The organism is Mitsuaria sp. BK041, assembly GCF_014193085.1.
In the GTDB taxonomy this organism is placed as follows: Bacteria; Pseudomonadota; Gammaproteobacteria; order Burkholderiales; family Burkholderiaceae_C; genus Roseateles.
On sequence record NZ_JACHYT010000001.1, the window covers coordinates 2,586,745 to 2,641,375 of the forward strand.

The 54,631-nt window shown below is 71.1% G+C and carries 51 protein-coding genes and 1 pseudogene (2 of these 52 running past the window's edge); 25 read left to right on the forward strand and 27 right to left on the reverse strand.

The genetic code is table 11. From position 1 onward, the window contains the following. On the forward strand, positions 1 to 262 hold the 3' end of the coding sequence (locus FHT38_RS10930; protein ID WP_183491775.1) for a response regulator. The gene continues 1,733 nt to the left of window position 1, outside the view; only the last 262 of its 1,995 coding nucleotides appear in the window; the start codon falls outside the window, past its left edge; it ends in the stop codon at positions 260 to 262. A 24-nt stretch (positions 263 to 286) separates the two neighbouring features. Here the strand turns inward: FHT38_RS10930 and FHT38_RS10935 are convergent, their stop codons facing one another. Beyond that, a complete protein-coding gene (locus tag FHT38_RS10935) occupies positions 287 to 2,419 on the reverse strand; it encodes a TonB-dependent receptor domain-containing protein (protein WP_183491776.1) in 2,133 nt (710 codons plus the stop codon). 182 nt (positions 2,420 to 2,601) lie between these two features. Here FHT38_RS10935 and FHT38_RS10940 point away from each other — a divergent pair, with 182 nt between their 5' ends. From FHT38_RS10940 to FHT38_RS10950, 3 genes are all read left to right on the forward strand, one after another. Beyond that, positions 2,602 to 4,014 (forward strand): sorbosone dehydrogenase family protein, encoded by a 1,413-nt coding sequence (locus FHT38_RS10940; protein WP_183491777.1) that lies wholly within the window; start codon positions 2,602 to 2,604, stop codon positions 4,012 to 4,014. Between the two features lie 162 nt (positions 4,015 to 4,176). After that, positions 4,177 to 4,500, forward strand: a complete 324-nt coding sequence (locus FHT38_RS10945; protein ID WP_183491778.1) for a helix-turn-helix transcriptional regulator — start codon at positions 4,177 to 4,179, stop codon at positions 4,498 to 4,500. Next, complete coding sequence (locus FHT38_RS10950; protein WP_091724776.1) at positions 4,497 to 5,990, forward strand: type II toxin-antitoxin system HipA family toxin; 1,494 nt, start codon at positions 4,497 to 4,499, stop codon at positions 5,988 to 5,990. Before FHT38_RS10945 ends, FHT38_RS10950 begins: the two co-directional genes overlap by 4 nt. Before the next feature lie 13 nt (positions 5,991 to 6,003). Here FHT38_RS10950 and FHT38_RS10955 read toward each other — a convergent pair whose 3' ends face one another. The 3 genes from FHT38_RS10955 to FHT38_RS10965 all read right to left on the reverse strand — a co-directional run bounded on the left by FHT38_RS10955 (position 6,004) and on the right by FHT38_RS10965 (position 8,407). Then, positions 6,004 to 6,567, reverse strand: a complete 564-nt coding sequence (locus FHT38_RS10955) for a hemerythrin domain-containing protein (protein ID WP_091724777.1) — start codon at positions 6,565 to 6,567, stop codon at positions 6,004 to 6,006. Continuing rightward, positions 6,564 to 7,208 (reverse strand): hypothetical protein, encoded by a 645-nt coding sequence (locus tag FHT38_RS10960; protein WP_183491779.1) that lies wholly within the window; start codon positions 7,206 to 7,208, stop codon positions 6,564 to 6,566. The genes FHT38_RS10955 and FHT38_RS10960 overlap by 4 nt, the downstream gene beginning before the upstream one ends. A gap of 206 nt (positions 7,209 to 7,414) precedes the next feature. Further along, positions 7,415 to 8,407, reverse strand: coding sequence for an SDR family oxidoreductase (locus FHT38_RS10965; RefSeq protein WP_217648416.1), 993 nt, complete (start codon positions 8,405 to 8,407; stop codon positions 7,415 to 7,417). 138 nt (positions 8,408 to 8,545) lie between these two features. On the opposite strand from FHT38_RS10965, the gene FHT38_RS10970 reads away from it, so the two are divergent. The 4 genes from FHT38_RS10970 (at position 8,546) to otsB (ending at position 12,521) form a co-directional block, all read left to right on the forward strand. Continuing rightward, complete coding sequence (locus FHT38_RS10970; protein ID WP_175538128.1) at positions 8,546 to 8,758, forward strand: hypothetical protein; 213 nt, start codon at positions 8,546 to 8,548, stop codon at positions 8,756 to 8,758. Between the two features lie 126 nt (positions 8,759 to 8,884). After that, entirely contained in the window at positions 8,885 to 9,451 is a 567-nt protein-coding gene (locus tag FHT38_RS10975; RefSeq protein ID WP_141225294.1) for a hypothetical protein, read from the forward strand. Then, the gene (locus tag FHT38_RS10980; protein WP_183491780.1) at positions 9,448 to 11,739 is read left to right on the forward strand and encodes a trehalose-6-phosphate synthase; all 2,292 of its coding nucleotides are present in this window, start codon (positions 9,448 to 9,450) and stop codon (positions 11,737 to 11,739) included. Before FHT38_RS10975 ends, FHT38_RS10980 begins: the two co-directional genes overlap by 4 nt. Next, complete coding sequence (otsB, locus tag FHT38_RS10985) at positions 11,736 to 12,521, forward strand: trehalose-phosphatase (RefSeq protein ID WP_183491781.1); 786 nt, start codon at positions 11,736 to 11,738, stop codon at positions 12,519 to 12,521. The genes FHT38_RS10980 and otsB overlap by 4 nt, the downstream gene beginning before the upstream one ends. Before the next feature lie 63 nt (positions 12,522 to 12,584). Here the strand turns inward: otsB and FHT38_RS10990 are convergent, their stop codons facing one another. Further along, the gene (locus FHT38_RS10990) at positions 12,585 to 13,706 is read right to left on the reverse strand and encodes a mechanosensitive ion channel family protein (protein ID WP_183491782.1); all 1,122 of its coding nucleotides are present in this window, start codon (positions 13,704 to 13,706) and stop codon (positions 12,585 to 12,587) included. An 83-nt stretch (positions 13,707 to 13,789) separates the two neighbouring features. On the opposite strand from FHT38_RS10990, the gene FHT38_RS10995 reads away from it, so the two are divergent. Beyond that, positions 13,790 to 14,146, forward strand: a complete 357-nt coding sequence (locus FHT38_RS10995; protein ID WP_183491783.1) for a hypothetical protein — start codon at positions 13,790 to 13,792, stop codon at positions 14,144 to 14,146. Between the two features lie 117 nt (positions 14,147 to 14,263). On the opposite strand, the gene rpoN is transcribed toward FHT38_RS10995, so the two are convergent. Beyond that, positions 14,264 to 15,667, reverse strand: coding sequence for an RNA polymerase factor sigma-54 (gene rpoN, locus FHT38_RS11000; RefSeq protein ID WP_221210973.1), 1,404 nt, complete (start codon positions 15,665 to 15,667; stop codon positions 14,264 to 14,266). Positions 15,668 to 16,204: 537 nt separating this feature from the next. Between rpoN and FHT38_RS11005 the strand changes: the two genes are divergently transcribed. Further along, complete coding sequence (locus FHT38_RS11005) at positions 16,205 to 17,458, forward strand: AI-2E family transporter (RefSeq protein ID WP_183491784.1); 1,254 nt, start codon at positions 16,205 to 16,207, stop codon at positions 17,456 to 17,458. 930 nt (positions 17,459 to 18,388) lie between these two features. Here the strand turns inward: FHT38_RS11005 and FHT38_RS25745 are convergent. After that, on the reverse strand, positions 18,389 to 19,138 hold the full coding sequence (locus FHT38_RS25745) for a hypothetical protein (RefSeq protein WP_183491785.1): 750 nt from the start codon (positions 19,136 to 19,138) through the stop codon (positions 18,389 to 18,391). Between the two features lie 8 nt (positions 19,139 to 19,146). Here FHT38_RS25745 and FHT38_RS25750 point away from each other — a divergent pair, with 8 nt between their 5' ends. Both FHT38_RS25750 and FHT38_RS11020 read left to right on the forward strand, forming a co-directional pair. After that, positions 19,147 to 19,887 (forward strand): response regulator, encoded by a 741-nt coding sequence (locus FHT38_RS25750; RefSeq protein ID WP_183491786.1) that lies wholly within the window; start codon positions 19,147 to 19,149, stop codon positions 19,885 to 19,887. A gap of 44 nt (positions 19,888 to 19,931) precedes the next feature. Beyond that, positions 19,932 to 20,390 (forward strand): PA2169 family four-helix-bundle protein, encoded by a 459-nt coding sequence (locus FHT38_RS11020; RefSeq protein ID WP_147242642.1) that lies wholly within the window; start codon positions 19,932 to 19,934, stop codon positions 20,388 to 20,390. Positions 20,391 to 20,440: 50 nt separating this feature from the next. Here the strand turns inward: FHT38_RS11020 and FHT38_RS11025 are convergent, their stop codons facing one another. The 4 genes from FHT38_RS11025 to FHT38_RS11040 form a co-directional block, all read right to left on the reverse strand. After that, positions 20,441 to 21,082: a hypothetical protein gene (locus FHT38_RS11025; RefSeq protein ID WP_183491787.1), complete on the reverse strand. Its 642-nt coding sequence runs from the start codon at positions 21,080 to 21,082 to the stop codon at positions 20,441 to 20,443. Then, the gene (locus tag FHT38_RS11030; protein ID WP_091724790.1) at positions 21,057 to 21,599 is read right to left on the reverse strand and encodes a hypothetical protein; all 543 of its coding nucleotides are present in this window, start codon (positions 21,597 to 21,599) and stop codon (positions 21,057 to 21,059) included. The genes FHT38_RS11025 and FHT38_RS11030 overlap by 26 nt, the downstream gene beginning before the upstream one ends. 13 nt (positions 21,600 to 21,612) lie before the next feature. Next, entirely contained in the window at positions 21,613 to 21,978 is a 366-nt protein-coding gene (locus FHT38_RS11035) for a YqjD family protein (RefSeq protein ID WP_091724791.1), read from the reverse strand. Between the two features lie 95 nt (positions 21,979 to 22,073). Then, positions 22,074 to 22,577 (reverse strand): hypothetical protein, encoded by a 504-nt coding sequence (locus FHT38_RS11040; RefSeq protein ID WP_183491788.1) that lies wholly within the window; start codon positions 22,575 to 22,577, stop codon positions 22,074 to 22,076. 252 nt (positions 22,578 to 22,829) lie between these two features. Here FHT38_RS11040 and FHT38_RS11045 point away from each other — a divergent pair, with 252 nt between their 5' ends. Together FHT38_RS11045 and FHT38_RS25310 are read left to right on the forward strand one after the other, a co-directional pair. Further along, a complete protein-coding gene (locus FHT38_RS11045) occupies positions 22,830 to 23,360 on the forward strand; it encodes a response regulator (RefSeq protein WP_091724793.1) in 531 nt (176 codons plus the stop codon). An 85-nt stretch (positions 23,361 to 23,445) separates the two neighbouring features. Then, positions 23,446 to 23,931 (forward strand): annotated as a pseudogene (locus tag FHT38_RS25310) (D-glycero-alpha-D-manno-heptose-1,7-bisphosphate 7-phosphatase); the annotation flags it as partial. Between the two features lie 52 nt (positions 23,932 to 23,983). Here FHT38_RS25310 and FHT38_RS11050 read toward each other — a convergent pair. The 6 genes from FHT38_RS11050 to FHT38_RS11075 all read right to left on the reverse strand — a co-directional run bounded on the left by FHT38_RS11050 (position 23,984) and on the right by FHT38_RS11075 (position 31,141). Then, positions 23,984 to 25,207, reverse strand: a complete 1,224-nt coding sequence (locus FHT38_RS11050; RefSeq protein WP_183491789.1) for a DNA topoisomerase IB — start codon at positions 25,205 to 25,207, stop codon at positions 23,984 to 23,986. A 79-nt stretch (positions 25,208 to 25,286) separates the two neighbouring features. Further along, entirely contained in the window at positions 25,287 to 26,762 is a 1,476-nt protein-coding gene (locus tag FHT38_RS11055) for a sigma-54 dependent transcriptional regulator (RefSeq protein WP_183491790.1), read from the reverse strand. A gap of 263 nt (positions 26,763 to 27,025) precedes the next feature. Beyond that, on the reverse strand, positions 27,026 to 27,373 hold the full coding sequence (locus FHT38_RS11060) for a hypothetical protein (RefSeq protein ID WP_183491791.1): 348 nt from the start codon (positions 27,371 to 27,373) through the stop codon (positions 27,026 to 27,028). Between the two features lie 228 nt (positions 27,374 to 27,601). Further along, positions 27,602 to 28,663 (reverse strand): glycosyltransferase family 9 protein, encoded by a 1,062-nt coding sequence (locus FHT38_RS11065; protein WP_183491792.1) that lies wholly within the window; start codon positions 28,661 to 28,663, stop codon positions 27,602 to 27,604. Between the two features lie 142 nt (positions 28,664 to 28,805). After that, the gene (locus FHT38_RS11070) at positions 28,806 to 30,026 is read right to left on the reverse strand and encodes a hypothetical protein (protein WP_183491793.1); all 1,221 of its coding nucleotides are present in this window, start codon (positions 30,024 to 30,026) and stop codon (positions 28,806 to 28,808) included. Between the two features lie 200 nt (positions 30,027 to 30,226). Next, positions 30,227 to 31,141 (reverse strand): YihY/virulence factor BrkB family protein, encoded by a 915-nt coding sequence (locus tag FHT38_RS11075; RefSeq protein WP_147242766.1) that lies wholly within the window; start codon positions 31,139 to 31,141, stop codon positions 30,227 to 30,229. A 153-nt stretch (positions 31,142 to 31,294) separates the two neighbouring features. Here FHT38_RS11075 and FHT38_RS11080 point away from each other — a divergent pair, with 153 nt between their 5' ends. After that, entirely contained in the window at positions 31,295 to 31,636 is a 342-nt protein-coding gene (locus FHT38_RS11080; protein WP_147242765.1) for a PRC-barrel domain-containing protein, read from the forward strand. 219 nt (positions 31,637 to 31,855) lie between these two features. Here FHT38_RS11080 and FHT38_RS11085 read toward each other — a convergent pair whose 3' ends face one another. Continuing rightward, a complete protein-coding gene (locus tag FHT38_RS11085) occupies positions 31,856 to 32,311 on the reverse strand; it encodes a CBS domain-containing protein (RefSeq protein ID WP_091724801.1) in 456 nt (151 codons plus the stop codon). A gap of 100 nt (positions 32,312 to 32,411) precedes the next feature. Here FHT38_RS11085 and FHT38_RS11090 point away from each other — a divergent pair, with 100 nt between their 5' ends. The 3 genes from FHT38_RS11090 (at position 32,412) to FHT38_RS11100 (ending at position 34,974) form a co-directional block, all read left to right on the forward strand. Further along, the gene (locus tag FHT38_RS11090; RefSeq protein WP_091724802.1) at positions 32,412 to 33,725 is read left to right on the forward strand and encodes an O-acetylhomoserine aminocarboxypropyltransferase; all 1,314 of its coding nucleotides are present in this window, start codon (positions 32,412 to 32,414) and stop codon (positions 33,723 to 33,725) included. A gap of 5 nt (positions 33,726 to 33,730) precedes the next feature. Then, positions 33,731 to 34,552, forward strand: coding sequence for an alpha/beta fold hydrolase (locus FHT38_RS11095; RefSeq protein WP_183492460.1), 822 nt, complete (start codon positions 33,731 to 33,733; stop codon positions 34,550 to 34,552). Between the two features lie 62 nt (positions 34,553 to 34,614). Then, the gene (locus FHT38_RS11100; RefSeq protein ID WP_091724803.1) at positions 34,615 to 34,974 is read left to right on the forward strand and encodes a DUF962 domain-containing protein; all 360 of its coding nucleotides are present in this window, start codon (positions 34,615 to 34,617) and stop codon (positions 34,972 to 34,974) included. Positions 34,975 to 35,017: 43 nt separating this feature from the next. On the opposite strand, the gene FHT38_RS11105 is transcribed toward FHT38_RS11100, so the two are convergent. The 5 genes from FHT38_RS11105 to kbl form a co-directional block, all read right to left on the reverse strand. After that, positions 35,018 to 35,221 (reverse strand): hypothetical protein, encoded by a 204-nt coding sequence (locus tag FHT38_RS11105; protein ID WP_183491794.1) that lies wholly within the window; start codon positions 35,219 to 35,221, stop codon positions 35,018 to 35,020. Beyond that, positions 35,211 to 35,660 carry a hypothetical protein gene (locus tag FHT38_RS11110; RefSeq protein ID WP_255488656.1) on the reverse strand — a complete coding sequence of 150 codons (450 nt, stop codon included), beginning with the start codon at positions 35,658 to 35,660 and terminating at the stop codon, positions 35,211 to 35,213. Before FHT38_RS11110 ends, FHT38_RS11105 begins: the two co-directional genes overlap by 11 nt. A gap of 102 nt (positions 35,661 to 35,762) precedes the next feature. Then, complete coding sequence (locus FHT38_RS11115; protein WP_183491796.1) at positions 35,763 to 36,494, reverse strand: hypothetical protein; 732 nt, start codon at positions 36,492 to 36,494, stop codon at positions 35,763 to 35,765. A gap of 42 nt (positions 36,495 to 36,536) precedes the next feature. Then, positions 36,537 to 37,514, reverse strand: coding sequence for an NAD-dependent epimerase/dehydratase family protein (locus FHT38_RS11120; RefSeq protein ID WP_183491797.1), 978 nt, complete (start codon positions 37,512 to 37,514; stop codon positions 36,537 to 36,539). A gap of 21 nt (positions 37,515 to 37,535) precedes the next feature. Beyond that, positions 37,536 to 38,753, reverse strand: a complete 1,218-nt coding sequence (gene kbl / locus FHT38_RS11125; RefSeq protein WP_183491798.1) for a glycine C-acetyltransferase — start codon at positions 38,751 to 38,753, stop codon at positions 37,536 to 37,538. Positions 38,754 to 38,883: 130 nt separating this feature from the next. On the opposite strand from kbl, the gene FHT38_RS11130 reads away from it, so the two are divergent. Continuing rightward, positions 38,884 to 39,462 carry a helix-turn-helix domain-containing protein gene (locus FHT38_RS11130; protein ID WP_091724807.1) on the forward strand — a complete coding sequence of 193 codons (579 nt, stop codon included), beginning with the start codon at positions 38,884 to 38,886 and terminating at the stop codon, positions 39,460 to 39,462. A gap of 110 nt (positions 39,463 to 39,572) precedes the next feature. Then, positions 39,573 to 39,893: a hypothetical protein gene (locus tag FHT38_RS11135; protein ID WP_183491799.1), complete on the forward strand. Its 321-nt coding sequence runs from the start codon at positions 39,573 to 39,575 to the stop codon at positions 39,891 to 39,893. On the opposite strand, the gene FHT38_RS11140 is transcribed toward FHT38_RS11135, so the two are convergent. Further along, complete coding sequence (locus FHT38_RS11140) at positions 39,877 to 41,151, reverse strand: YihY family inner membrane protein (protein ID WP_255488657.1); 1,275 nt, start codon at positions 41,149 to 41,151, stop codon at positions 39,877 to 39,879. The two genes, FHT38_RS11135 and FHT38_RS11140, sit on opposite strands and share 17 nt — an antisense overlap. Positions 41,152 to 41,208: 57 nt before the next feature. Between FHT38_RS11140 and FHT38_RS11145 the strand changes: the two genes are divergently transcribed. From FHT38_RS11145 to FHT38_RS11155, 3 genes are all read left to right on the forward strand, one after another. Beyond that, positions 41,209 to 41,652, forward strand: coding sequence for a DUF2069 domain-containing protein (locus tag FHT38_RS11145; RefSeq protein WP_183491801.1), 444 nt, complete (start codon positions 41,209 to 41,211; stop codon positions 41,650 to 41,652). Next, positions 41,649 to 43,061 (forward strand): FAD-binding oxidoreductase, encoded by a 1,413-nt coding sequence (locus FHT38_RS11150; protein ID WP_183479856.1) that lies wholly within the window; start codon positions 41,649 to 41,651, stop codon positions 43,059 to 43,061. Before FHT38_RS11145 ends, FHT38_RS11150 begins: the two co-directional genes overlap by 4 nt. 177 nt (positions 43,062 to 43,238) lie before the next feature. Continuing rightward, the gene (locus tag FHT38_RS11155) at positions 43,239 to 46,445 is read left to right on the forward strand and encodes a sensor histidine kinase (protein ID WP_183491802.1); all 3,207 of its coding nucleotides are present in this window, start codon (positions 43,239 to 43,241) and stop codon (positions 46,443 to 46,445) included. Between the two features lie 6 nt (positions 46,446 to 46,451). Here FHT38_RS11155 and FHT38_RS11160 read toward each other — a convergent pair whose 3' ends face one another. Then, positions 46,452 to 49,685: an efflux RND transporter permease subunit gene (locus tag FHT38_RS11160; protein WP_091724813.1), complete on the reverse strand. Its 3,234-nt coding sequence runs from the start codon at positions 49,683 to 49,685 to the stop codon at positions 46,452 to 46,454. Between the two features lie 30 nt (positions 49,686 to 49,715). Continuing rightward, positions 49,716 to 50,909 carry an efflux RND transporter periplasmic adaptor subunit gene (locus FHT38_RS11165; RefSeq protein ID WP_147241974.1) on the reverse strand — a complete coding sequence of 398 codons (1,194 nt, stop codon included), beginning with the start codon at positions 50,907 to 50,909 and terminating at the stop codon, positions 49,716 to 49,718. A 389-nt stretch (positions 50,910 to 51,298) separates the two neighbouring features. Between FHT38_RS11165 and FHT38_RS11170 the strand changes: the two genes are divergently transcribed. Together FHT38_RS11170 and FHT38_RS11175 are read left to right on the forward strand one after the other, a co-directional pair. Next, positions 51,299 to 52,375: a glycosyltransferase gene (locus FHT38_RS11170; RefSeq protein WP_183491803.1), complete on the forward strand. Its 1,077-nt coding sequence runs from the start codon at positions 51,299 to 51,301 to the stop codon at positions 52,373 to 52,375. Then, on the forward strand, positions 52,368 to 53,297 hold the full coding sequence (locus FHT38_RS11175) for a glycosyl hydrolase family 43 (protein ID WP_183491804.1): 930 nt from the start codon (positions 52,368 to 52,370) through the stop codon (positions 53,295 to 53,297). Before FHT38_RS11170 ends, FHT38_RS11175 begins: the two co-directional genes overlap by 8 nt. 13 nt (positions 53,298 to 53,310) lie before the next feature. On the opposite strand, the gene FHT38_RS11180 is transcribed toward FHT38_RS11175, so the two are convergent. Further along, positions 53,311 to 54,631, reverse strand: the 3' portion of a protein-coding gene (locus FHT38_RS11180; RefSeq protein ID WP_183491805.1) for an MFS transporter. Its footprint extends 161 nt past the window's final position; 1,321 of the gene's 1,482 nt are visible here — the last part of the coding sequence; the start codon falls outside the window, past its right edge; the stop codon is at positions 53,311 to 53,313.

Here is a 54,631-nt window from a genome sequence, read left to right on the forward strand (position 1 = left end):
GGCCCTGGCCGGCAACGCCTTCGACCTCTTGATCAGCGACATCGGCATGCCGGGTCGCGACGGCTACGACCTGGTGCGGGACATCCGCGGCCTCGAGCCGCCCGGCGAGCGGCTGCCGGCGATCGCGCTGACCGCCTTCTCGCGCGACGTGGACCGGCAGCAGGCGCTGCAGGCCGGCTTCGACGCCCACCTGGCCAAACCGCTCAAGCCGCCGCTGCTGATGCGGCTGGTGGCGCAGATCACCCGCGCGGACGTGGGCTGAGGCGCGCCGCGACCCGGCGCCGGATCAGCCGCCGCCCGGCGACGCGGCGCGCAGCGACAGGCCCAGCCAGAAGGCGCGGCCCGGCGCCGGCTCGTAGAAGCGGCCGTTGCCGTCGTTGACGATCACGCTGCCGGCGTAGCGACGGTCGGCCAGGTTGTCGATGCGGGCGGTCAGCTCGGCGCGCAGCGCACCGAGGGTCCAGCCATGACGGGCCCGGAGGTTGAGCACGCCGTAGCCGGCGGCCCATTCGCTGTTGAGGTCGTTGACCGCGGTGCGCTTGACGCCGCGCCATTCGACCGCCCACTCGCCGTCGCGCGCCGTCTCGAAGGGCCGCCAGGCCAGCTCGGCGTAGGCGCTGCCGCCGTGGGTGCCGGCGATGCGATTGCCGGACGGCACCGCCACGTTCGCGGATGGACAGGGCGTGCCGACACAGGTCAGGAATCCATCGCGGTATCGCGCCTTCAGCGTGCCGAGCGCCAGTTGGGCGCGCCAGCGCGGCGTCGCGTCCCAGCTGCCCGCCAGCTCCACGCCGCTGCGCCGGGTGCGACCGACGTTCTGGAAGCTCGACCGCCCGCCGCTGTTGGACAGCACGCCGATCTCATCGCGCGTCGCGACATGGAACACCGCGGCGTCCAGCGAGACCGTCCCCGCGCGCCACTTGGCGCCCAGTTCCTGCTGCATGCTCTTCTGCGGCCGCAGTCCCGCGTTGAAGCCGCCCTGCCCGTCCGCCCGGTAGGCGAGCTCGTTGAGCGTCGGCGATTCGAAGCCGCGGCCGACGGCGGCATGCAGCAGCAGCGCCGGCGTCAACCGCCATCCGAGTCCGACGGCCGGCGTCGCGTAGCGGTAGCGCATCGCGCCCGAGTCGTCGCCGTTGCTCAGGAAGCGGTCGCGCGCGGCCAGGCGCACGCGACCGGCGCGCAGGCCGGCGCTGGCGTCCAGCGTCGCCGTCAGCGGCAGTTCCAGCTGCGCGTAGGCCTCACGGGTGATCGCCTCGTTGCCCTCGTCGCGGCGCAGCGCGCCGGTGACGCCCAGGCGCTGGGCCGCGCCGCTGCCGACGAAGTTCTCGTAGCCCTGGCGGTCGTCCTCCTGGCGTTCCGTGTTCACGCCGGTGACCAGCGTCGCCGCGCCGACGCGCCACAGCGCCCGCGCGTCGATGCCGTCGTAGTCGCGGCTGAAGTCGACCACGCCGCCGCCGCTGCCCGGCGGCGTCTGCGCGGCGACGGGAATGGACTGCCACTGCGTCACCGCGCGCCGGCCCGCATAGGCCGTCAGCACGCCTTCCGCCAGCGGACTTGCCGCTTCGAACTGATGACGCCAGCGCAGGCCGAGCTGCGTCTGCCGGGCGTTCTTGCGGGTGTTGAACTGCGTCGCCGACGCCGCGGTCTGGTCCGGATCGGCGGCGAGCTGCGCGGCGGTCAGTCCCAGCGGATCCTGCGCGCGCTGGTCGATGTCGCTGAGCAGCATCAGCACCTGGTCGCGCGCGCCGGTCCAGGCCAGACGCCCGCTGGCCAGCGTCCGCCTGGCCGCGCTGTGCGGCCGGCTGCCGTCGACCTCCAGGTGGGACGCGCCCAGTCGGGCCTCCCAGCCGTCGCCGAAAGGCGTGCCGGCCTGGAGCCGCGTCTGGCGCAGGCCGGCGCTGCCGGCGTCCAGGTCCAGTTCCGCGAATCGCTCGCGCACCGGCGCGCTCACCAGCGCGATCACGCCGCCCGAGCTGTTGCCGTACAGGGCGGTGAAGGGCCCGCGCAGCACCTCCACCCGCGCGGCGGAGGCCAGGTCGAAGTGCGTCACCTGCCCCTGGCCATCGGGCATCGTGGCCGGGATGCCGTCGGTGTACAGGCGCAGCCCGCGCACGCCGAACGGGGCTCGTGCGCCGAAGCCGCGCGTCGACAGCTGCAGGTCCTGCGCGTAGTTCTGCCGGTTGTTGGCGGTGAGGCCGGGCACGCGATTCAGGGCCTCGGACAGATGGATGCCGGGGCCGGCGCCGCGCAGCGTGTCGGCGTCGACCACCGACGCCGCGTAAGGCGCGTCCTGCAGCGCGCGCTCGGACGTGCTGCCGGTGACCACCACCGCCGGCAGCGCGGCCGGCTGTCCCTGCGCCACGGCCAGTCCCCATCCCCACAGCGCCGCGGCGCCCATCCATTCCCTCGTCGATCGCATGAAGTCCCCGGTGAATGACGGACCGCGACGATACGCGGCCCGGCGCCCGAGGGAGCAATCGGGATGCCAGCGGCGTGCGACGCGCGCCGGGTCCGGGCACCTCGCTTGCTGGACCGCACGAGGTGCCGCGCCCGGACGCGGCGTCCCGGTCCGCGCACGGACCGATCCCGCCTGGAGTCCGCATGAACGACAACACCTTCCGGCGCCTCGCGCGCCCAGCCGCCGCCGGCCTCGCGCTGACGGCCCTCGCCGCCGTCGCGGCGCTCGGCCATCAGGCCGTGCTCGCGCTCGAGGCGCAGACCGCCACGCCGCCCGGCTACGGGCCCAACCCGACGCTGCCCGAGCCGCAAAGGACGCTGGTGCCGACGGTCAAGGTCGCCAAGGCGGTCGGCTGGCCCGCGGGCGGCAAGCCGCAGGCGGCGCCCGGGCTGGCGGTCACGCGCTTCGCCGACAAGCTGGACCACCCGCGCTGGCTGCATGTGCTGCCCAACGGCGACGTGCTCATCGCCGAGACCAACGCGCCGGAGCGCCCCGACGACGGCAAGGGTCCCAAGGCCTGGATCACCAAGCAGTTCCAGAAGAAGGCCGGCGCCACGCCCAAGAGCGCCAACCGCATCACGCTGCTGCGCGACACCGACGGCGACGGCGTCGCCGACCAGCGCTTCGCCTTCGCCGAGGGCCTGAACTCGCCCTTCGGCATGGCGCTGATCGGCAACAACTTCTACGTCGCCAACACCGACGCGGTGGTCCGTTTCCCTTACGCGAGCGGGCAGACCCGGTTGGCCGGCACGCCGGTCAAGGTGGCGGACCTGCCGGGCGGCACGATCAACCATCACTGGACCAAGAGCCTGATCGCCAATGCCGAGGGCACCAAGCTCTACGCGGGCATCGGTTCCAACAGCAACATCGCGGAGAACGGCCTGGAGAACGAGCAGCGTCGCGCCGCGATCCTGGAGATCGACCTGCAGAGCGGCGCCTCGCGCGTCTTCGCCTCGGGGCTGCGCAACCCGGTGGGCCTGGCCTGGGAGCCCACCAGCAAGGCGCTGTGGGTGGCGGTGAACGAGCGCGACGAGCTCGGCGACGACCTCGTGCCCGACTACATCACCTCGGTGCGCGACGGCGGCTTCTACGGCTGGCCCTACAGCTGGTACGGCCGGCACGTCGACGAGCGGGTCAAGCCGCAGCGGCCGGAGCTGGTCGAGCAGGCGCTGGTGCCGGACTACGCGGTCGGCGCGCACACGGCCTCGCTGGGGCTGGCCTCGGCGGACGGCAACAAGCTGACGCAGGACTATGCGCACGGCATGTTCATCGGCCAGCACGGCTCCTGGAATCGCAAGGTGCCCGCGGGCTACAAGGTCGTCTTCGTGCCCTTCGTCGGCGCCAAGCCCAGCGGCATGCCGATCGACGTGCTGACCGGCTTCCTCGACGCCAAGGGCCAGGCGATGGGCCGGCCGGTGGGCGTGGCGATCGATCGCCAGGGCGCGCTGCTGGTGGCGGACGACGTCGGCAACGCGATCTGGCGCGTGACGGCGGCCGGGCCTCGCGCGGCCTTCCCGGCCGCGGCCGGCGCGGCCAGCACGCCGGCTTCCCGCTGAGGAGCCGCGCATCGCGCGCCGTCGCGCCCTTCCCTTTCGACGGCAGCATTGGAAAATGGCACTTCGGTGCCATTTTCATTTTTATGCGCAATATATTGCCAATCTCTTGACACAGATCTGGCAATAAACTACGGTTTAATCGTCGATCAGCAATTCATTACCATGCTCACCCTCCCGGAAATCGCCGGCGCCCTCCGCGAAGCGGCCAAGCGCAATGGCTGGACGCAAGCGCGCCTGGCGGAATCGTCCGGCGTGTCGCCGCGCACGCTGACCCATGTGCTGAGCGGCGAAGAGGACTTCCGTCTCACCACGCTGATGGCCCTGGCCGACCGGCTGGGCCTGGAGTTGCTGCTGGTGCCCAAGGGCGCGGCGCGGGCGCTGGGCGCGGGCGAGGAGCTCGGCCCGCCGGTCCGGTCCGTCGTCACCGAGGCGCTGGACGCGCTGCACGCGCCCGCCGGGTCCTCCGTCGCCAAGGGGCCGCGATGAACGTCAAGGCGCTGGCCATCCACCTGGGGGAGCTCCGCCTGGGCGTGCTGTTCCAGTACGCCCTGCCCGGTGCGGCGGTCACCAATCGCTTCGTCGCCGACGAGGACCTGGTCGCGCGCGCCGGCGCCGTCATGCCCACGCTGTCGCTGTCGATGCGCGCGGCCACGCCGCAGGCGCAGGCGGCGGTCTGGCGCGACATCCGGTCCGCCAGCTTCAACGGTCGCCACTCCGCGAAGAACGGCTGGCTGCTGCCGGCCTTCTTCCAGAACCTGCTGCCCGAGGGCGTCTTCCGCGACCACGTCGCCGCGCTGCGCCAGTGCGCCCCGACCGACCACTTCGAGATGCTGGCCGCCTGCGGCAAGGATCTGCCCGGCAAGGTCCACGCGCTGCCGGTGGCGTTGTCGCGGGACGAGCTCGCCCGCTACGTCACCCAGGGCCAGGACGCGCTGGAGATGTCGGTCACCGCCGATCCGCTCGAGGAAGGCGTGTCGCTGTCGGGCGTGCAGCCCAAGCTCGGCGTGATCCGCGATGGCGACCGCTACGTCGGCCGCACCAAGGACCACGACACCCACATCATCGCCAAGCTGCCGGTCGTCGGGCAGCCGCTGCTGCCGGAGGTCGAGGACCTGACGCTGCGCCTGGCGCGCGCGGCCGGCGTGGACACCTGCGACGCGGCGCTCGAACCGCTGGAGCGCCTGGGCCTGCCGCATGGCTACGACCTCGGCGACGCGACGGGGCAGACCCGCTTCCTCGCGGTGACGCGCTTCGACCGCTCGCCGGCCGGGCGCATCCACGTCGAGGACTTCGCCCAGATCCTGGGCCGCATGCCGGAGGACAAGTACGGCGGTGGCCCCGATGGACGCCCGGTGACCTACCTCGACATCGCCGCGGTGCTGATGGCCGAGCCCTCGATGGGGCAGCCGGCGGTGCATGAGCTGCTGCGCCGGCTGGTGGTCAACGAGATGGTCGGCAATGCCGACATGCATCTGAAGAACCTCGGCGTGCGCTACCTCGACGGCCTCACGCCGACGCTCTCGCCGGCCTACGACCTGGTCGCCTACGCGGTGTACCACCGCCTGCGCGGCCATGCGCTGCTGATCCTGCCGCCGGAGTACCTGCCGCGGGCCGCGCGGGCTTCCGAAGGCGCGGCGACGGCACCGCAGTCGATGTCGCCGGCGCTGCTGCAGGCCTTCTGCGACCGGCTGCGCATCCCGGTCAAGCCGGCGGAGCAGGCGATCTCGCGCTGCGTCAAGGCGGCCTTCGCGCACTGGCCCGAAATGATCGAGGCGTCCCTGCTGACCGCGCAGCAGAAGCAGCGGCTGCTGGCGCACTTCCAGGCGCATGAGCTGGTGGCATCGCTGGCGCGACGCGCGGCACGCACCGCCGCAAAGGCCCAGACGGCCCAGTCTGTCCAGACGGCACAGGCATCCCCCTCGGCACAGACGGCCCCCATGGCCGAACGCCCCGGCGGCGAGGCGGCCTCCGGCTGAGGCCCATGGACGCTCAGGCGTCCTGCTGCCGCTCGTACTCCGCGCTCTCCTGGGCGAGTTCGTCGCGCCACTGCCGTTCCAGCTCGTCGCGACGGCGCCGCAGCGCGGTCGACAGCGACGACCAGTCCACCGACGAGGCATGCGTCAGCCGCGGCAGGATGCCCTGCTCCACGTCCTTGGCGTGATGGCTGACGTAGCGGCCCAGCACGCCGACCAGCGGCGCGAACTGCGCGTCGTCCGCGCGCATGCGCCGCAGCTGCGACATCAGGATGCGCACGACCAGGTGCTCGATCTCGGCTTCGTTGATCAGCCGGCGCTCCACCGCGCCGACCTCCGGACACTTGCGCACCGCCGGGTAGAACAGCTCTTCCTCCAGCGTCGCATGCACCGTCAGCAGCGCGCAGGTGCGGCGCACCAGCGCCTCGCAGGACTCGTGGTCCCCCAGCGCCCAGAGCCGGTCGAACTGGTGGAAGGCGTGCTGCGCGCGCTGGTGGTCGTCGATCAGGAGGGCCACGACCTCATCCCGCGCCATCAGGTCGGCGCGGAACTCGGTCCTCGGCAGGACATGGGCTCTCATGCCGGTTCCCCTTGCTCGAGGCACTCCGCCAGCGGCCGCGTCAGGCGTTGTCTGGCCGGTGTGGCGTGGTCGTCGTGATAGCGCCGGGGGCCGTCGGGGTGGACGCCCGGATCGTCCGGATGCTCATGGGGCGCCTGCTCGGGGCCGGGCGCGGGCGGCTCCGCGGGCGCGGTTTCGTCGGAGCGCTTCGGCGCCTCGGTCGGGCCTGGCGCGGGCGGCGAGGCGGCGTCCGGCCCCTCCCACAACTGCTGCCAGGACGACTCCCCGAGCGCCTGCGCATCGAGCGGCGCCTCGCCGAGGGCCTCAATCACGCCCAGGGTGCGCAGCGCGCCGCTGAGCGGATCGCGGCGCCGGAAGCGCCGGTCGCGCACGCGGTAGAGGTGCAGGTCGGCGCCGATCATCCGGTACTCGCGCACATGCCCGTCGCCATGCGGCAGATCGTCGGCGCAGAACGGCCGAGGCAGCTCGCCGGCATCGGCCGGCAGCACCGCGTGGTTCCACTGGATCGGGTCGTCGAGCAGCGCCTGCGGGGTCAGGCCGAGCAGCCCTTCCACCGAGGCGCTGACGTGCAGCAGGCGTTGACTCGCGACGTCGGCGCACCACACCAGGTGCCAGGGCGTCTCGAAGGCCTTGTCGTTCATGAGGCGGGTCTCCTTGGAACTTCCGGAGGGCGGGTGGCGCGGGCGGGGAACCGCCTTCGACAGGCTCCGGGCAATCGCGGTGCCGTCCCCGGTCCGGGGACGGCGGCTGCGGCCAGACCCCGGCGCGCGCCGCTTGGAGCGCGCCGTGGGAGCCGGCGTCGGCGCCAAGGTCGAAGGCGGCATGGAAGGCGGCGTCGGGCTGATCCTCAAATGGCGCCCACGCTGCCGGTCACCGGCAGCACGATGCCGGTCACGTAGCCCGAGCACACCGGCGAGGCGAGGTAGACGTAGGCCGGCGACAGCTCCTCGGGCTGCGCGGCGCGTTTCATGTCGCTGGTGGCGCCGAACTCGGACACCTTCTTGGCGGGCGAGTCGGCCGGGTTGAGCGGCGTCCACACCGGCCCGGGCGCGACCGCGTTGACGCGGATGCCCTGCGGCAGCAGGTTCTGCGCCAGCGACTTGGTGAAGGCATGGATCGCGCCCTTGGTCGAGGCGTAGTCCAGCAGCGTCGCGCTGCCGCGCAGGCCCACCACCGAGCCGGTGTTGATGATGCTCGCGCCCTGCTTCAGGTGCGGCAGGGCCGCCTGCGCCATGTGGAAGTAGCCGAAGATGTTGGTCCGGAAGGTCAGCTCCAGCCGTTCCTCGGTCAGGTCGGCCAGCGTCTCGGCGTGCTCCTGGAAGGCCGCGTTGTTGACCAGCACGTCCAGCCGTCCGAAGCGCTGCACGACCTTCTGCACTGCTTGCCGACAGAACTCCCGGTCCTGCACGTCGCCCTTGATCAGCTCGCACTGGCGGCCCTCGGCCTCCACATGGCTGGCGGTCTTGCGCGCGTCCTCGTCCTCGCTGAGGTAGACGATGGCCACGTCCGCGCCCTCGCGGGCGAACAGCACCGCCACCGCGCGGCCGATGCCGGAGTCCCCGCCGGTGACGATCGCCGTCATGCCCTCGAGCTTGCCGCTGCCGCGGTAGTCGGGCGCCAGGAAACGCGGCGCGAGGTCGAGATCGCCCTCCTCGCCCGGCTTGTCCAGGTGTTGCGTGGGGAAGCGGCTGGGCTGCTCGCGCGCGCCGGCCTGCACCGGCTCGTCCTTCGAGGACTTCCTGCCGGCTTCCTTGGCCTGCTTTTCCTGGTCCTTGACGTCCTGCTGATGCTGCACGTGCTGCTGCTTCTCCACGGTGTCCTTCGCGGTCTTCGTCGTCATGGGGTACTCCTTGGGAACGGTCGTCGATGCCGGGATTCGGCAAGCGCCGGACCGGGCTGCGCGCCTCCATGGCGGCGAAGCCGCCACTTGAAACCGGGCGCGCCGCTTGCAGGCACCCGTGCGACACAAGGACCGCTCATGACGCCATTCGCTCCGCCGCTCCACGCCCACACGGTGCCGCCCAGCCCGCCGCATCCGAACGAGGTGCCCTTCGTGCCGCCGCCGCCGCACGGCCCCACGCCGGAGCCGGACGACCAGCCGCCCGACGTCATCGATCCGCCCATCCCTGGCGAGAACCCGATTCCGGTGCGCGAGCCGCCCTACATGCCGCCGCCCACCGCCATCAACTGACTCCGGGCGAGCTGGCGAGCGGGCGAATCGCGGGCAGCGCGTTCGGAGAGAGGCGCGCACCAGCATCGGGCGGCACGGCGATTGCCAATGACAGGGGCTTGTTTCCCTCTGTCACAGGAGTCGCCTTTGAATGCATTGCTGCTCCCGGCGCTGCGCCGGGCATGCGCCGACGGCGTGTTGGCCAGCCTGTTCTCGGGGCTGGCGCTGTTGCGCGGCAGCCGGTCCGACCATGCCCATCTGGTCGGCCGTTCCGAGTACCGCGTCGGCCGTCCGCCGCTGAAATCCTCCGCCGCCAACCTTTTGCTACACACCGCCACCGGCCTGGTGTGGGGCGCGCTCTACGACCGCCTGCGGGCCCTGCGTGACCGCCCCACCCGCGGCAACGCCGTCACCGACGCGCTGCTGCTCACGGCCGTCGCGGTCGGCGTCGACCGCGTCGTCACGCCCAGCGTGCTCACCCCTGGCGCCGACAAACGCGCCACCGCCGCCGGCACGCGCCCGCCTTCGGCGATGAGCCTGCTGATGATCTACGGCGGCTTCGCGGCCGGCCTGGCGCTGGGCGGCATGCACGCGCTGCGCGACCATCCCCGCGCCAGCGCGGACGCTGAGAACGACAGCGATTACGGCGACTACGACGAGGACTTCGACGTCCTGGCAGACCCTGCGCCCCGCCGCGCAGGCAGCCGCGCATGAAGTCGCTGCATCTCCAGATCCGTTTCCTGGTTCCGCTGCTGATCACGCTGACCGTCGCGGCGCTGCTGGCGCTGCCGCTGCTGGACCGGATGACGCTGCGCTGGTTCTCGCGCGACCTGAGCGCCCGCGGCGAGATGGTCGCCAAGACCCTCTCCGTCGCCATCGCCGACATCGATCCCACCGCCAAGCGCGACCGCCTGCGCAACCTGCTCGAGCGCGGCGTGCTCGACGAGCGGCTGGTGGGCATCGCCATGTGCGCGGCCGACGGCACGCAGGTGCTCAGCACCAAGGGCTTCCCCGACACGCTGGGCTGCAAGGAGGCCGAGATCACCGCCGCGCGCAAGGATCCGCGGCTGGAGCTGGCCAGCGGCGCAGTGCACGTGGGCGTCTTCCCGGTCAATCCGCAGCAGGCCGACTCCGACCGCCTCGTGCTGCTGCACGACCTGAGCCTGCCCGACCGCCGCAGCCTGGACACGCGGCGCTACATGATCATCTTCATCACGGTGCTGGGCCTGGCGGTCGCGGGCATCACGATGGTCGTGGCGCAGCTGAGCTGGCGCGGCTGGGTCTCCGGCATGCGCGCGATCCTGCGCGGCGAGGGCCTGGTGCGGCCGCTGCTGGGCGGCGCCGCTTCCGACGGCAGCGGCCCGCAGACCGCGCCGCCCGAGCTGCAGCCGCTGGAGGTCGAGATCCGGCAGCACATCCGCGAGCTCGAGGACAACCTCTACCGCGAGCACGGCCCGCTCACGCCCTGGGACCCCGACCGCCTGCGCGGCCTGCTGCGCACGCAGCTGCGCGGCGACCAGGTCATCGTCGTCTCCAACCGCGAGCCCTACATCCACCAGCGCGGCCCGGGCGGCATCTCGGTCAGCCGGCCCGCCAGCGGCCTGGTCACCGCGGTCGAGCCAGTCATGCGCGCCTGCTCCGGCACCTGGATCGCGCACGGCAGCGGCAGCGCGGACCAGGACGTCGTCGACGCCAACGACCGCGTCGCCGTCCCGCCCGACACGCAGGAGTACGTGCTGCGCCGCATCTGGCTCAGCGACGAGGAAGAGCGCGGCTACTACCAGGGCTTCGCCAACGAAGGCCTCTGGCCGCTGTGCCACGTCGCCCATGTGCGACCGGTCTTCCGCGAATCCGACTGGGCGCAGTACCGCGCGGTCAACCAGCGCTTCGCCGACGCCGTCGTCGCCGAGGCGCGCGGCGACGACCCCGTGGTCCTGGTGCAGGACTACCACTTCGCACTGCTGCCGGCGATGGTGCGCGAGAAGCTGCCCAAGGCCACGATCATCACCTTCTGGCACATCCCCTGGCCCAACCCCGAATCCTTCGGCATCTGCCCATGGCGGCGCGAGCTGCTGCAGGGGATGCTGGGCAGCACCATCCTCGGTTTTCACACCCGCTTCCACTGCAAGAACTTCACCGAGACGGTGGACCGCTACCTGGAGGCCCGCATCGAGCACGAGCACTCCACCATCAGCTACCAGGGCGAGCCCACGCTGGTGCAGAGCTACCCCATCTCCATCGCCTGGCCGACCGACGAGGAACGCGCCGGCTGGCCCTCGCCGGCGGACGCGCGCGCGGCGGTCTTCGAGCGGCGGGGACTGGCGCCTGACACCGTCATGGCGGTCGGCGTCGACCGCTTCGACTACACCAAGGGCATCCTGGAGCGGCTGCACGCGGTCGAGCGCCTGCTCGAGAAGTACCCGCAGTGGCAGGGCCGCTTCGTCCTCGTGCAGGTCGCCGCGCCCACGCGCAGCGCGCTGGAGGAATACCGCGAGTTCCAGGACCGCATCCACCGCGTCACCGAGCGCATCAACCTGCGCTTCGGCGGCGCGGGCTACAAGCCGGTGCTGCTGCTGGCCGAGCACCACGACCACTCCGCGCTGATGGAGCTCTACCGCGCAGCCCACATGTGCGTCGTCACCAGCCTGCACGACGGCATGAACCTCGTCTGCAAGGAATTCATCGCCGCGCGAGACGACGACCAGGGCGTGCTCATCCTCAGCCGCTTCGCCGGCGCCGCGCGCGAGCTGCCGGAGGCGCTGGTCATCAACCCGTACCACGTCGAGGAAACCACCGATGCCTTGCACCGCGCCGCCACCATGCCGCCGCAGGAGCAGCGCGAGCGCATGGCCAGCCTGCGCATGACGGTGCGCGAGTTCAATGTCTACCGCTGGGCCGGCCGCATGTTGACGGACGCCGGCCAGTGGCGCCTGCGCGAGCGCATCACGCGGCGCGTCCAGCGCCGCGCGCGCGAGTCCGGCGAGGAGGCCCTCACGCCATGAAGCCGGTGCGATACCTGCTCGACGCGGAGGGCCGCGCCGCGCTCGCCCGCCTCATGACCCGCCGACCGCTGCTTGGTTTCGATTTCGACGGCACGCTCGCGCCCATCGTCATGCATCCGGACGAGGCGCGCATCCCGGCGCGCACGGCGGCCCTGCTCGCGCGGCTCGCGGAGCGCGTGCCGATCGCGGTCGTCAGCGGCCGCCAGGTCCTGGACGTCCGGCACCGGCTCGGCTTCAAGCCCACGCACATCGTCGGCAACCACGGCGCGGAGGACGAGTTCGACGGCCCGGACCCGCGCCTGGTCACCACGCTCGAGGCCTTCCGGGAACGGGCGCGGCGCCTCGCGCCGATGCTGGCTGACGCGGGCGCGACCATCGAGGACAAGGGCGCCTCGCTCGCCATCCATTACCGCTTGGCGCCCGACCCGGTGCTGGCGCGCGAGGCGATCGCGACGCTCATGCGCGAGTTGCCGCCGGGCGTCGAGGCGGAGCATGGCAAGCGCGTGGTCAACATCCTGGTCGAGAACGCGCCGGACAAAGGCGACGCCATGCAGCGCCTGGCCCGCCGCTACGGTGCCGAGGCTGGTTTCTACGTCGGCGACGACACCAACGACGAGCCTGCCTTCGAGCGTGCGGGCGACGACTGGGTGACCGTGCGCATCGGTCCTCGCCTGGACCACAGCCACGCGCGCTACTACCTGCAGGAGCAGTCGGAGATCGACGACGTCCTGCGCCTGATGCTCTCGCATCTCGACAGCTCCGGCTCCTACGCGCGCCCCTGACGCCGCACGTGACGTCGCAGGACGTCGGTGCAACGGGCTCAGTCTCCGCAGAACCAGCCGCCTTCAAGGCGCCGGCGACGGCGGCAACGAGGGTTTGATGACGGGTGCCGCCGGCGCTGGCACGTCTTCCACAAGCGCCCTCACCCTGGGCAGCGACTGCGGATAGGTTTTCTGCAGCCAGGCGATGAGCCCTTCCCTCAACTCGCATCGCAGGTCAAAGGCTTTCCCGGAGTCTTTCGCGCTGACCAGCACGCGGATCTGCATGGTGCGCTCGGTGGTCTCGACGACCTGCACGCCGCAGACGCGCCCATCCCAGTGGGTTGAAGCTTTGCACATCGCCATGGCCTTCTCCCGCAGATCCTGGACTGGGAGCGTGAAGTCGACCCACAGCATGACGGTGCCGAGGATGCTGGCGCTGGTGCGCGTCCAGTTCTGGAACGGGTGTTCGATGAACCATTGCAGCGGGATGACGAGCCGGCGTTCATCCCAGACCTTGAGCACGACGTAGGTGGAGGTGATTTCCTCCACCCGTCCCCATTCGCCTTCGATGATGAGCACGTCGTCGAGCCGGATGGGTTGGGCCATGGCGATCTGCAGGCCGGCGAGCAGGTTTCCGAAGACCGAGCGTGCGGCCAGGCCGAAGACGAGGCCGGCGATGCCGGCGGAGGCCAGCAGGCTGGCGCCGACCTGTTTCGCGCGGGGGAAGGTCATCAGCACGAAGGCCAGCGCGGTGAGCATCACCGCGCCCTTGGCCACGCGGGCGAGCACCTTGGTCTGGGTCTGGATGCGGCGTGCCGCGAGGTTGTCCTCGACGTCGGCCGGATGCATCAGCGCCACGCCCTGCGCGACGCCGGTGATCGCCCCGGCGCCGACGGCCGCGAGCGCGAGGATGGTCAGCACGCCCAGCAGGTGTTGCACGCCGCCGATGCCGGCGACGGTATCGGGCACGCCCTGGGCGGCGATCAGCAGGCCGATCAGCGGCAATGCCCAGCGCGCGGGGTTGTCGCAGCGTTTCACCACCGCGGTCAGCAGCGGCGAGAAGCGGGTCAGCCGCAGCGCGATCGGCCGCAGGATCGCGTGCAGCAGGAGCGCGCCCGCCACCACGGCCAGTGCGCCGAGCAACAACTGACCCCACAACAGCAGGTCGGCATCGAGGACGTTGAATCGGGTCTTCCAGGCTTGCATGCGGCCCGGACCGGCAAGTCCCGTTCCGACGCCGGGCCGCCCGCTTGCCGGACGGGGAGTGATTCCACGATCAGGAGACCGACATGGCCGACAGCAAGACCCGTCCGTCGCCCGGCGACGCGTCGCAACCGCGGCGCCTGCTGGACCAGGCGCCGGTCGCGCCGGGCACGCAGGCGCCCGACGCGCAGCCACAGCACCAGGAGGATATGCAGCTGCCTCACGAACGCGACCAGAGCGTGCGCGGCGACTCGACCGGCAGCCACGGTACCGGCGCCGCGGGCGAGCGCCAGCGCGAAGTCATGGGCCAGGCGGGCGACGACCTCAAGCAGGGACAGGTCGACACCGACCTGCGCACCACGCCCGGCCTGGATGCCGAGCGGCGTGACCGGCTGGTCCCCGGACCGGCGCCCTCCGGCCCCACGCGTCGCGGCGGCGGCTGACCACCGCCCCGCGCCTCCACGGCGCACCGCGCGCGCCCACGCCATGCGCCAATGAAAACAGGGCCTCGTCGGGCCCTGTCCTTGTCTCCATCGCGCCTCGGGAATGATCGTCGGTCGTCAGCTGTGCTGGCGGCGCCGCTCAACGGCGTCGATGCGCAGCATCTGGCGGTACTTGGTCACCGTGCGCCGCGCCACCACCAGGCCCTGGCGGGCCAGCTGGCGCGTGATCTCGGCGTCGGACAGCGGGTTCTCGGGCCGCTCGGCCTCGATGATGTCCTTGATCAGCCCGCGGATCGCCGTGCCGGAGCAGGCGCTGCCGTTGCTGCTCACGATCGCGCGGGAGAAGAAGTACTTGAGCTCGTACACGCCGGTGGGCGTCGCCAGGTACTTGTTGTTGGTCACCCGCGAGACGGTCGATTCATGGATGCCGACCTCGTCGGCGATCTCCTTGAGCCCCAGCGGCTTCATCGCCATCGCGCCGAACTCGAGGAAGTGGCGCTGCCGGCGCACGATCGCGCTGGCCACGTCCAGGATGGTCGAGAAGCGCTGCTCGATGTTGCGCATCGTCCAGCGCGCCTCCTGCAGGTGGTTGGCCATCTCGGCATGCCCCTGCTGGCGATGGCGCTGGAACAGCTCCGCATAGACCTGGTTCATCCGCACCTTGGGAATGACCGCCGGATTGAGCTGCACCCGCCACTGGCCGCGCACCTTGGTCGTCAGCACGTCCGGCACGATGTAGGCGGCCTGCGTCGTCTCGTAGCGCCAGCCCGGCCGAGGATCGAAGCGGCGCAGCTTCAGGCAGACGGCCTCCGCTTCCGCCACGCTGACATCCAGCAACTGCGCCAGCGCCGGAATGTCGCGCGAGGCCAGCAGGTTCAGGTGCTGGGTGATGATGCGCTCGGCCAGCCGGCGGCTGCGGGCATCTTCGATCTTGGGCAGCTGCAGCAGCAGGCATTCCGCGACGCTGCGCGCGCCCACGCCCAGCGGGTCCAGCGCCTGCACGCGCTTGAGCGCGATCTGCATCTCTTCCAGCGCCACCGGCGGTTGCATCTGGGCCACCGCGGCCAGCTCCTCCAGCGAGCTGCGCAGGTAGCCGTCGTCGTCGACCGATTCGGCCACGATGGTGGCCAGCACCAGGTCGCGCGGCGACAGCCGCAGCACGTTGAGCTGGCTGCGCAGGTGCTCGCGCAGGCAGGTCTGCGCGGCGGTCATCTCGAGCGCGCTGAGTTCGCCGTCTTCGGCCCGGCGCATCGAGCCGGAGCTCTCCGCGCGCCAGATCTCGCGATCGTCCGGCAGCGGCTCCGGGGTTTCGGCCATCACCGGCGACGGCGCCACCGGCACGTCGGCGTCCAGCGGCAGGGCTTCATCCGAGCCCTCGGTGACTTCGAGGAAAGGATTGCGCCCCAGCATGTCGGTGACCATGGTGGAGAAATCCAGCGAGGACATCTGCAGCAGCCGCACGGCATGCTGGAGGCGAGGCGACAGTGTCTGCGACTGCTTGTGCTCGTGCCTGAGTTCCATTGCTCCCACTTGTGAGACTCCTGTCCGGTAGAGGATGAAACTGCCCGCAACCGGTTCCGGAGGTCCCCGCCGCGGAGGACGGGAACGGGTTGCAGGCAGTGCCGGCGAACCGGCCTGATGGTCCTTCTGCGCAAGGACCATGCCACCTCGCCGCGACGGTTTCACATCGCGGAGCCGGCGTCATCCGGCGTGCCTGCCCGAAAGCCGCAAACCCACTGGGCACGGGGCCTGCCGGCGAATTGGCCGGACGCAACGGCGATCTCGGATTCATCGCTCGCGCGCCGGTCCGCGGCGTCCCGCAAGGTCGCGGGCCCTCTTTCACCGGCTCGATCGAGCAAGGCTTTCGGCACCGTTTACCGATGGCCGGCGTGGTCGTGCCCGCTCGCCAGCTCGCCATTCCAGTCCGTTGGGCGGGTAACCACCCGTACCGTGCCCGGGTCCCGCGCGCCCTCGGGTCATGGACGCGAGCGGCACGACGGCTGGCCCGGGGCTTGCTTCGAGCGTCCGACAGCCCCGTCCCTCCGTCATCCTTACATCTTGCGAGCCGCCACCCTGCCCCCGACCACGATGCGCCGCTGGGCGACGCGGGGCCTCCTCTTGATCGCGCTGGTCTTCCTCTTGAAGGAAGCGAGCGCCATCGTGCTGCCGGTCCTGGTGGCCTTGATCCTGACCTTCGTGCTGGCGCCGGCCGTGCGCACGATGCGGCACCATGGCATGCCCGAATCGGTGAGCGCCGCGATGCTGGTGACGACCGTGGTGGGCTGCAGCGTGCTGAGCGTGGCGCTGCTCGCGGAGCCCGCGGCGCAATGGTGGCAGCGCGCGCCCGAGGCGGTGACGCAGGCGCTGAACCGGGTCGACCGGTGGCGCGCGTCGATTCCGGGGTTCGGCCCGCCGGTCGAGCGGCGCAGCGCCGGCCGCGCCCCCGCCCCGCCCGCCGACCCGGTGCGCGACCGCCTGGCCAGCGAAGGCGTCGCCTTGACGGCGCAGGTGCTGGGCGGCGGCCTGAAGTTCCTGGTGTCGGCCGCGGCGACGACCATCCTGCTGTACTTCCTGCTGGCCTCCGAGCACTGGGTGCTGTCGCGCTGCATCGAGCTCCTGCCTCACCGCCCGCGGCTGCGCGCGATGGTGCTGGGAGGACTGCGCGCCGCCCAGCGCGACATCTCGCGCTACGTGGCCTCGGTCACCGCGATCAACGTCGGCATGGGGCTGGTGGTGGCCGGCACGATGTGGATGGTGGACCTGCCCAACCCGGGCCTGTGGGGCGCGCTGGCCGGGCTGCTCAACTTCATCCCCTACCTCGGGCCGCTGATCATGTGCGGCCTGCTGCTGGCCGCCTCGCTGGCCTCGGCGCTGGGCGACGCGGGCTTCGCGGCGATGAGCGCGCCGGTGCTGGCCTACCTCTGCATCCACGGGATCGAATCCAACTTCGTGACGCCGATGGTGATCGGCAAGCGGCTGTCGATGAACCCGCTGTCGGTGCTGCTGTCGGTGATGTTCTGGGGCTGGCTCTGGGGCGTCGCGGGCGCGGTGCTCGCGGTCCCGCTGCTGATCTGCCTGCGCAGCATCAGCCAGCGCAACCGCCACATGCGCCCCGTCGCGGTCTACCTGCGCGGCAGCGACCGGCCCTGCCCGCCGCTGAGCAGCTTGCTGCGCCCGCCGCCCTTGTCGCCGACGCCCTTGTCGCCGGCCGCCGTCTCGGCGGTCCCGCCCTCCTCGACGTCGCCCGTGACTTCCCTCGACGGTGCCGCCCCGACGGCCCGTCCCGACGCCCTTGAACAGCACCGCCCATAATCTGCCGCCGCGACGCTCCCGCGTCCGCGCCGCCGGCCTCTGGCCGCGGCGGCATGACCGTTCCTCCGCCGCACCGCCCATGCCTTTGCCGATCCGTTCCCGCCTGCTCGTGCTCGTCCTGTCCGTGATGCTGCCGGGCATCATCGCGGCGCTGTGGGTCAGTTGGCGGACCTGGAGCGACGAGCAGGAAGCCACCGTGCGCCACATGCGCGACAGCACGCGTGCGCTCTCGATGGTGGTGGACAAGGAACTGGCGCGCCGCGCCGGCATCGCGCGGGTGCTGTCGCTGTCGCAGATCTTGGACAGCGCGCCGCAGGTCCCGCAGGACGACCTGGCGATGCTGGAGCTGCAGTCGCGCCGCGCGATGCAGGGCTTGTCGGGCTGGGTCGAGCTGAACGCGCCCGGCCGCACGCTGTTCAGCACCCGCCTGGCCAGCGGCCGCGTGCCCGACACGCCGCTCGCGCCGGCGGCCGCCGCGTCGGCACCGGGGCTGGCGGTGACCGGCCCGGCAGCCGTCGCCGCAGCGCCAGCGCCCCTCGAGCTGCCCACGACGGCCGCCTCGCGCCCGGTGCTGGTCCGCGAGGCCGTCCCGCTGATCGAGCAGGCCGTCATCGGCGACCTCGGGCCCGACCCCGCGACCGGCCAGTTGCGCGCGCAGATCGTCCAGCCGATCGAGCGCGGCGGGCATGTCTGGCTCAACATGAGCATCAGCGTCCTGCCGCAGGAGATGCAGCAGATCATCGATGCCCAGCGGCTCCCGCCCGACTGGACCGCCACGATCATGGACGGCCGCGGCACGGTGGTCGCCCGCCACCCGGGCGGCATCAGCTACGCCGGCCGCCCCGGCACCGACGATCTCCGGCGCCTGATGGCCACGCGCGAGGAAGCGCGCTTCGACTCGGTCAACCTGGACGGCAAACCGGTGGTCGGTTATTTCACCAAGTCGCCGCAGGGCTGGACGGTGGTGACCGCGGTGCCGCGCGACAGCGGCATGGGCGGGCTGGGCGGCCGCACCGCGCTGCAGCCGATCGCCATCGGCGCGCTGCTGCTGGTGCTGGTCGGCATGTTCGGCGCGCTGTGGATCAGCCGGCGCATCTCCGGCCCGATCCACGCGCTCAGCGCGATCGCCAGCGAGCTGCGCGCCGGTGAGCCGGTGCGCGCGCCCAAGACCGGCATGCTGGAGTGCGACGAGGTCGCGCTGGCGCTGGCGGACGCCAGCGTCGCGATCCGGCAGGGGCGCTCGGAGCTCGAGGACCGCGTCAACGAAGCCATCGACCGCACCCGCGAGGCCGAGCAGCTCAGCTCGCGCTCGCAGCGCACGGCGGCGCTGGGCCGGCTGACCGGCGGCGTCGCGCACGACTTCAACAACCTGCTGGGCGTCATCAGCAACAGCGCCCATCTGATCCAGCGCAGCCCGCATGCGGAATCGCTGGCGATGCCGCTGGGCGCGATCATGCGTTCGGTGGACGTCGGCAGCCGGCTGACCCAGCACCTGCTGCGGGTGGCGGGCCGCCAGCCGGTGCATCCGCAGGTGGTGGACCTGCGCTCCACGCTCGGCGAGATGAACGAGCTGCTGGCCACCGTGCTGGGCAAGCGCATGCAGCTGACGATGACGATGGCGCCGGACCTGCCGAGCGTGCGCGTCGATCCCTCGGAGCTGGAGCTGGCGCTGATCAACATCGCGCTCAATGCGCGCGACGCGACCAACGGCATGGGCGAGATCACGCTGGAGGCCGGCCGCGCCGGGCGACGTCCAGGACCTGGCGCCCGGGGAGTACGTCGCCATCAGCGTCTCCGACCGGGGGCCCGGCATTCCCGAGGACCTGCTGGTGCGCGTCTTCGAGCCCTTCTTCACCACCAAGCCGGTCGGCAAGGGGACCGGCCTGGGCCTGAGCCAGGTGCTGGGTTTCTGCGTGCAGGCCGGTGGCACCGCGCGCATCGCCAGCCAACTGGGTGCCGGCACGACGGTGACCCTGCTGCTGCCGGCGCGCAGCAGCGCGTCCGCCGGCGGCGGCGGTGCCCGCGACGAGGTGGCGCTGCCGGAGGCGCGCGCCAATGCGCTGGCCGGCGCGCGGGTACTGCTGGTCGAGGACAACGAGGAGCTCAACCGCGTCACCGCCAGTCTGCTGCGCAGCTTCTCGTGCCAGGTGCTGACGGCCAAGGACGCCGACGAGGCGCTGCAGCTGTTCGGCAGCGGCGCGGCGGTGGACGTCGTGCTGTCGGACGTGGTGATGCCCGGCTCGATGGACGGCCAGGCGCTGGCGCGCGAGCTGCGCAAGCGCCGGCCGGGTCTGCCGGTGGTGCTGATCAGCGGCTACAGCGAGGCGCTCACCGCCGAGTCCTCCTTCATCGTGCTGCGCAAGCCGGCCTCGCCGTCGCAGATCCTGGAGGCGCTGCGGCGCGCGATGGGCCTGCCCACGGGTATGTGACTTGCTGAATCCAGGCATCTCCACTCCCCAACGGAAGGACTGCCATGGACAACAAGGATGTCATCGACGAGCTGAACACCCTGATCGAGACCTGCAAGGACGGCGAATACGGCTTCCTCAGCTGCGCCGAGCACGTCAAGAGCACCAGCCTGCGCGAAGTCTTCGCGCAGCGCGCGGCGGACTGCCGCCAGGCCTGCTCGGAGTTGCAGCAACTGGTGCGGCAGCACGGCGGCACCCCCGAGGATGACGGCAGCACCAGCGGCGCGATGCACCGCGGCTGGGTCGCGGTCAAGGGCACCCTGACCGGCTACAGCGACAAGGCCATGCTCGAGGAATGCGAGCGCGGCGAGGACGCCGCCGTGGGCCGCTACCGCAAGGCCGCGCAGAAGCCCCTGCCGGCCGGCGTGCTGGAAGTGGTGCAGCGCCAGCTGGCCGGCGTGCTGCGCAACCACGACCAGATCAAGCTGCTACGCGATCAGGCGCGTAACGCCGAGAAGGTGTAAGCCCTCCCCGGACCGCACGGGAGCGCGCCGCTGGCGCGCTCCTCGTCGTTTCAGCGTGGGTCCTGGCGAGGGCCTTGGCGCCGACCGTGAGACGGCGCCGCGGCTTCATCCTGGGCCGCATCGCGGTCTGACGCGCCGGCCGCCGCCGCGCCCTGCGCCTGCCGCGCCTCCTCGCGCTGCTGCTTGCGGCCTTGGAGGAATCCGGCGATCACGCCCAGCAGCAGCTGCGTGACTTCGGGCCCGAGGCGGCCGCGCACGCGCGTCGGCATCAGGCCCCACAGCACCGTCAGCAGCTGCAGCATGCCGAGTTCAGGCCGGCCGCCGCCGCCCTCGTGCGCCGGGCCGGGAGCCGCGTCGCGATCATGGGCGTGGAAGGCCCGCGCGGTCGCGTCGTGCCGCCCGCCGCGCTCATGCCGCGCAGGACGGCGACGCTTGCCCCGCACCAGCCGCCAGAACAGCCAGCTCGCGCCGGTGCCCAGGGCCGGCAGCAGCCAGCGGCTCGGCACCATCACGGCCCTGCCGCGCTGCTGCAGCGCCTCCCAATGCAGGCGGAACTCCAGGTCGCGCCGGACCACCCGCAACTCGGCCATCTCGATGCGCAGGTTGAGGTCGTCGATCGTCTCCGTCGCGAGCTCGCGATCGGGGACGTCGGGAATGCGGCGGGGATCAGGGCGGGGTTGAGGTGTGGCCATCGGCGCTCGGTGCCTCGGGATCCATCGGATCGTTGAACAGCCAGTGGAACTGGCGACGCGAGGCCGGCAGCGCCAGCATCGGCGCCAGCGCCTTCATCGCGGCCACCACCCACAGCAGCAGCAGCAGGTTGACGGCCAGGATGCCGGCGAAGGCCCAGGGCCAGCTCAGCCCCAGGTGCACCGCCAGTGCCGCCAGCAGCGCCCACAGGGCGAGCCAGGCGGTCGCGCCGGCGATCGCGGCCACGACGCCGAGGATCGCCAGGCTGACCAGCCCGTGCCGGGCCCGGCGGAGCTCCAGCGCCAGCAGCAGCAAGCGGCCGGAGAGCATGCCGCGCGCGGCGCGGGCCATGCCCTGGAGCTCGCCCATCCAGCCCTGCCCGCCCGGCGGCGCGGCGGCGCCCGGCGAGGCGTCGGCGGCGCTGCCCGGCGGCGTCCCGGAGGGCGGCGACGGCGGCGGCGGAAATGGCGGCGGGAACGGGGGCGGGAAGGACGGCGAGCCGTGCGGCACGTCGCTCATGGGCGCGCCGGGCTCAGCGCGTCAGACGCGCGATCAGCAGGCCCACCGCCAGCGCGGTGCCCACGGCCATCAGCGGATGCTCTCGCACATTCGCGCGCAGGCTGTCGCACCACTCGTTGCCGGTCGTGCGCAGCCGGTCGGCGCGCTCGTGCAGCAGCTCGTTCGTGTCTTCCAGGCTTTTCTGCAATTGCTGCGCCTTCGGCGCGGCGGTCGTCGCCAGGCGGTCGATGGTGGCGTGGGCCTTGTCGGCGACGCGATTCACCAGGTCGACCGCGGCGGTGCTGGACGGCGCGCTGCCGTTGGCGATCTTGGCGGCGTCGTCAGCCGTCGTGAACGGCACGGACTTGTCGCTCTTCTCGTTGTTGGGCGTGGTGCTCATGGGAAATTTCCTTTCGTCGTGCACGAGGGCGGCGGGAGTGCCGGGACAGTAATCGGGGTGACGGCAAGCCGCGTGCCGTCATTCGCAGGCGCGATTCAGCGTGGCAGCGGCGGCTTCGGATGAGCGTCCAGGCCGCGATGCGGCGACTCGGCCACCTGCGGCCGGCCGCCTTCGGGCTCGAGCAGCTCCTCGATGATGAAGTGCCCGTAATACTGGGCGCGCTCGGCGCGGTTGCGACGCGCGATCTCGGCGATCTCGCGCGCCTGCGCATCGTCCTTGGCCTTGACGACCAGGAAGTGGTAACCGCGTTCGGCCAACTCGCCGTGGCTGCGCAGCAGGTTGATCTCCTGCCCGATCGCCGCCAGCGGGCTGGCGTGGCGCAGGTCGCGCTCGACCAGCTTCACCATCTCGCGGTCGTCCACCGCGTGCAGGTCGGTCTCGGCGATGCCGTGCGCGGCCAGCGCGGCGCGCGCCTGGCCCGCCTCGGCGGCGCCGGGGAAGCTGATCACCAGGTGGTCCACCGGCTTGTGGACGCCGAAGCTGGTGGGACGGTCGTCGTCGCTGCCGCCGGCGGCGCCGGCTCGGGTACTCGTGGCCATGACGGGCTCCTTGGGGTGGCGAGTCTTCCTCGGCAAGGCAAACCTCGTACCCATCGCGCGCTTCGCCTTTCCCGATGGCGAAGCACGAAATCCCAAGCCCCCGACATCGTGTCAGGGCCGTTGACGGATCGGCCGTCGGGCGGTTACACCGCTGGAGCCGAATGCGTGACATCCCCAAGGATTGGGACGCATCCGGGCACGAGGATTGCCCTTTTTCGCGACCAACTGAAGGACCAGGGAAGGAGCGAAACGATGAACGACGGTCTCACGTCGGTGCTGTACATCGAAGACAGCCCGCTCAACGTCATCGTGATGGAGGCGATGTTCGAGCAACGCCGCGACCTGCGGCTGCATGTGGCCGAGGCCGGCATGCCGGCCTGGCGCCTGAGCGCGCGACTGCAGCCCTCGTTGCTGCTGGTGGACCTGAACCTGCCCGACTGCCACGGCTCCGACCTGCTGAAGCTGCTGCGCATGCGGCGCGGCTGGGCGCAGGTGCCGGCGATCGCGGTGACCGCCGATTCCGATTTCGACGCGCTCGGCGCGGGCTTCCTCGAGCTCTGGGCCAAGCCGCTGGACGTGCGCAAGACGCTGGACCGCCTGGCCGAGCTGCTGCCGCCGCCGCGTGGCGGGCAGCACCTGGGCGCCGAACGGACGGCGCCGTCCGCCCAGGCGGGTGTCGTCATCGACCCTGCCGCCGACAGCCCGCGCCGCGAGGCCGGCATGATGGCGCGGCACAAGCAGTCCTTGGCCCCGCGCCAGACCGATTACGGCTGGATGCGCTGAACGCGCCGCGGAGGCTGCCCTCGTGACTGTCTGGCTCGACGCCCCCCTCGCCACCCTCTCCCTCCACGACCTCGACTTCTCCCGCGTGCCTGCCGGCAGGCCGGCGCGCGCGCGGCTGCGTCCCGCCGTCTTCCTCGACAAGGACGGCACGCTGACGGTCCCGGACGACGGCGCCATCACCGATCCGGCGCGGCTGCGCCTGATGCCGGGCGCCGGCGAGGCGCTCGCCCGGTTGCAGGCCGCGGGGCTGGCGCTGGTGCTGGTCACCAACGAGAGCGGCATCGCCCGCGGCGCGTTCACGCGGGTCCAGTTCGCCGGGCTGCAGGCGGCGCTGGTGCGGCGCCTGAAGGACGACTTCGGCGTGACGCTCGACGACGTGGCGGTCTGCCCGCATGCGCCCGATGCGCAGGGCCGGCCCGGCTGCCTGTGCCGCAAGCCCGCGCCGGGGATGCTCACCCGCGCCGCGCGGGCGCACGGCCTGGACCTGGCGCGGTCGACGATGGTGGGCGACCTGCTCGACGACGTCGAGGCCGGCCATCGCGCCGGCGCGTCCGGCCTGCTGCTGGACACCGGCGGCGAAACCACTTGGCGGCGCTCGCCGCTGCGCGAGCCCGATGGCGTCTTCAGCGACTGGCCGTCGCTGTGCGATCACCTGCTGCGCGCGCACGCGTCCGCGTGGACCGTCGACGCGCAGGAGCCGCCACCGCTGGACCCTTTCGACGCGGCGAGCACGGCGGCCGCTGCGGGCGCGCCGAAGGGCTTGTCGTCGATGCCGATGTCGCCGTCGAGGCCCGCGGGCGCGGCGCCCGCGCCGACGGCGCCGGCATCGGCGTAGCGATCGCCACGCGCGGCTGCGTCCGCAGCAGCCCCAGCAGGCGGCGTTCGGCGACGCTCAGTCCGGCCAGCGCCGGGGGCGACTGCATCCAGCGCTGCGTCGGCAGCTCGGCCAGCTGGTCCGACTGCGCCCAGGCCAGCACGGCGGGATGGATGTAGGACTTGCGACAGACCGCGGCGGTATTGCCCAGGCGCGCGGCGACGTCCTTCACCGTCTGCTTCTGCGCGTCGACCGGCGCGGTGCCGGCGCGCGCATGCGCCAGCAGCAGGTCCAGCGCGAGCACGCTGGCATGCCAGGTGCGGAACACCTTGGCGCTGCAGGTGGGCCCGCCCGCCTCGGCGAGCCAGTCATTCACGTCCGAGGCATCGATGCGATGCGCGATGCCGGCCTCATCCTCGTAGCCGAAGAGCTCCTGCCCCGGCAGGTCGCGGCAGCGCCGCACCAGCGCGGCCACGCGGTCGTCGCGCACGGCGAGCTGGTGCCGCACGCCGCTCTTGCCGGGGAAGCTCAGCAGCAGCGCGTCGCCCTTGACCTTCACATGGCGCGACAACAGGCTGCTCAGGCCGTAGGAGCCGTTGCTGCGCGCGTACTCGCGATGGCCGATGCGCATCCAGGTGCGGTCCAGCAGCCGCACCAGCGCCGCCAGCACCCGCTCGCGATCGAGGCCGCCGTCGCGCAGGCGGCGTTGCACCTGGCGCCGCAGCCGCGGCAGGCGATGGCCGAAGTCCAGCAGCAGGCCGAACTTGTTCTCGCCCCGCAGCGCCATCCAGTCGGCGTGATAGCGGTACTGCTTGCGTCCGCGCGCGTCGCGCGCCGTGGCCTGGATGTGTCCGTCGTCGCGGGGACAGATCCAGACATCCACATAGGCCGGCGGGATGGCCAGCGCGCGGATGCGCCGCAGCGTGGCCTCGTCCCGCACCGGACGCCCGTCCGCGTCGACATACCGGAAGCCGCGGGCCGCGCGCACGCGGCGCAGTCCCGGTTCATCGTCACAGACCCAGCGCAGTCCCATCGGCTCGTCCTCCTGCCTTCCCCAGGCAGGGCGCATGCCGGGCCGCGCGACGAACGGCGATCGCGCGTGCGACCGCCCGTTACTGCGCGGCCTTGTCGGCCGCCGCCGCGTCCTCCGCGGCGTATTCCTTGAGCCGGTTGTAGAGCGTCTTCAGGCTGATGCCGAGCACGGCCGCCGTCTGCTCCTTGTGATGCTTGTAGTGCTGCAGCGTGGCCAGGATGAAGGCCTTCTCGACCTGCGCCATCGAGCTGCCCAGCGGCATCGTGATCGACGGGCCGGACGACTCGCCCGAGCCGGCGACCAGCGTCGGGACCGCGGGCGCCGCGGCGGGCTGCCCCGGCGCCGCGCCGAAGCTGGTCACCGCCGCCGCGGAGGCGGCCGTGGCCGGGATCTCGGCGCCCTCGCCCTTGGGCAGCCACTGCTCGTCGACGATGTCGCCGGCGGCCATCACGTAGGCGCGCTGGACCGCGTTGCGCAGCTCGCGCACGTTGCCGGGCCAGTGGTAGGTCTGCAGCTGCGCCAGCGCCTTGGCGGTGAAGCGCTTGTTCTTGCCTTCCTTGGCCGCGATCTGGCGCAGGAAGTGGTCGGCCAGCAGCGGCACGTCGTCCAGGCGGTCGCGCAGCGGCGGCATCTCGATCGGGAAGACGTTGAGGCGGTACAGCAGGTCCTCGCGCAGCTTGCCCGCCTGCACCGCCTGCAGCAGCGGCCGGTTCGACGCGGCGATCACCCGCACGTCGGCATCCAGCGTGGTGGTCGAGCCCACGCGCATGAAGCGCCCGGTTTCCAGCACGCGCAGCAGCTTGACCTGCAGTTCCATCGGCATCTCGGTGAGCTCGTCCAGGAACAGCGTGCCGCCGCTGGCGCGCTCGAAGAAACCTTCGTGCTGCTTGTCCGCGCCGGTGAAGGCGCCCTTCTCGTGGCCGAAGATCTCGCTCTCGATCAGGTTGGGCGAGATGGCGCCGCAGTTGACCGCCAGGAACGGCTTCTTGCGGCGGCGGCTGAGGTCGTGGACGGTCTGCGCCACCAGCTCCTTGCCGGTGCCGCTTTCGCCGTTGATGAAGACCGACACGCTGGTGCCGGCCACGCGCGAGATCTGCTCGTAGATCCGCTGCATCGGCTGGGTGCGGCCCCAGAGCAGGCCGAAGTGGCCGCTCTGCGCGAGGTTGGCGTTCAGCTCGGACACCTCCGCCTGCAGCGCGGCGGGCTTCATCACCCGCGACAGCACGCCTTGCAGCTGCGTGATGTTGATGGGCTTGACCAGGTAGTCGGCGGCGCCCATGCGCAGCGCCTGGATGGAGGTGTCCAGGCTGGCGTGGCCGGTGATCAGCACCACCTCGGAATTGGCCACCAGCTGCGGGTCCTGGAACAGCTCCATCCCGTTGCCGTCGGGCAGTTGCAGGTCGAGCAGCACGACATCGGGCTGCTGCAGCGCGATGTGCCGCCGGGCATCGCGCAAGGTGTGGGCCACCGACACGGTGAATCTCTCGCTCGCAATCAGTTCCTGCAGGGTGGCGACGGAATCGACATCGTCATCCACGATCAACGCATGGGTCACCGGTACATCCTTGTGTGTGGGAGGCAACACGCCTGGGCATGGGGATTCGACGATTCGTGATGAATGTCTGTCGAACCCGGATAACTCATTCTTGCAGCAAGCGGCCGGCTTGCCAGCCCCTGCCTCAACTCATTTGAAAAAAATTCCGGTGACGACCTGGCGATCAACGACCAGGCACGCACGCCATTCGAACAATGGCGCATGAAAACGGCACCGGGAAGCGGTCCGCGGACCGCGCCGGTGCCGGCCAAGGGAAGGTCGGGTCAGACATCCCGGCGGCGACGCTGGATCCATCCCACCAAGGCCAAGGCGACGACCAGGGTGAGGAAGTTGCGGATCTCGAAGGTGGCGTCGGCGGGCTCGTCGTCCGTGTCGATGGCGGAGGACGGGCCGGGCGCGGGGACTGTCTGCAAGACCGGCGTCTGGGCTGGAGCAGCGGTTCTGACGGCGGCCGGGTGGCGGTGGGAGGGGCTGTGCGCCGGGGCCGCGGCCTCCGGTCGGCTCAGCGCCGCGAGCTTGGCACCCTCCAGGAAACTGCCGGAGCTGTCCGCCTGGACCGCGGTCGCGGCCAGCATCAGCGGCATCGCCCAGGCGAGCTTGCGCAGGTGCATGAAAAACCTCCTGTGATGGAAAAACGGGGGGGCGATCCGGGGATCGAGCGCGGCGCGGACATCCGTCCGGCCGCGCAGGCGCCGCACGTCCGCGCGCGGCCCGCGACAAGGGCAAGCGCCGTGCCCGGCGGAACGTTCGGTGACGATTTCGCACCGTTTTTCGGGACATCGGCGGGTGGCGTTACGGTCCGCCGCCGACCTTCCGAACACGGGACAGCCCGGCCGCGATCAGGGCGGGCTCATCTCCCGTCGCAAGGCCTGACCGGGCAGCACCGCCGGCACCCGCGCGGCGGCGGCGACCGTCAGCGGCAGGTCGTCCGCGGCGATCATCACGCGCGCGTCGGCGGCCAGCGCCGCCAGTTCGCCGATCGAGGCCACCGGCGGCAAGACCTGTCCCCGCGCGGGCATGGCCGCGCGCAATTCCGCCAGCGCGGCCTCGTCGCCGGGCAGCGCGCACAGGACCACCGCGGTGTCGTCCGCCCAGGTGTCGATCAGCACATCCACGGCCGCGGCATAGGCCGCCACCGGGCAGTGCCGCGCGCCGCCGCCGCCGGGGCACACCAGCAGGTAGCGCTGACCGAAGCGCAACCCCGCTTGCTGCAAGGCGTTCCGCATCTGGTGACTGTCCTTGGGCAGCAGGCGCAGCCGCGGCCGCTCGTCCGCCGTGCGCATGCCCACATGGCCGACCAGATCGAGCTGGCGACGCGTGTCGTCCTGGGCGGTGTCGTCGCCCAGCAGTTCATCGCTGAGCAGCCCGTGCGCCGGCTCGCGCACCTGGGCGAGCGTCAGCGGGATGCCGGCCATGCGGCACAGCAGCGCCGCCGGCAACGCCGCCTGCGAGGAGGCCGCGAACAGCACCGCCGCGTCGAAGTGGCTGCGGCGCAGCTTGCGCACCAAGTGCATCTCGGCATCGCCGCGCATGGTGGACGGTTCCGCGTTCAGCGCGGCGGCGCCGTCGGCGGTCCAGGGCGCGTTGAAGGTGAGCAGTTCGTCGACCGCCTGCAGGTGCGGCCGCAGGACGAGGGCCTCCGGCGCGGCCAGCAGCGTCCGCTGCGTCCAAGGCATCGTCTCGTGCAGGGCCGCGAAGGCGGCCGTCGAGGCCAGCACGCCGGCGACGCCGTCGAGCCGCACCAGCAGCACGCGGCGCACGTTGCACCAGCGGCGATGGCGCGCCTCGGCCAGCGAGCGCGCGTCGACCGGCGCCGCGCCGTCGAGCACGGGAACGCCCGCCTCGCCCAGTCCCGGAGGACTGGGCGGGCGGGCGCGCTGTTCGAGGCTCGTCGCGATCATGAGGCTCGCGCGGCAAGCGGCATGCCGGACCAACAGCGAGCATCCACGCGGTCTGCCGCGTGATCGCCCGCTCGCGTTCGGCTGCCGTTCCGTTGTACCGCCGCGCTGATCGCGTCACCGCGACGCGCGGCTCATCGCGGCCTCACTTGGTCTTGCTGGAGGACGACCCCGAGGAAGAACCGGAGGACGAGCCCGGCGTCGCGCTGCTGGACGCGCCGGGCGTGGCGCCGGTGGAGGCGCTGGACAGGCTGGACGACCCGCTGGTGGTGGACTGGCCGCTCTCGTGCGTCCCGGTGCCGCTGCCCAGCGTGTTGCCGCCCTGCCCGAAGCGTGTCGAGTCGCTGGTGTCCTGCGAGCTCATGGACTGCCCCGACGAGGATCCGGTGCCGCTGGAAGAGCCCTGCCGCGAGGAGCGCTCCGAGCGCCACTTGTTGAAGTCCTCGGAGAACTTCTGGTAGCGGTCCTGGCGCCAGCCGTGATAGTCGTTGTCGAGGCTGCGCATCTGCTCGGCGCGCCACTGCTCGTAGTCGGGGTCGTAATGCTGCCGGCGTTGCGACTGGGCGCCGTAGCCGCCGCCCTGTTCGCCGTAACCGCCGTAGCTGCCCGAACCACCCGAACCGCCATAGCTGCCGGATTGGCCGCCATAACCGCCAGACTGCCCGCCGTAGCCGCCGGACTGGCCGCCATAGCCGCCACGCTGGCTGCCCGGATAACCGCGACCTTCGAGTCCACCGCCCTGCGCGTCCTGGCTGCCGCCGTAATGCTCGCCGAGCGAGGCGCCATAGCTGCTGCTCGAGCTGGAGCCGGCCATGCCGCCATAGTCGCCGCGGCGACCGGCGTCCTCGCGCCAGCCTTCATGGCGCGGTCCCTGGTCGCGATAGCCGCCCGAGCCGGTGCTGTCGCGACCGTAGCCGCTGGAGGCGCCGTAGCTTCGGCTGCCGTAGTCGCCGGACCCGCTGTAGCCGCCGTAGCCGCCGCTGTCGCCCTGGCTGCCCCCGCCGTAGTTGCCGCTCATCGAGCGCCCGCGATCACCGCCCCAACCTTCGTTCTCGTAGCCGCCGCGGTAGCCACCCTGGCTCTGGAAGTCGCCGTGGCTGCGGTAGTCCTGGCGGTAGTCGTCGCGCTCGTCGCGGCCCTGGCCGTAGCTGCCGCCGTAACCGCCGCCGTAGGTGCCGCCGCGCGAGTCATCCCGGTCGGCCTGGAAGCTCGAGCCCTGGTAGGCCGCCTGCTGGTCCTCCCGCGATCGGTCCTGGCCGCGCTGGCTGCCCGTCTGCGCCCCGTAGTGCGAACGATCGCGATCGCCCTGGCCCCACTGGTTGTCCTGACGCTGATCCTGTCTGCCTCGTTGCCCATACTGGTTCATGGCACTTCCTTTCAGGCGTTTCGCCGGTTGTACAAACCCGGCGGCCCATGCCGCCGAATCCACAAGGGATCAAGGCAAACCTCATGCCGGCGTCGACGGACCTGATGGCCGGAATCCCCGTGTTCATCGGGCATCCACGGGTCGTCAGGGGAACGGCTGCGGGACGTCGGCGCGGCGTCGGCACCGCGCCGACAAAGGTTTCAGCGAGCCTGCAGCGCCCGCGCCGCGGTGGCGGCCGCCTGCTCCCGCAGGCTGTGGCGCTTGGCGAAGGCCCAGCTGAGTTCGGCACCCATCAGGAAGACCTGCGTCGAGTAGTAGACCCACAGCATCATCACCACCAGCGAGGCCGCCGCGCCGTAGGCGGAACTGACGCCGCTGCGGCCGATGTAGAGCCCGATCAGCGTCTTGCCCAGGCTGAACAGCGCCGAGGTGATCAGCGCGCCCACCCAGACGTCGCGCCAGCGCACCGGCACGTCCGGCACCCATTTGTAGATGACGGCGAACATCACGGTGATCAGCGCATAGGCGAGCGTGGCGTTCAGCACCTGCGCCAGCAGCACGAACTCCGCGCCCAGCCAGCCGGTCCACCACTTGCTGATCGCCGCCAGCGCGGCGCTGGCGACCATCGACACCATCGACAGGAAACCCAGGCCGAGGATCAGCCCGAGGGACAGCAGCCGCTTGCGCAGCAGCGTCAGCAGGCTCTTCCAGACGGGACCGCTGTTCACCAGCGGCGCCTTCCAGATGCGGTTGAGCGAGTTCTGCAGCTCGGCGAAGACCGAGGTCGCGCCCACCAGCAGCACGACGGTTCCGATCGCGGCGGCCCAGCCGCCCTCGTCGGGCCGGTTCACGCGCTTGAGCAGGTCCTCCACGGCCATCGCACCCTGCGTGCCCAGCAGGTCCGAGAGCTGCGCCATCACCTCGCCGCGCGCGGCCTGCTCGCCGAACACCAGCCCGGCCACGCTGATGACGATCAGCAGCAGCGGCGCGATCGAGAACAGCGTGTAGTAGGCCAGCGCCGCGCCCATGCTGGGCGCGTTGTCGTCGCTCCAGCCTTGCGCGGCCTCGCTGACGATGTCGACGGCTTCACGGACGGCGGTGGGCAGCTTGGGCATGCGGGAGGGCCGCGGCGCGGCGGTGAAGAGTTCCCTTGTTCAGGCAAGGGAAATTCCCGGTCGAGTTGCGTACGAGCGGGCGCGCCGCGCGGAGCAGTGCGGCACGCGATTTGCCTCCTTCCCCTTATCGCAACTGACTAGGAGATCCCCCTCATGGCCAGCACCACCATCGCCTCCGATCGCGTCGAAGGCACCAAGGTCTACAACGGCAACGGCGACAAGCTCGGCACCATCGACAACCTGGTGATCGACAAGCGCTCCGGCCTCGTCCGCTATGCAGCCCTTGAGTTCGGCGGCTTCATGGGCATCGGCACCGACCGCTATCCCATCCCCTGGAACATGCTCAAGTACGACACCAGCCTCGACGGCTACGTCGTCCCCCTGCGCGAAGACCAGCTCGAGAAAGCCCCACGCTACGCCCAGACCGATCGCCCCGAGTACACCGACGAGTACGGCCGCAAGGTCTACGACTACTACGGCGTCGCCTGGATGTGACGCCCGCCGCGGCGCCCGGCTGGGCGCGGGGCGGCGTTGCAGATCCTCGCCATGGCGCCGCTATGGCTCCGGTCTGCGCCTAGCCCCGCATCCCAGCCGGACACCGCGGCAGGCATCACATCTGTCTCGCCGCGCACGACTGCCCCTTGACCGAGGGCGCGGTGGGCAAAGACAAACGCCCCGTGGAAGCGGGGCGTTTTTTCTTGTGCGCGAGTCGCGTCAGGAGGGCTGGGCGCCGTCCTCGGACGGCCAATCCCGGATGTAGGCCTTCAGCATTCGGTTCTCGAAATCCTGCGCATCCACCACCGTCTTGGCCACGTCGTAGAACGAAATCACGCCCATCAACTGCTTGCCATTGAGCACCGGCATGTAGCGCGCGTGACGACCCAGCATCATCCGCCGCACCTCGTCGATCTCGGTCTCCGGCGTGCAAGTCAGCGGCGCATCATCCATCACGCTGCGCACCAGCCGCGTCCCGACACTCCCGCCGTTGCCCACCACCGCCTGGATGACCTCGCGAAAGGTGAGCATGCCCACCAGGTCGCCAAACTCCATCACGACCAGCGAGCCGATGTCGCGCTCGGCCATGGTCTCGGCCGCTTGCGCCAGCGGCGTGTCCGGAGAGACAGTGAACAGCGTGCTGCCCTTGACGCGCAGGATGTCGGAGACTTTCATGGTCGCCTGAGAAAAACGTGAGGAAAAGTTGGCCGCCAACATAGCACACAATGCCCGGCGCCAGACCTCACCCCACCGCATGACAAGCAGGAGACCACCCATGTCAGGTCCTTCCGACCCGGGCTTTGATACCTTGGCGCTACACGCCGGCGCCGCGCCCGACCCCAGCACCGGCGCCCGCGCCGTGCCGCTGCACCTGACCACCTCCTTCGTGTTCGAAAGCGCCGAACAGGCCGCCGGCCTGTTCAACATGGAGCGCAGCGGACACGTCTACTCCCGGCTGTCCAACCCGACGACCGCCGTGCTGGAGGAACGCATCGCCGCACTCGACGGCGGCGTCGGCGCCATCGCCACCGCCAGCGGCCAGGCCGCACTGCACCTGGCCATCGCCACGATCGCCAGCGCCGGGGACCACATCGTGGCCTCGAGCGCGCTGTACGGCGGCTCGCACAATCTGCTGCACTACACGCTCAAGCGCTTCGGCATCTCGACAACCTTCGTCCGGCCCGGCGACCTCGACGCCTGGCGCGCGGCGATCCGGCCCGAGACCCGGCTGCTGCTCGGCGAAAGCCTGGGCAACCCGGGACTGGACGTGCTGGACATCCCCGCCATCGCCCAGATCGCCCACGACGCCCACCGCCCGCTGCTGGTGGACGCGACCTTCGCAACCCCCTACCTGCAGCAGCCGATCGCGCTGGGCGCCGACCTGGTCCATCACTCGGCGACCAAGTTCCTCTGCGGCCACGGCACCGTGGTGGGCGGGCTGCTGGTCGACGGCGGCCGCTTCGACTGGGACCGCGCCCACGCGGCCAGCGGCGACCGCCGCCGCTACGCCGAACTCTGCGAACCCTACGACGGCTTCCACGGCATGGTGTTCAGCGAGGAAAGCACGGTGGGCGCCTTCCTGCTGCGCGCGCGCCGCGAAGGCCTGCGCGACTTCGGCGCCTGCATGAGCCCGCACACCGCCTGGCTGATGCTGCAAGGCATCGAGACGCTGCCGCTGCGCATGCAGCGCCACGTGAGCAACGCCCAGCGGATCGCCGAGTTCCTCGAATCGCAGGACATCGTCGAACGCGTCAACTACCCCGGCCTGCCCTCGCACCGCGACCACGCGCTGGCGCAGCGCCTGATGCCCAAGGGCGCCGGCGCGGTGTTCAGCTTCGACCTGAAGGGCGGCCGCGAGCCCGGCCGCCGCTTCATCGAATCGCTGCGGCTGTTCTCGCACCTGGCCAATGTCGGCGATGCGCGCTCGCTGGTGATCCATCCGGCCTCGACGACGCATTTCCGCATGGACGACGCGGCGCTCGCCGCCTCCGGCATCGGCGCAGGAACGATCCGGCTGTCGATCGGCCTGGAGGATCCCGAGGACCTGATCGCCGATCTCAAGTCCGCATTGAAGGTGGCCGCCAAATGAGCGCGATGAAGCTGAACGTCCAGGGCCGCCCGGCCTACGCCTACACCGGCGGCAAGCGCTTCGATGCGACGCTGCCCGTCGTCGTGTTCATCCACGGCGCGCTGCACGACCACAGCGTGTGGACGCTGCTGGCCCGCTACTTCGCCCACCACGGGCGCGGCGTGCTGGCGGTGGACCTGCCCGGCCACGGCCGCAGCGCAGGGCCGGCGCTGGATGACGTCGAGGCGCTCGGCGACTGGATCAACGCGCTGCTGGACACCGCCGGCGTGACGGCCGACCGCGCGGTCTCGCTGGTCGGGCACTCGATGGGATCGCTGATCGCGCTCGAGGCCGCGGCACGGCGCCCGGCGCGCATCGCCAGGCTGGCGATGGTCGGCACGGCCTGGCCGATGAAGGTCTCGGACGCGCTGCTGGCCACCTCGCGCGAGCGGCCGCGGGCGGCGATGGCCATGGTCAACGCGTTCTCGCATGCGACGACCGCCGGCAAGCCGTCCTACCCCGGTCCGGGCGCCTGGCTGCACGGCGGCAACCTCGCGCTGATGGAGCGCATGCAGGATGGCTACGGCGAACGGGGCAACCTGTTCGAGCACGACTTCCTGGTCTGCGATCGCTACCAGGGTGCGCCGCAGGCCGCCGCGAAGCTGACGGCCGCCGGCGTGCGGACCGAGCTCATTCTTGGCGCGAAGGACGCGATGACGCCGCCCAAGGCGGCGAAGCAGCTGGCCGAGTTGCTGGGCGCGCGGGTGCAGACGCTGCCGGCCGGGCATTCACTGATGACCGAGGCGCCGGAAGGGATGTTGAATGCGCTGAAGGCGGCGCTCGGCTGAGCGCCGTACGGTGAGTCCCTCACCCGCAGACGGCCCCGCGAGGGCCGCGCCAGGAGACGCCCATGAGCACCAGCCCCCTGCCCCACGCGCCGCGCGACTCGGACGCCGGCGCGGACCGCGTGAAGGCGATGCGCAGCTTCGCCGAGTTCTATCCCTTCTACCTCGGCGAGCACCGCAACCGCACCTGCCGCCGACTGCACTTCGTCGGCTCGACGCTGGGGCTGGCCTTCCTGGCCTACGCGCTCGCGACGCAGCGCTGGGGCTTCATCCTGGTCGGGCTGCTGTGCGGCTACGCCTTCGCCTGGGTGGGGCACTTCGGCTTCGAGAAGAACAAGCCCGCCTCGTTCAAGCGCCCGCTCTACAGCTTCATGGGCGACTGGGTCATGTACAAGGACATCTGGACCGGGAAGATCCGCTTTTGAGCGCAGGGTTCTCGCACGGCCAAGGGCGCCCGGCACATGAAGATCAACTCAGAGTCAGTCCCCAATCGTCCTGTGCACCGGCCTGCACGTCCTTGAACATGGCCGCGAGCTTGATCAGCTTCTCGTCGGCCAGGATCTGCGCATCTTCACTCTCCGCCTCGGAGGACGCCTGCTGCAGATGGCGCTCGTAGAGCTTCAGCGCCTCCCAGAGCAAGTTGTACTCGCTGACGATGAACCTAACAGGCATCTGAATCTCCTTCCTCGATGAGTTGAACCCGATTCCGATCCATTCCGAGTTCCTCCAGCGCGCCAAGGTATTTCTTGAGCGGCATCGCCCTGGCCGGAGCGATCATGTAATGGCCATGGTGGTTCGGACGCAGATCCTTCACCACGACCAGGTCCGCAGGAATCTCCGCACCCTTCATGATGCGCCAGACCTTCCGCCCCCGAACACGCATGACGGGGATGATCTTGTCGAACGCCGAAAATCCGTTGCCATCGGCGAGGACAACCTCAACGCCGTTCTGCAAGACCACCGGCACGTCGATACGGGCACGCCCGTCGGTGAAGAGCGGCCAGGTGCCGTTCCCCAACCGATAGAGGTCTTTGGAGAATTCGGTGACATCGAGGATGTACAAGTCCTCGGGCGACACCATCGATGGGGATCCGGCAGCACTGGGCGACATGAGTGGCAACTCCAAAAGGGAAGCCTGCAACTCTGTCGCGGTGGGAGGTCCGGGTCATTGACCTGTCGATGCCGACATCGGACCGGCGCTGCCAGCAGCCGGTCAGGATTTGCCCGATTCAGGCAGCAAGGCCTTGGCCGCCTCGATCCGCATCGCCATCGGCAGCGTCGCGTCGTTCATGACGTGCAGCAGGAAGGCGCGGGGGTCGGTGAAGTTCGTCGGGATGGCTGACGGAACAGCAGGCGCCGACGTCACCTGCGGCGCTTCCGGCGTCGCCTCGCCGGTCGATGCGCGGTCCACGCGCCCGTCGGAGCGCGCGACGTCCTGTGGGCCGCGCGGCGCGAGGGTCGCCAGCGCCGCTTCCCACGCCTGCGGCGTGATCGACTTCAAGGACTTCAGCAGATCCGCCTGCCCTTCGGCGCCGGGCGGGATATCCAGCCATGTCGCCTCGACGAACACCGGCGCGAGATCCGGTGCGACGAACGCCGACCATTGCCCTTCCCGGACTTCGGCCGGCATCACCGGCGGCTCCGTCAGGCAGCGAATGCGCGGGCCCGCGATGCCGGCCAGGTATCGGGACTTCAGGCCCTCGAAGAAGGCGGCGGCCGCCTCAGGCGCGCAGCCGCGCTCCAGCGAAAACCACAGCTGGTAGCTGTTCTCGCCGGCGATGGCGATGCCCGGCGCGGGCAGCGCGAGGTCGAGCTGCACGCCGCGCCACACGTTGGCAAGCAGCTCCCAATCCGACGGCCGCCCCACGTCGAGTACGAGCGCGCGCGAGGCCCCGTCGGAACCGGCGGCGTAGAGGCGTTGGAATTCAGCGGTGAGTCGGGACACGGCGTGTTCAGGGCAACGAAGACAGCCCGCGACTCTACGTCCTCAGGCCTGTGCTGCCTGGACGGCCGAGGCGCCCTGCTCGGCCTGCGCCTTCAGCGAGGCCAGCATGTCGTCGGCCATCGCGTCCAGGTCGTAGCCCAGCTTCCAGCCCCAGTCACGCTGGGCGACGCTGTCATCGATGGACTGCGGCCAGCTCGCGGCGATGTTCTGGCGGAAGTCCGGCGCGTAGTCGATCGTGAAGCCCGCGATGCGACGGCGGATCGACGCGGCGATCTGCTCCGGTGTGAAGCTCACGCCCGCCAGGTTGTAGCTGCCCCACTCGGTGATGCGTTCCGCCGGCGCCTCCATCAGCTCGATCGTCGCGCGCAGCGCATCCGGCATGTACATCATCGGCAGCGCCTGGTCCTCCTTCAGGAAGCAGGTGTAGCGGCCGTGCTTGAGCGCCTCGTGGAAGATTTCCACCGCGTAGTCGGTCGTGCCGCCGCCCGGGGGCGTCTTCCAGCTGATAAGGCCGGGATAGCGCAGGCTGCGCACGTCGACGCCGTGATTGGCGTGGTACCAGCGGCACCAGCCCTCGCCGGCCAGCTTGGAGATGCCGTAGATCGTCGTCGGATCCATCACCGTCGTCTGCGGCGTGGCCTGCTTGGGCGTCTGCGGTCCGAAGGCGGCGATGGAGCTCGGCCAGAACACGCGCTCCAGCTTCGCCGTGCGCGCCAACTCCAGCACGTTCAGCAGGCCCTTCATGTTCAGGTCCCAGGCCCACATCGGATGCTTCTCGCCCGTGGCGGACAGCGCCGCGGCCAGGTGATAGATCTGCGTGATGCCGTGCCGCTTGACCACCGCCGCCAGCGCCGCCGCGTCGGTGACGTCCAGCATCTCGTGGGTCAGCTGCGGCACGCGGCCCTGCGGGGCGACGTCGCTGGTGATGACATTGGCGTTGCCATGGCGCTTGGCCAGCTCCACCGCCAGTTCGGAACCGATCTGGCCGTTCGCGCCGATCAACAGGATCTTGGTCGTCATGGGGATCTTCTTCTCAGCGCCTTACTTCACCAGTCCCAGCTCGCGGCCCGCCTGCGCGAACGCGGCCACGGCCCGCTCCAGGTGCTCGCGCTCGTGCACCGCCGAGATCTGCACCCGCACCCGGGCCTGCTCCTTGGGCACCACCGGATAGAAGAAGCCGACCGCGTACACGCCCAGCTCCAGCAGCCGCGCGCTGAGCTGCTGCGCCTTGACCGCGTCGAACAGCATCACCGGCACGATCGGATGCGTGCCCGGCTTGATCTGGAAACCCACCTGCTGGATGGCCTCGCGGAAGAAGGCGGTGTTGGCCTCGAGCTTGTCGCGCAGCGCGGTGCTCCCTTCCAGCAGGTCCAGCACCGCGATGGACGCGCCGACGATGCTCGGCGCCACCGTGTTGGAGAACAGGTAGGGCCGCGAGCGCTGGCGCAGCAACTCGATCACTTCCTTGCGCCCCGTCGTGAAGCCGCCCGACGCGCCACCCAGCGCCTTGCCCAGCGTGCCGGTGATGATGTCGACCTTGCCGAACACGCCGCGGTACTCGTGCGTGCCGCGGCCGGTCTTGCCCATGAAGCCGCTGGCATGGCATTCGTCGATCGCCAGCAGCGCGCCGAAGCGATCGGTGATCTCGCGCATCTTGTCCAGTTGCGCGATCGTGCCGTCCATCGAGAACACGCCGTCGGTGAAGACCATGACATGGCGCGCGCCGGCGGCGCGGGCCGCGGTCAGCTGCGCCTCCAGATCAGCCATGTCGTTGTGCTTGTAGCGGAAGCGCTTGGCCTTGCACAGGCGGATGCCGTCGATGATGGACGCGTGGTTCAGCTCGTCGCTGATGATCGCGTCCTGCTCGCCCAGCAGCGGCTCGAACAGCCCGCCGTTGGCGTCGAAGGCGGCGGCATAGAGGATGGTGTCCTCGGTGCCGAGGAAACGCGCCAGGCGCTGCTCGAGTTCCTTGTGGATGTCCTGCGTGCCGCAGATGAAGCGCACCGACGACAGGCCGTAGCCATGGGTACGCAGCGCCTCGTGGGCGGCCTCCACCACCTTCGGATGCGAGGACAGGCCCAGGTAGTTGTTGGCGCACAGGTTGAGGACCTCGCGCCCGTCACGCGTCTTGACGATGGCGCCCTGCGGGCTGGTGATGATGCGTTCGCTCTTGAAGAGGCCGGCGTCGCGGATGCCCTGCAGCTCGTTCTGCAGGTGGCGATAGAAGTCGTCGGTGGACGGGGAGGCGATGTTGGTCATGCGGTGCTCCTGCGGCACAATCCGTTAAATCGAACGCGTTCGCTATATCGAACAGCCGTGCAGTATCAAGGAAGAGCGGAGGCCGGTCAAGGCGCCGTCTTCCGCGCCCCAATTCCCTCGCCCGCCGCCCATGTCCGCCAATCCTTCCGAAAAACTGGAACCTCCCCGCGTGGGCGCGACGCTGCAGGCGCTACGGCAAGCCCAGGGCCTGTCGCTGGACGAGCTGTCGCGGCGGGCGGGCGTCTCCAAGTCCATGCTCTCGCAGATCGAGCGCAACCAGGCCAATCCCACGGTGGCCGTGGTGTGGCGGCTTGCCAATGCGCTGCGGGTGGAGTTGTCTGAGCTGCTGGGCGGCGAGCGGCCCGCCGCCCCGCCGATCGAGGTGGTCGCCTCGCATGCGACGCCGGCGCTGTCGAGCCCGGACGGCCTGTGCCGGCTGCGCATCCTCGGTCCCATCGACCTGGCCGGCAACTTCGAGTGGTACGAGCTGACGGTGCAGCCCGGCGGCGCCCTCGAGTCCGCCGCGCACGAGCCCGGCTCGCGCGAGCACCTGAGCGTGCTGGCCGGTGAACTCGAGGTCACGGCCGGCGGCAGCCGCCAGCTCGTCAAGAGCGGCGAGACCGCGCGCTACGCCGTGGACGGCGCACACGCGATCCGCAACCTGTCGAAGAAGGCGGCGACGGCGCTGCTCGTGGTGCTGCACGCCTGATCGCGGCGAACGCCCCGGATCACCTCCTGTTACTTGACCCGCGCGTCGTGGTCGAGACAATCGCCCGATTCGCGGAGGCGAGGGAGCGTATTGCAGTCAAGGCAGTCCACATGCAGCAACGCTCGTTTTCAGAGAAGCATCCCCACATCCCCACCCCGACCCAGCCGGCCACCGTCGACACCGAGACCCAGGCGAAGCAGCTCCAGCTGCTCGATGGTTCGGCGCGCCTGCGCGTGGCCGAGCAGCGCGCCCGCGAGCACCGCGCGCAGCCGCTGATCGACAAGGCCGCGCTGCCGCTGGGCGCGACGCCCAAGTACGGCATGAAGCCCACCGGCGCCACGCGGCCCAAGCCGCCCTACCGGCGGGCGGTCTATTCGATCGTGGCCCTGCTGGCGGTGCTCGGCGGCGCGGCCGTCACGCTGTGGCGCTAGCCACCGGCACCGGCCGCTCGATCAGCGCGCCCAGCGTGGCGCGCCCCCAGCCGGCCTGCTCCCACAGCGCCGCCAGCCCCGGCTGGCGCTCGGCCAGCAGCGCGCGCACCAGCGGCTCGGCGCTCGTCGAGGCCGGCTCGCACAGCAGCACCACGCGCTGGGCGCCCTCCTCCTCCAGGCGGCCGACCCAGTCCAGCTTCTGCAGCTGCTGGAGCACCGGTTCGAGCTGCAGCGGATCGACGCTCATGCGCTGCGACATCGCGAGGATCGACAACCCCGACTCCCCGCCGGCGCGCGCCGCCTCGAGCTCGCGCACCACGTCCAGCGCCAGCGCCATCTGCATGCCGGGCCGGTTGCGGCGCACGCTGACGCCGCCGGCCAGCGCCGGCGCATTGGCCGCCAGGATCGCGCCGAGCAGCACGATCGACCAGCCGACGTAGATCCAGATCAGGAAGATCGGCACCGCCGCGAAGGCGCCGTAGAGCGTCGAATAGGTCGGCACCTGCTTCACGTACCAGGCCAGCGCCTGCTTGGCCAGGTGGAAGGCCACCGCGACGAAGGCCGCCCCGGTCAGCGCGTGGCGCCAACGCACGTCGGTGTTGGGCACGTAATGGAAGAGCGCCGCGATCGCGCCCCACAGCACCACCAGGTCCACGCTGTTGAGCAGGACCACCAGGCCGCGCGGCATGTTGTCGACCAGGTCCCGGCTGTAGGTGATCAGCACGCTGGTGACGGTCAGGCTGCCGCCCAGCAGCAGCGGGCCCAGCGTCATCGCCGCCCAGTACACCAGCACCCGCTGTGCGATCGGACGCGGCCGCTGCACGCGCCAGATCTGGTTGAGCGTGCGGTCGATCGTCAGCATCAGCGACAGCGCCGTCACCGCCAGCACGATCAGGCCGACGACACCGAGCCGGTTGGCCTTGGCCGCGAACTGCGTCAGCGACATCAGCACCGGGCGCGCGATGTTGTCGGGGATCAGCGATTTGAGGAAGTATTTCTCCAGCGCCGACTGGAAGCTGGAGAACATCGGAAACGCGGTGAACAGCGCCAGCGCCACCGTCAGCAGGGGCACGAGCGAGATCAGCGTGGTGAAGGTCAGGCTGCCCGCGGTCAGGCCCAGGCGCTCCTCCCGGAAGCGCTGCACGAACAGGCGCAGCGTGCGTGCGTAAGGCCAGGTCAACAGCTCGCGCGCGAGCTCGCGGATGCCCTCGCGCCAGCTCTGCGGCGGCGCCTGATCACTGCTAGGTTCCCTCAACATGCTGGCTATGATGCCAGCCATGTCAACCCTCGCCGCCGCCCCGCGGATCGCCTCGCGATGACACCGACCGCGCCGCCCGCGACCGCGACGACCGCCCGCCCCCCGACCGCCCGCACCGAGCCGACCGCGCGCGAGCGCGGCAGCCGCCAGGTCGCGTTCCTCGCCACGCTGGCGCTGGCGCTGGTCTGCCTGGCCTGGGAGCTGTGGCTCGCGCCGACCGGCCGCGGCACGCTGGCGATCAAGGCCCTGCCGCTGCTGCTGCCGCTGCCCGGCCTGTGGCGCTACCGGCTCTACACCTACCGCTGGGTCAGCCTGATGATCTGGCTCTACATGACCGAGGGCCTGGTGCGCGGCACCTCCGAGGGCGGCGCCGGCATGGCGCTGGCGTGGATCGAGGTCGCCCTGTCGCTGACGATCTTCCTCGCCTGCGCGGCGCAGATCCGCCTGCGGCTGGCCCAGGCCCGCACGGCCGAGGCCGGATCGACGGGAGACCCCGCATGAGCGCCGCGCTGATCGACGCCCTGCGCGCCTGCCTGGGCCAGGCGCATGTCCTGCTGCCCGGCGAGCACGACCTTTCCGGCTACGAGCGCGACTGGCGCAAGCGCTATGCGGGTCGCGCGCTGGCGGTCGTGCGGCCGGCCGACACCGCGCAGGTCGCGGCGATCGTGTCGCTGGCGCGCGAGCACGGCGTGCCGCTGGTCCCGCAAGGCGGCAACACCGGCCTGGTGGGGGGCGGCGTGCCGGACGACTCCGGCACGCAATTGCTGCTGAGCCTGCAGCGGCTCAACCGCGTGCGCCAGATCGACCCCGCCAACCTGACCATGACCGTCGACGCCGGCTGCGTGCTGCAGCAGGTGCAGCAGGCGGCGCGGGACGCCGGCCTGCTCTTCCCGCTGAGCCTGGCCGCCGAAGGCAGCTGCACCATCGGCGGCAACCTGGCGACCAACGCCGGCGGCACCCAGGTGCTGCGCTACGGCAACGCGCGCGAGCTGTGCCTGGGCCTGGAGGTGGTGACCGCGGACGGCACCGTCTGGGACGGGCTGTCCGGCCTGCGCAAGGACAACACCGGCTACGACCTGCGCGACCTCTTCATCGGGTCGGAAGGCACGCTGGGCGTGATCACGGCCGCGACGCTGAAGCTGCATCCGCTGCCGCTGGCGCGGATGACGGCGCTGGCCGCCTGCGACACGCTGCGCGACGCGGTCGCGCTGCTGGGCCTGGCGCAGGCGCGCTGCGGCGCGGCGCTGACCGGCTTCGAGGTGATGAACGCGCTGTCGCTGGCCCTGGTGGGCAAGCATTTCCCGCAGCTGACGCAGCCGCTGGGCCCGCGGCCGTGGACGGTGCTGCTGGAGCTGTCGGACAGCGAGGGCGAGACCCATGCCCGCGCGCAGTTCGAGGCCCTGCTCGAGGACGCGCTGGAGCGCGGCGTCATCGACGACGCGGCGGTGGCCGAGACACTGGCGCAGAGCCATGCGATGTGGCACCTGCGCGAGTCCATCCCGCTGGCGCAGAGCGAGGAAGGCCTGAACATCAAGCACGACATCGCGCTGCCGGTGTCGCGGATCCCCGATTTCGTCGAAGGCTGCGACCGGTTGCTGGCCGAGCGTTTCCCCGGCTCGCGGCTGGTGGACTTCGGCCATCTGGGTGACGGCAACCTGCACTACAACGTCCAGGCGCCGGAGGGCGTCGCGCCCGCGGACTTCCTGCGCACGCACGAGGCGGCGGTCAACGCGCTGGTCTACGACCAGGTGGCCGCGCACGGCGGCTCGATCTCGGCCGAGCACGGCATCGGCCAGCTCAAACGCGAGGAGCTCGCGCAGCGCAAGAGCCCGGTGGCCCTGCAGCTGATGCGCCAGATCAAGCAGGCGCTGGATCCTCGCGGGCTGCTGAATCCCGGCCGGGTGGTCTGAAGGCGCGCGACGCTTTCCCCCGGGCGCTTTCCCCGGGGACTTTCGGCGAGCGCTTTCCTTTAGAGAGGCCAGTCACCGGCGCTTGCACGGATCGTGCTGGCCGCGCGGGCACAATCCTCGCGCTTGCGCGTGCTTTCCCGTCTCTCCGTCTCGATGTCCGTCCCGAACCCGCCCTTGATGCCATCGCCGCGCCCGCGTGGCTCGCTGTCCGCCGCGCGCGTCTGCCGGCCACACGCCATCGCGCTGGCCCTGGCTCTGGCCCTCACACTGTCCGGCCCGGCCGCGCAGGCGCAGTCCTCGACGCCTTCCGAGCAGCCCCTGGCCCATCTGCAGCACACGAGCTGGGGCCTGAAGGATGGCATGCCGGGGCCGGTGATGGCGATCGCGCAGACGAGCGACGGCTACCTCTGGCTGGGCACCGGCAACGGCCTGTTCCGCTTCGACGGCCTGCGCTTCGAGCGCTTCGACGCGATCGCCGGCGAGCAGTTGCCCAGCCGCCAGGTGCTGTCGCTCTTCGCGACCGCCGACAACGGCCTGTGGGTCGGCCTGCTCGAGGGCGGCCTCGCGCTGGTGCGCCAGGGGCGCATCGTCCAGGTCGAGCCGGCGACCGGCCATTTCGTCACCTCCACCCGCGCCTTCGCCGCCGAGCGCGACGGCACGCTCTGGGTCGCCACGGGCCGCTCGCTGCTCAAGCGCCAGGGCGCCGGCTGGGTCGCGATGGATCCGGGCTCCGGCTTCGACGACGGCAACGGACAGGCGCCGATCGCGCTGTCGGTGGCGGTCGACGCGGCCGGCAACGTCTGGTGCGTCACCGATCGCACCGTCTTCGTCCGGCCCGCGGGCCGCGCCCGCTTCGTCGCCTCCGACGTGCCGTCGCTGGGTCAGACCCAGCTGACCATCGGGCCCGATGGCCGCGCCTGGGCCAACGACATCTCGCCCGCCGTACGCGGCTTCTTCCGCCTGCCCCTGCCGGGTGAAGGCGCCGGCGCCATGACCGGAGCGGGCGGCGCCAAGGCCGGCTCGGCCGCCGTGGTGACCACCGACATGATCGGGACGGCCACCACGCCGGTGCCGGTGCCCCGCAGCTTCTTCGTGCCGACCTTCGATCGCGCTGGTTGGCTGTGGTACGGCGCGAAGGACGGGCTCAACCGGATCGATCCGGCGGACGACGCCGGGCCCCAGTTCCTCGGCACCGACAAGGGCTTGTCCGGCCCGCTGGTGATGCGTGTCTTCCAGGACCGGGACGGTGCGATCTGGGTCGGCACCAACGGCGGGCTGGACCGCTTCCGCGGCGCGGCGGTCGATCGCGTGGAGTTGCCCAACCGCGGCGCCAGCATCGCGATGGCGGTCGACGGGTCCGGCGGGCTGCTGGTCGCCGCCGGCGATTCGATCCAGCGCCTCGCGCCCGGCGAGACCACGCCCCGCGCCGTGCCCACCGACCCGGGCATGACCACCTTCACTTCGGTCTTCGTCGACAGCCGCCAGCGGCTCTGGGCCGGCGGTCGCACCGGCTTGTGGACGCAGGAGAACGGCCGTTTCGTGCCCGTCCCCACGCCCGATGGCGAGCCCTGGCGGGCCGCCGTGTTCGAGATCACCGAGGACGCCACCGGCGCGCTGTGGTTCAACGGTCATCGCTACGGGCTGATGCGATACGCCGACGGCAAGACCACGCGCCTGTCGGGCTCGGGCGTCTTCCCGCGCAAGGGCCCCGACGCGATCGCCAGCGACGCGCAGGGCCGGGTCTGGATCGGCTACTCCGACGGCACGCTGCTGCGTCACGAGGCCGGCCAGACCACCCGCCTCACCGCGGCCGACGGCCTGGCGATCGGCGCGATCAAGGTCATCGCGCGCCAGGGCGCGCACCTGTGGGTCGGCGGCGAACGCGGCGTGCAACTGCTTTCCGAGCCCGGGTTTCCTCGGCTGCGGCTGGCCGATGCGGACGCGCTCGAGGGCGTGTCGGGCCTCGTCGAGACACCGGAGGGCGAGCTCTGGATCAACGGCGCGAACGGCATCACGCGACTGCGCGCCGACGAGGTGCGCCGCGCGCTGGCCAGCACCACCGAGGCGGCGCAGCGCCCGGCGGGCCGCCGCTTCGACCTGCTCGACGGCCTGACCGGTCGCGCCGAACAGTCCTGGCCGCTGCGCACCGCGGCCCGCACGCCGGACGGGCTGCTGTGGTTCTCGCTGAGCAACGGCGTCGTGCGCATCGATCCGCGGCGCCTGCCCGAGGGCGAGGCCGCGCCCCCGGCGGTGGACATCCACCAGCTGTCCGTGCATGGCGAGCCCGTCGCGGCCGGCGTGAACGGCACGGCCCGCGCGGACGGCCTGCTGCGCCTGGCCCCCGGCACCCGCGACCTGGAGATTGCCTACACCGCGATCAGCCTGGCCCAGCCCGAGCGCACCCGCTTCCGCTACCGGCTGGTCGGCCAGGACCGCGACTGGCAGGACGCGGGCGCGCGGCGCCGCGCGTTCTATACCAACCTCGGCCCGGGCACCTACGAGTTCCGGGTCGAAGCGTCCCAGGACCGCGGTCCCTGGAGCGCCACGCCGGCCGCGCTGCGCTTCGAGATCGCGCCGACGCTGACGCAGCACGCGGGCTTCCGCGTCGCGGCGGTCGCCATCGGCATCGCGCTCCTGGCCGGCCTGGCCGCGCTGCGCGCCCGCCAGCGCCGCGCCCATGAGCAGGACCGCCTCGCCGCCCGCATCCAGGAACGCGAGCGCATCGCGCGCGACCTGCACGACACGCTGCTGCAGGGCGTCTACGGCCTGATCCTGCGCTTCGAGGCGATCGCGCGCCGGCTGCCCGGCACGGAACGCGCCGCGATGGAGCGCGTGCTGGTCGATGCGGACGCGCTGCTGATCGAAGGCCGCGACCGCGTCACCGACCTGCGCCTGCCACCGCCCGACCTCAACGGGCTGGAGCAGACGCTGGAGGCGCTGGGGCGCGAGCTCTCCCACACCCACGGCGCGGCGTTCGTGTTGACTGTCGAGGGCACGCCGCGGCCGCTGGCGCCGGCGCTGGCGGCGTCGATCTGCCTGATCGCGCGCGAGGCCATCTTCAACGCCTTCCAGCATGCGCAGGCCGGGCGCATCGAGGTCGCGCTCCGCTATGGCGACGGCGGCTTCACGCTGTTCGTCCGCGACGACGGCGTCGGTGTGCCGGACGAGGTGAAGGCCCGCGGCGGTCGCCCCGGCCACTGGGGCCTGTCGGGCATGCGCGAACGCGCGGAACTGGCGGGCGTCGCCTACCGGCTGGACTCGCAGGCCGGCATCGGCACGCAGGTCGAGTTGCACGCTCCCGCCGCGCGCGCCTACGAAGGCGCCAGCGACGACGGGCCGGCGGTCTCCCGCGGCCCATGGTGGCGCCGCGTTCGGCGCGGCTGACGCGAATCAGTCGTCAGCGCCCACCGGCACCGCGTTGGCGCGCGGCGCCGGCTTCACGCGCCGGTAGAGCCACTCCAGGACCCAGAACACGAACAGCACCCAGGTGAGGAAGGCCAGCCCGACCAGCAGCGTCTGGAAGATGCTGATCGCCCAGGCACCAGCGGCGCTGAAGCGCTCGACGCGGCGCGGGAAGCGCTCGATCAGGCGATCGAAGAAGAGCTGGATGCTGTCGTAGAAGCACGGGACCATCAGCAGCGTCAGGAAGGTCGAGGTGATGGTGCCGCCGATGATGGCCACGGCCATCGGGCGGTAGAACTCGCCGCCCTCGCCCACGCCGATCGCCACCGGCAGCATGCCGGCCACCAGCGCGAAGGTGGTCATCAGGATGGGCCGGAAGCGCTTGCGGCCCGCATGCATCAGCGCTTCCTCGCGCGGCACGCCGGCGGCCTCCTCCTGGCGCGCCGCGTCCAGCAGCAGGATGGCGTTCTTCGCCACCAGGCCGGCCAGCATGATGATGCCGATGAAGCTCATCAGGTTCAGCGTGCCCTTGGTCAGCAGCAGCGCCACCACCACGCCGATCAGCGACAGCTTGAGCGAGTACATCACCCCGATCGGCGCCGAGAAGCTGCCGAACTGCATCACCAGGATCAGGTACATCAGCCCGATGCCGGAGAACAGCGCGATGAACATGGCGCCGAAGACCTCTTCCTGGTCCTTGGACGCGCCGGCCAGCTCGATGCCATAACCCTGCGGGAAGTTGATGGAGCGCGCCAGCTTGACCGCGTCCTTGGTCACCTCGCCGGGCGAGCGGCCATGCGCGTTGGCCGACACCGCGATCATCCGCTTGCCGTCCGAGTGCTGGATCTTGGCCGGGCCCTTGCCCATCGACACCGTCGCGATCTGCTCCAGCGGCACCATCACGCCGGCACCGCTCACCGCGATCGGCAGGCGCTCGATGTTGCTCGCGTCGACGCGGTCCTCCGGCGCCAGGCGCACCGCCACGTCGCGGGTCTCGCCGCTGGGGTCGACCCAGTCGCCGACCTCCACGCCGGCGAAGGCCACGCGCAGCGCATTGGCCGCGTCGCCGACGGAGATGCCCAGCGAGTTGGCCAGCCCGCGGTTCATCTCGATCTGCAGCTCGTCCTGCGGATCCTGCTCCGACAGGCCGACGTCGACCGCGCCCGGCACATTGCGCAGCTTGGCCATGTACTCGGTGGTGATCTCCATCAGCTTGCGCGACTCCGCGCCGTGGAAGCGGATCTGCACCGGCTTCTGCGCGCCGTTGTTCAGGTCGTCCAGCACCACGTACTCGGCGCCGACCAGGCGGGCCACGCGGGTGCGCAGGTCCGCCGCGATCTCGGCGGCGCTGCGCTTGCGCTCGGTGCTCTTGCCCAGGTCCACGTAGATGCGACCGCCGCTGACGTTGACGTACTCGTTGGTCGCCTTGGTCTCGGGCAGCTGGCGCGCCAGCGCGGAGCCGGCGGCCATTTTCAGCCGCGCGTATTCCAGGCTGGAGCTCGCGGGCGTGCGGACCTCGATGGCGATGGTGCCGGAGTCCGAGGCCGGCAGGAAACTCGAGCCGCCCAGCGTCGACTGCAGCACGATCGCCAGCACGAAGCTCGCCGCCGCGAAGAAGGCCATCCAGCGGCGGTGGTGCAGCGCCCACTCGATGACCAGGCCGTAGCGGTCGGCCTGGTGGTCGAACCAGTCATTGAAGCGCTGCAGCAGTCGCGACACGCCGGTCTTCTTCGCATGGTGGTACCCGGGCGGGTCGCCCCAGTAGGCCGACAGCATCGGGTCCAGGGTGAAGGAGATGAACAGCGACACCAGCACCGAGGCCACCACGGTCAGGCCGAAGGGCCGGAACCATTCGCCGGACACGCCCGGCATGAAGGCCACCGGGATGAACACGGCCACGATGGAGAAGGTCGTCGCCGCCACGGCCATGCCGATCTCGGCGGTGCCCTTGAGCGCGGCGGTGCGGCGGTCGGCGCCGCGCTCCATGTGGCGCACGATGTTCTCGCGCACCACGATGGCGTCGTCGATCAGCACGCCGATGGCCAGCGACAGGCCCAGCAGGCTCATGAAGTTCAGCGTGAAGCCGCACAGCCAGACCGCGATGAAGGCCGCGATCACCGAGGTGGGCAGCGACAGCGCGGTGATCAGCGTCGAGCGCCACGAGTTGAGGAACACGTAGACCACGAACACCGTCAGGCCGGCGCCGAAGACCAGCGCGTGGATCACGTTGTTCAGGCTGTCCTGCGCGTCGCGGCCGCCGTCCTGCGTCACCTCCAGCTTGGTGCCCTTGGGCAGCGTGGCGTTGATCTCCTCGACCAGCTTGCGGGTGGCGTCGGCCACCGTCACCGTCGATGCGTCGCGCGAGCGGGTGACCGAGAGGCCCACGTTGGGATGGCCGTTGCGCACCGAGAAGCCGGTCTGCTCGGCGAAGCCGTCCTGCACCGTCGCGACCTGGCCCAAGCGGATCAGCTCGCCGCCGGAGCGCTTGACCACGATCTGGTTGAAGTCGCTCGGCGATTCGATGCGGCCCAGCAGCCGGATCGACTGGTCCTCCATCAGCCCGCGCACCTTGCCCACCGGCGCGGTGGTGTTCTGCATCTTCAGCGCGTTGACGACCTCGGTCACCGACACATTGAACTCGCGCAGCTTCTGCGCGCTCAGCAGCACTGACAGCTCCCGGTTCAACGAGCCGTTGACCGTCACCGTGGCCACGCCGGAGATGGCGCGGAAGCGGTCGGCGAGCTGGTCCTCGGCCAGGCGGGAGATCTCCGCGTGGGTCTGCGAACTCGACGACAGCGCCAGCTGCATGATGGGCTGCGCCGACGGATCGATGCGCTGCAGCACCGGCTCGCGCATCTCCAGCGGCAGCTTGTGGCGGACCGCGGCGATCGCGTTGCGGACCTCATCGGCCGCCTCGATCATGTTCTTGTTGAAGTTGAAGATCAGCAGCAGCTGCGCGTAGCCCTCGCTCGCGGTCGAGCGCACCTCGGTCACGCCCGAGATGCTGTTCAGCGACTTCTCGATGCGGTTGATGATCTCGCGCTCGGCGGTCTCGGGCGAGGCGCCCGGGTAGGTGATGCCCACGACGAGCAGCGGCTGCTCGACGTCGGGGATCTGGTTGACGCGCAGCTTGGACAGCGCCAGCAGGCCCAGCGCCATCAGCCCGATGATGATGACCACCATCGAGATCGGCTTCTTGACCGAGAAATTGGACAGGAACATGGCGGAAGTCTCCTCGAGTCCGGCCGGTCGTCAGATGCCCGAGGCCGCGGAGGCCGCGAAGTCCGGCGCCGCGCCGGCGGGCGCGGCGGACTTGGTCCCGGCGCCGCTGGCCATGGGCACGGCGGCCTTGGTCAACTCGACGCGCTGGCCGTCGATCAGCGTGCTGGTGGGATGGCGCAGGATGCGGTCGCCCTGCTTCAGGCCGGTGGTGACGACGTACAGCCCCTGGCGGTCGTCGCGCGCGCCCAGGCGGACCGCGGACTTGCCGACCTTGCCGCCGTCCACGCGCCAGACGAAGGCCTTGTCGCCCTCGCGCACCAGCGCGCCGTCGGCCACCATCAGCGCCGAGACGCTGTTGGTCTGCACCCGGCCCTCGGCGTACAGGCCGGCCACACCCGGCTGCTGGGCGCCGGCGAAGTCGACCAGCACTTCCACCTGGCGGGTGCTCGCGTTGGCGGCCTGCGCGATGCGGCGCACCTTGCCCTGGAAGTCGACCTGCGGATAACCGTTGACCCGGAAGTAGACCGTCTGGCCCAGCTTGAGCTCGGCCATGCGGTCCGCGGAAACCAGGCCCTCGAAGCGCATCGACGCCGGATCCATCACCTTGATCAGCTCCTTGCCGATCTGCGCCGAGTCGCCCGGCGAGACCTTGCGGTCGCTGACGACGCCGTCGAACGGGGCGCGCACCTCGGTGCGCTGCTGCTGCTGGCGCGCCGTGGCCACGCGGGCGCGGGCGGCCACCAGGTCGCTCTGGGCGTTGTTGCGGCGGATTTCCGCGTCCTCCATCGCCTGGATGGAGCTCATGCCCTGGGCCTGCAGCGTCTTCAGGCGCTGGTACTGGCGCTCGGCCTGCTCGAAGCTCTGCGAGGCGGCGCGGGCGGCTTCGTCGGCGGACTGCACCGTGTCGCGGATCGCGGTGTCGTCCAGGCGGACCAGCAGGTCGCCGCGCTTCACCCGCTCGCCGTTCTCCTTGAACACCTGCAGCACGACGGCCTGCAGTTCGGCGCGCAGGTCGGCCCGGCGCTCCGGCTGGATCGAGCCGGTGATGACCGGGCCGCTGGCGTATTCGCTCACGCCCAGCGTCTGCACGTCCTCCGGCGCCACCAGCAGGCTGGGCGCGCTGGCCGCGGCGGCGGCGGGCGATGCCTGCTTGTCGGGGGAAGGCTTGCCGCAGGCGGCAAGCAGGGACGCGGCGACAACGGCGATCAGCGACAAACGCAACATGAAGCGGGCTCCGGCGGAGAAAACAAGGTCGTAAAAAAATGTCCTTCGTGCGCAAGCCGCAAAAAGGGCGCGCTAGCTTAACTTCAATGACCCTGCATGCAGGTGGTCACCCCCTGCAGTTCATCCCCGGGAAACAGCGCTTCGTCGCGCCGTCCCCGGCGCCCGGGAACCGCCAGCGCCGGTTACCTGAGGTTTCATCGCGACGCTCCGTCTTCCGCCCGACCGAGGGTCAGGCGTTCACAGGCCGTTAATGCCCCACCGGGAATTGCGCACACCTGCTGCACATGCGCTACCCGTACACCCCACGACTAGGGGAAGTGCCGTCCGTATTGCTGATTGTTAAGAAATAGACTCGAAACGTTTCTTAGCTTTTTTGCCGTTTTGACGTCATGCGCGCACTTTCCATCGTCCACGTGGTCTTCTCGTCTCGCATCGCCGGTGGCGAGCATCACTGCGTCGACCTGGCCAACGCCCAGGCGGCGCTGGGCCACACCGTCCATGTGATCGGCCCGGCCGGCTCGGCCGTCCGGCATGCGCTCGACCAGCGCGTGCGCTTCCACGGCCTGCGCCTGCCGGTGCTGCGCGGGGCGCGGGTCCGGCGTCTGGCCGCCCGGCTGGGCGCGGACATCGTCCACGGCCACCTGGGCCCGGCCTGCAAGGCGGTGGCGGCTGCCCGGGACCGGGTGCGGGTCGGCACGCTCCATGTGGGCTACAAGGCGCACCACCATGCGCGGATGGACGCGCTGGTGTGCGTCAATTCGGCCCAGGTCGGTCACTTGAAGGATTTCGGCGGCATGCATCGCGTCATCTACAACTGGGCGCCGGAACGCAGTCCCGCGTCCTGCGCGGCGAAGGCGCCCTCGGGCTCGCTGCGGCAGGAGCTCGGCATTCCGGCGGCCGCGCCGGTCATCGGCTGCGTCGGCCGGCTGCACGCGGCCAAGGGCATGCACACGCTGATCGAGGCCTTCCAGCGCCATGCGCCGCCGCAGGCGCACCTGGTGCTGATCGGCGAAGGCCCGCAGCGCGCTGAACTCGAGTCGCTGCGCGGCGACGACCGGCGCATCCACCTGCTGGGCTTCCGCTGGAACATCGACGAACTGCTCGGCGAGATGGACCTCTACGTGTCCTCGTCGCGCGAGGAACAGTTCCCGCTGGCCATCCTCGAGGCCATGCGCGCGCGGTTGCCGATCGTGGCGACGGCCACGCTGGGCGCGCGCGAAATGCTGGACCCGGCGCAGTCGGCGATCGTGCCGGTCGATGACGCCGTGGCGATGGGCCAGGCGATCGCCGCCGCGCTGGCCGAGCGCGCCCGCAATGCCCGCCGCCCGGTGGACTACGACATGGACCGCTACGACCGCTCCAGCGCGGTGCGGGCCACGCTGGGCCTGTACCAGGAGGCGCTCGCGCGCCAGGGCGTCAAGATCCACGACCTCGCGGGACTGAGCGTGGAAGACGCCCGTGGTTAAGCGGCCGAAGTCGGATTTCTGGACCGTCGGCGTCGTCCCCGAGCGCCTGGACCGCCTCAGCCCCGAGCGCCTGCGCGAACTGCGCGACCGCATCGTCTGGATGCCGGAAGCCGGCGACTGGCGCTACTACGCCGACCCCTTCGCACTGCGCGAGGGCGACGCGCTCCATGTCTTCGTCGAGCATTTCGACTACCGGACCAAGCGCGCCGACCTGCAGCGCCTCACGCTGAACCTGGCCGACGGCGCCTGGAGCGCGCCCAAGCCGGTGCTGCGCCAGCCCTTCCACCTTTCCTACCCCTTCGTCTTCGAGCACGAGGGCCAGGTCTGGATGGTGCCGGAGTCCAGCCAGGCCGCCGAGGTCGCCCTGTACCGCGCGGTGGATGGCGCCGAGCGCTGGGAGCGCTGGGAACGGGTCTGCGCGCTGCTGCCCGGCGTGCATGCGGTCGATGCCTCGCTGCTGCGGCACGAGGGGCGCTGGTGGATGTTCTATGCCGTCATCGGGCCCGACAAGCGCGACCAGCGCGAATTGCACGTCGCCTGGGCCGACACGCTGCAGGGTCCCTGGACGCCTCACCCGGCGAATCCGGTGAGGTCCGCGCATGACGGCGCGCGTCCGGCCGGCACCCCCTTCGTCGACGTCGACGGCCGGGTGACGCTGCCGGTGCAGGACAGCCGCACCAGCTACGGCGGCGCGACGCGCTGGCTGCGCTTCGACCGGCTCACGCCGCAGGCCGTCGAGGTGCGCGCCTTGCCGGCCACCTTCACCGGCGACCTCGCGCATCCCGGGTTCCTCAGCGGCCTGCACACGATGTCGGCTTGCGGGGACCTCACGCTGATCGACGTCAAGCGCATCGACCGCTCGCGCCATCGCCAGTGGCTGGATTGGAAGCGCCGCGTGCGGCGCTGGTTCGGCCAGCGCTGATCCGCCCGGCGGCTTAACGACGCGCGACCGCGTCGCGCGACACGCCCTCGAGCCCGTCGCCCCCATCGTGCGCGTCGTCCATCGACGGCGCGATGTCCTCCAGCGGTTTGCACTCGGCGTCGACACCGAAACGCAGCGCCAGCAGGCCGGCCACGATCACCAGCGCCGAGCCGATGCCGTAGCCGATCGCCACCTGGCCGCGCTGGGCGCTCTCGACCAGCCAGCCGAACAGCAGCGGCGCCGCGAAGCCGCCGGCCCCGGTGCCCACCGCATAGAAGATCGCGATCGCCATCGCGCGCATCTCGAGCGGGAAGACCTCGCTCACCGTCAGGTAGGCGGAGCTCGCGGCGGCGGACGCGAAGAAGAACACCGCCGACCAGCACAGCGCCTGCGAGCGCGCGTCCAGCACATCCGCGACGAAGGCCACGCCCGTGGCGGCCAGGCCCACGCCGGCCAGTCCGTAGGTCAGCGCGATCATCCGCCGCCGCCCGACGCGGTCGAAGAGCGGCCCCAGCAGCAGCGGCCCCAGCACATTGCCCAGCGCGAACGGGAAGATGTAGAGCGCCACGCGGTGGTCCTCGACGCCATAGAAGCGGGTGAGCACCAGCGCATAGCTGAAGAAGATCGCGTTGTAGAAGAAGGCCTGCGCCAGCATCAGCGCCAGCGCCACGGCGCTGCGCGTGCGATAGCGCCGCAGCAGCACGTGCAGCACCTCGCGCAGGTCGGGCACCGCGCGGCGGTGCTCCCGGCGCGCGACCGGCGGCACCTCGGGCAAGGGGCCGTGCTGGGCGGCGACCTGCGCCTCGATGTCGGCCAGGATGCGCTGCGCCTCCTCGACGCGACCGTGGCGCAGCAGCCAGCGCGGGCTTTCTGGCACGTGACGGCGCACCAGCACCATGGCCACCGCCAGCAGCGCGCCCATCGCGAAGCCGACGCGCCAACCCCGCACCGGGCCCAGCACGTCCGGATGCAGCAGCAGCAGGCTGGCCGCGGCGCCGAGCGCGGCACCGATCCAGAAGCTGCCGTTGATCGCCAGGTTCACGCGGCCGCGCACGCGGGCCGGCACCAGCTCGTCGATGGCGGAGTTGATGGCGGCGTACTCGCCGCCGATGCCCAGGCCGGTGACGAAGCGGCACAGCGCGAAGAAGGCGAAATCGGTCGAGAAGGCGGTGGCGAGCGTCGCGACGGCGTAGACGGCCAGCGTGGCGAGGAACAGCCGTTTGCGACCGAGCCGGTCGGACAGGCGGCCGAACACCAGCGCGCCGACGATCGCGCCGGCCAGGTAGAGCGAGCCGGACCAGCCGACCTGCACCGCGGACAGACCCAGCGTGTCA

What these genes read in the sequence shown, in the direction of transcription:
- FHT38_RS11060 (WP_183491791.1), bottom strand. Translation starts at nt 27,373, where the DNA reads ATGCACCTGCGCAAGCTCGCCTGGGCGATGCCGCTGATGCTGGCCGCG.
- FHT38_RS11100 (WP_091724803.1), top strand. Translation starts at nt 34,615, where the DNA reads ATGAGCACCAGCCCCCTGCCCCACGCGCCGCGCGACTCGGACGCCGGC.
- FHT38_RS10945 (WP_183491778.1), top strand. Translation starts at nt 4,177, where the DNA reads ATGCTCACCCTCCCGGAAATCGCCGGCGCCCTCCGCGAAGCGGCCAAG.
- rpoN (WP_221210973.1), bottom strand. Translation starts at nt 15,667, where the DNA reads ATGGAACTCAGGCACGAGCACAAGCAGTCGCAGACACTGTCGCCTCGC.
- FHT38_RS11140 (WP_255488657.1), bottom strand. Translation starts at nt 41,151, where the DNA reads ATGTTGAGGGAACCTAGCAGTGATCAGGCGCCGCCGCAGAGCTGGCGC.
- FHT38_RS10965 (WP_217648416.1), bottom strand. Translation starts at nt 8,407, where the DNA reads ATGACGACGAAGACCGCGAAGGACACCGTGGAGAAGCAGCAGCACGTG.
- FHT38_RS11105 (WP_183491794.1), bottom strand. Translation starts at nt 35,221, where the DNA reads ATGCCTGTTAGGTTCATCGTCAGCGAGTACAACTTGCTCTGGGAGGCG.
- FHT38_RS11150 (WP_183479856.1), top strand. Translation starts at nt 41,649, where the DNA reads ATGAGCGCCGCGCTGATCGACGCCCTGCGCGCCTGCCTGGGCCAGGCG.
- FHT38_RS25745 (WP_183491785.1), bottom strand. Translation starts at nt 19,138, where the DNA reads ATGTTGATCAGCGCCAGCTCCAGCTCCGAGGGATCGACGCGCACGCTC.
- FHT38_RS11095 (WP_183492460.1), top strand. Translation starts at nt 33,731, where the DNA reads ATGAAGCTGAACGTCCAGGGCCGCCCGGCCTACGCCTACACCGGCGGC.
- FHT38_RS11025 (WP_183491787.1), bottom strand. Translation starts at nt 21,082, where the DNA reads ATGGCCACACCTCAACCCCGCCCTGATCCCCGCCGCATTCCCGACGTC.
- FHT38_RS10970 (WP_175538128.1), top strand. Translation starts at nt 8,546, where the DNA reads ATGACGCCATTCGCTCCGCCGCTCCACGCCCACACGGTGCCGCCCAGC.
- FHT38_RS10990 (WP_183491782.1), bottom strand. Translation starts at nt 13,706, where the DNA reads ATGCAAGCCTGGAAGACCCGATTCAACGTCCTCGATGCCGACCTGCTG.
- kbl (WP_183491798.1), bottom strand. Translation starts at nt 38,753, where the DNA reads ATGACCAACATCGCCTCCCCGTCCACCGACGACTTCTATCGCCACCTG.
- FHT38_RS11035 (WP_091724791.1), bottom strand. Translation starts at nt 21,978, where the DNA reads ATGAGCACCACGCCCAACAACGAGAAGAGCGACAAGTCCGTGCCGTTC.
- FHT38_RS11030 (WP_091724790.1), bottom strand. Translation starts at nt 21,599, where the DNA reads ATGAGCGACGTGCCGCACGGCTCGCCGTCCTTCCCGCCCCCGTTCCCG.
- FHT38_RS11065 (WP_183491792.1), bottom strand. Translation starts at nt 28,663, where the DNA reads ATGATCGCGACGAGCCTCGAACAGCGCGCCCGCCCGCCCAGTCCTCCG.
- FHT38_RS11170 (WP_183491803.1), top strand. Translation starts at nt 51,299, where the DNA reads ATGCGCGCACTTTCCATCGTCCACGTGGTCTTCTCGTCTCGCATCGCC.
- FHT38_RS11050 (WP_183491789.1), bottom strand. Translation starts at nt 25,207, where the DNA reads ATGGGACTGCGCTGGGTCTGTGACGATGAACCGGGACTGCGCCGCGTG.
- FHT38_RS11110 (WP_255488656.1), bottom strand. Translation starts at nt 35,660, where the DNA reads ATGTCGCCCAGTGCTGCCGGATCCCCATCGATGGTGTCGCCCGAGGAC.
- FHT38_RS11080 (WP_147242765.1), top strand. Translation starts at nt 31,295, where the DNA reads ATGGCCAGCACCACCATCGCCTCCGATCGCGTCGAAGGCACCAAGGTC.
- FHT38_RS11135 (WP_183491799.1), top strand. Translation starts at nt 39,573, where the DNA reads ATGCAGCAACGCTCGTTTTCAGAGAAGCATCCCCACATCCCCACCCCG.
- FHT38_RS11085 (WP_091724801.1), bottom strand. Translation starts at nt 32,311, where the DNA reads ATGAAAGTCTCCGACATCCTGCGCGTCAAGGGCAGCACGCTGTTCACT.
- FHT38_RS10995 (WP_183491783.1), top strand. Translation starts at nt 13,790, where the DNA reads ATGGCCGACAGCAAGACCCGTCCGTCGCCCGGCGACGCGTCGCAACCG.
- FHT38_RS11120 (WP_183491797.1), bottom strand. Translation starts at nt 37,514, where the DNA reads ATGACGACCAAGATCCTGTTGATCGGCGCGAACGGCCAGATCGGTTCC.
- FHT38_RS10960 (WP_183491779.1), bottom strand. Translation starts at nt 7,208, where the DNA reads ATGAACGACAAGGCCTTCGAGACGCCCTGGCACCTGGTGTGGTGCGCC.
- FHT38_RS10935 (WP_183491776.1), bottom strand. Translation starts at nt 2,419, where the DNA reads ATGCGATCGACGAGGGAATGGATGGGCGCCGCGGCGCTGTGGGGATGG.
- FHT38_RS11090 (WP_091724802.1), top strand. Translation starts at nt 32,412, where the DNA reads ATGTCAGGTCCTTCCGACCCGGGCTTTGATACCTTGGCGCTACACGCC.
- FHT38_RS11160 (WP_091724813.1), bottom strand. Translation starts at nt 49,685, where the DNA reads ATGTTCCTGTCCAATTTCTCGGTCAAGAAGCCGATCTCGATGGTGGTC.
- FHT38_RS11020 (WP_147242642.1), top strand. Translation starts at nt 19,932, where the DNA reads ATGGACAACAAGGATGTCATCGACGAGCTGAACACCCTGATCGAGACC.
- FHT38_RS11130 (WP_091724807.1), top strand. Translation starts at nt 38,884, where the DNA reads ATGTCCGCCAATCCTTCCGAAAAACTGGAACCTCCCCGCGTGGGCGCG.
- otsB (WP_183491781.1), top strand. Translation starts at nt 11,736, where the DNA reads ATGAAGCCGGTGCGATACCTGCTCGACGCGGAGGGCCGCGCCGCGCTC.
- FHT38_RS10950 (WP_091724776.1), top strand. Translation starts at nt 4,497, where the DNA reads ATGAACGTCAAGGCGCTGGCCATCCACCTGGGGGAGCTCCGCCTGGGC.
- FHT38_RS11145 (WP_183491801.1), top strand. Translation starts at nt 41,209, where the DNA reads ATGACACCGACCGCGCCGCCCGCGACCGCGACGACCGCCCGCCCCCCG.
- FHT38_RS10940 (WP_183491777.1), top strand. Translation starts at nt 2,602, where the DNA reads ATGAACGACAACACCTTCCGGCGCCTCGCGCGCCCAGCCGCCGCCGGC.
- FHT38_RS11040 (WP_183491788.1), bottom strand. Translation starts at nt 22,577, where the DNA reads ATGGCCACGAGTACCCGAGCCGGCGCCGCCGGCGGCAGCGACGACGAC.
- FHT38_RS11155 (WP_183491802.1), top strand. Translation starts at nt 43,239, where the DNA reads ATGCCATCGCCGCGCCCGCGTGGCTCGCTGTCCGCCGCGCGCGTCTGC.
- FHT38_RS10955 (WP_091724777.1), bottom strand. Translation starts at nt 6,567, where the DNA reads ATGAGAGCCCATGTCCTGCCGAGGACCGAGTTCCGCGCCGACCTGATG.
- FHT38_RS10980 (WP_183491780.1), top strand. Translation starts at nt 9,448, where the DNA reads ATGAAGTCGCTGCATCTCCAGATCCGTTTCCTGGTTCCGCTGCTGATC.
- FHT38_RS11070 (WP_183491793.1), bottom strand. Translation starts at nt 30,026, where the DNA reads ATGAACCAGTATGGGCAACGAGGCAGACAGGATCAGCGTCAGGACAAC.
- FHT38_RS11075 (WP_147242766.1), bottom strand. Translation starts at nt 31,141, where the DNA reads ATGCCCAAGCTGCCCACCGCCGTCCGTGAAGCCGTCGACATCGTCAGC.
- FHT38_RS25750 (WP_183491786.1), top strand. Translation starts at nt 19,147, where the DNA reads ATGCGCGCGACGCGACCAACGGCATGGGCGAGATCACGCTGGAGGCCG.
- FHT38_RS11045 (WP_091724793.1), top strand. Translation starts at nt 22,830, where the DNA reads ATGAACGACGGTCTCACGTCGGTGCTGTACATCGAAGACAGCCCGCTC.
- FHT38_RS11165 (WP_147241974.1), bottom strand. Translation starts at nt 50,909, where the DNA reads ATGTTGCGTTTGTCGCTGATCGCCGTTGTCGCCGCGTCCCTGCTTGCC.